Annotated in this window: 28 protein-coding genes (2 of these 28 cut by a window edge); 9 read left to right on the forward strand and 19 right to left on the reverse strand. The window is 46.3% G+C overall.

Annotation, left to right across the window (positions count from 1 at the left end; all coding sequences use genetic code 11):
• The 5 genes in view from N475_RS15825 to dhbA are tightly spaced (at most 11 nt apart) and all read left to right on the forward strand, a layout consistent with a single transcriptional unit that may run on beyond the window.
• A protein-coding gene (locus N475_RS15825) for an isochorismate synthase (protein ID WP_063358486.1) crosses the window boundary here: on the forward strand, window positions 1-719 show its 3' portion. Its footprint begins 487 nt before the window's first position; only the last 719 of its 1,206 coding nucleotides appear in the window; its start codon lies off the left edge, out of view; the stop codon is at window positions 717-719.
• A 6-nt stretch (window positions 720-725) separates the two neighbouring features.
• Window positions 726-2,327 (forward strand): (2,3-dihydroxybenzoyl)adenylate synthase, encoded by a 1,602-nt coding sequence (locus N475_RS15830; protein WP_063358487.1) that lies wholly within the window; start codon window positions 726-728, stop codon window positions 2,325-2,327.
• A gap of 8 nt (window positions 2,328-2,335) precedes the next feature.
• Window positions 2,336-3,202 (forward strand): isochorismatase, encoded by an 867-nt coding sequence (locus N475_RS15835; protein ID WP_063365567.1) that lies wholly within the window; start codon window positions 2,336-2,338, stop codon window positions 3,200-3,202.
• Entirely contained in the window at window positions 3,202-4,515 is a 1,314-nt protein-coding gene (locus tag N475_RS15840) for a condensation domain-containing protein (protein WP_063365568.1), read from the forward strand. Before N475_RS15835 ends, N475_RS15840 begins: the two co-directional genes overlap by 1 nt.
• A gap of 11 nt (window positions 4,516-4,526) precedes the next feature.
• The gene (dhbA, locus tag N475_RS15845; RefSeq protein ID WP_063365569.1) at window positions 4,527-5,291 is read left to right on the forward strand and encodes a 2,3-dihydro-2,3-dihydroxybenzoate dehydrogenase; all 765 of its coding nucleotides are present in this window, start codon (window positions 4,527-4,529) and stop codon (window positions 5,289-5,291) included.
• 224 nt (window positions 5,292-5,515) lie between these two features.
• Here the strand turns inward: dhbA and N475_RS15850 are convergent, their stop codons facing one another.
• The 12 genes from N475_RS15850 to N475_RS15905 all read right to left on the reverse strand — a co-directional run bounded on the left by N475_RS15850 (window position 5,516) and on the right by N475_RS15905 (window position 48,055).
• Window positions 5,516-7,621, reverse strand: a complete 2,106-nt coding sequence (locus N475_RS15850) for a TonB-dependent siderophore receptor (RefSeq protein ID WP_063358491.1) — start codon at window positions 7,619-7,621, stop codon at window positions 5,516-5,518.
• Between the two features lie 203 nt (window positions 7,622-7,824).
• A complete protein-coding gene (locus N475_RS15855) occupies window positions 7,825-8,097 on the reverse strand; it encodes a hypothetical protein (protein ID WP_063358492.1) in 273 nt (90 codons plus the stop codon).
• Window positions 8,097-8,405 carry a hypothetical protein gene (locus N475_RS15860; RefSeq protein ID WP_063358493.1) on the reverse strand — a complete coding sequence of 103 codons (309 nt, stop codon included), beginning with the start codon at window positions 8,403-8,405 and terminating at the stop codon, window positions 8,097-8,099. Before N475_RS15860 ends, N475_RS15855 begins: the two co-directional genes overlap by 1 nt.
• A complete protein-coding gene (locus N475_RS15865) occupies window positions 8,405-9,919 on the reverse strand; it encodes a PepSY-associated TM helix domain-containing protein (protein WP_063358494.1) in 1,515 nt (504 codons plus the stop codon). The genes N475_RS15860 and N475_RS15865 overlap by 1 nt, the downstream gene beginning before the upstream one ends.
• Window positions 9,920-10,112: 193 nt before the next feature.
• The gene (locus N475_RS15870) at window positions 10,113-13,913 is read right to left on the reverse strand and encodes an AMP-binding protein (RefSeq protein ID WP_063365570.1); all 3,801 of its coding nucleotides are present in this window, start codon (window positions 13,911-13,913) and stop codon (window positions 10,113-10,115) included.
• Window positions 13,910-19,501 (reverse strand): non-ribosomal peptide synthetase, encoded by a 5,592-nt coding sequence (locus N475_RS15875; RefSeq protein WP_063365571.1) that lies wholly within the window; start codon window positions 19,499-19,501, stop codon window positions 13,910-13,912. Before N475_RS15875 ends, N475_RS15870 begins: the two co-directional genes overlap by 4 nt.
• Window positions 19,502-19,569: 68 nt before the next feature.
• Window positions 19,570-22,740, reverse strand: a complete 3,171-nt coding sequence (locus tag N475_RS15880) for a non-ribosomal peptide synthetase (protein WP_227008459.1) — start codon at window positions 22,738-22,740, stop codon at window positions 19,570-19,572.
• A gap of 315 nt (window positions 22,741-23,055) precedes the next feature.
• Complete coding sequence (locus N475_RS15885; RefSeq protein ID WP_063365572.1) at window positions 23,056-35,217, reverse strand: amino acid adenylation domain-containing protein; 12,162 nt, start codon at window positions 35,215-35,217, stop codon at window positions 23,056-23,058.
• Window positions 35,218-35,547: 330 nt separating this feature from the next.
• Window positions 35,548-39,921 carry a type I polyketide synthase gene (locus tag N475_RS15890; protein WP_063365573.1) on the reverse strand — a complete coding sequence of 1,458 codons (4,374 nt, stop codon included), beginning with the start codon at window positions 39,919-39,921 and terminating at the stop codon, window positions 35,548-35,550.
• A 2-nt stretch (window positions 39,922-39,923) separates the two neighbouring features.
• Window positions 39,924-45,179, reverse strand: coding sequence for a non-ribosomal peptide synthetase (locus N475_RS15895; RefSeq protein WP_063365574.1), 5,256 nt, complete (start codon window positions 45,177-45,179; stop codon window positions 39,924-39,926).
• 183 nt (window positions 45,180-45,362) lie between these two features.
• Window positions 45,363-45,566 (reverse strand): MbtH family protein, encoded by a 204-nt coding sequence (locus N475_RS15900; protein ID WP_063358501.1) that lies wholly within the window; start codon window positions 45,564-45,566, stop codon window positions 45,363-45,365.
• Window positions 45,567-45,622: 56 nt separating this feature from the next.
• Window positions 45,623-48,055, reverse strand: coding sequence for a penicillin acylase family protein (locus N475_RS15905; protein ID WP_063365575.1), 2,433 nt, complete (start codon window positions 48,053-48,055; stop codon window positions 45,623-45,625).
• A gap of 281 nt (window positions 48,056-48,336) precedes the next feature.
• On the opposite strand from N475_RS15905, the gene N475_RS15910 reads away from it, so the two are divergent.
• Window positions 48,337-48,861: a sigma-70 family RNA polymerase sigma factor gene (locus tag N475_RS15910; protein WP_063358503.1), complete on the forward strand. Its 525-nt coding sequence runs from the start codon at window positions 48,337-48,339 to the stop codon at window positions 48,859-48,861.
• A 7-nt stretch (window positions 48,862-48,868) separates the two neighbouring features.
• Here the strand turns inward: N475_RS15910 and N475_RS15915 are convergent, their stop codons facing one another.
• On the reverse strand, window positions 48,869-49,327 hold the full coding sequence (locus N475_RS15915) for a tellurite resistance TerB family protein (RefSeq protein WP_063365576.1): 459 nt from the start codon (window positions 49,325-49,327) through the stop codon (window positions 48,869-48,871).
• 83 nt (window positions 49,328-49,410) lie between these two features.
• On the opposite strand from N475_RS15915, the gene N475_RS15920 reads away from it, so the two are divergent.
• On the forward strand, window positions 49,411-49,776 hold the full coding sequence (locus tag N475_RS15920) for a hypothetical protein (protein WP_063365577.1): 366 nt from the start codon (window positions 49,411-49,413) through the stop codon (window positions 49,774-49,776).
• A gap of 43 nt (window positions 49,777-49,819) precedes the next feature.
• Here N475_RS15920 and N475_RS15925 read toward each other — a convergent pair whose 3' ends face one another.
• From N475_RS15925 to fabR, 6 genes are all read right to left on the reverse strand, one after another.
• On the reverse strand, window positions 49,820-50,422 hold the full coding sequence (locus N475_RS15925; protein ID WP_063358506.1) for a hypothetical protein: 603 nt from the start codon (window positions 50,420-50,422) through the stop codon (window positions 49,820-49,822).
• A gap of 88 nt (window positions 50,423-50,510) precedes the next feature.
• Window positions 50,511-51,110 carry a 3-isopropylmalate dehydratase small subunit gene (leuD, locus tag N475_RS15930; protein ID WP_063358507.1) on the reverse strand — a complete coding sequence of 200 codons (600 nt, stop codon included), beginning with the start codon at window positions 51,108-51,110 and terminating at the stop codon, window positions 50,511-50,513.
• Window positions 51,107-52,510 (reverse strand): 3-isopropylmalate dehydratase large subunit, encoded by a 1,404-nt coding sequence (gene leuC / locus N475_RS15935; RefSeq protein ID WP_063358508.1) that lies wholly within the window; start codon window positions 52,508-52,510, stop codon window positions 51,107-51,109. Before leuC ends, leuD begins: the two co-directional genes overlap by 4 nt.
• A 49-nt stretch (window positions 52,511-52,559) precedes the next feature.
• Complete coding sequence (gene leuB / locus N475_RS15940) at window positions 52,560-53,636, reverse strand: 3-isopropylmalate dehydrogenase (RefSeq protein ID WP_063358509.1); 1,077 nt, start codon at window positions 53,634-53,636, stop codon at window positions 52,560-52,562.
• Window positions 53,633-55,180: a 2-isopropylmalate synthase gene (gene leuA, locus N475_RS15945; protein WP_063358510.1), complete on the reverse strand. Its 1,548-nt coding sequence runs from the start codon at window positions 55,178-55,180 to the stop codon at window positions 53,633-53,635. The genes leuB and leuA overlap by 4 nt, the downstream gene beginning before the upstream one ends.
• Before the next feature lie 423 nt (window positions 55,181-55,603).
• Window positions 55,604-56,215, reverse strand: coding sequence for an HTH-type transcriptional repressor FabR (gene fabR / locus N475_RS15950; RefSeq protein ID WP_063358511.1), 612 nt, complete (start codon window positions 56,213-56,215; stop codon window positions 55,604-55,606).
• Window positions 56,216-56,326: 111 nt separating this feature from the next.
• On the opposite strand from fabR, the gene N475_RS15955 reads away from it, so the two are divergent.
• On the forward strand, window positions 56,327-57,460 hold the full coding sequence (locus N475_RS15955) for an acyl-CoA desaturase (RefSeq protein WP_063358512.1): 1,134 nt from the start codon (window positions 56,327-56,329) through the stop codon (window positions 57,458-57,460).
• 43 nt (window positions 57,461-57,503) lie between these two features.
• Window positions 57,504-57,671, forward strand: the beginning of a protein-coding gene (gene sthA / locus N475_RS15960; protein ID WP_063358513.1) for a Si-specific NAD(P)(+) transhydrogenase. It continues 1,269 nt past the right edge of the window; 168 of the gene's 1,437 nt are visible here — the first part of the coding sequence; the start codon lies at window positions 57,504-57,506; its stop codon lies off the right edge, out of view.

Raw genomic sequence — 57,671 nt, forward strand, 5'->3', positions numbered from 1 at the left:
TCAATCGCAAGCATGTACTCAACCAGCTTTTACAACAAAGTCAGTCGGGTTATCACTTCGCATTTCCAACACAAAACGACGCAGTTTTAATGGGCGTAAGCCCTGAGTTACTGTTAAGAAAGCAGGATCAAACGGTAACCAGTAACCCATTGGCCGGCTCGATCCCTCGAGATCGCTGTGAAAAGGTTGAGGCACAGCGACGATCCGTTTTATTTAGTTCTAAAAAAGATCGCTATGAACACGCCGTCGTGATCGATGATATGCGTCAGCTTTTGGAACCCGTCTGTGACAATTTAAAGATCCCGGCAGAGCCAGATCTACTCAGCACGGCGACCATGTGGCATTTGTCTACAGTGATCTCTGGACACTTAAAAGATCCTCAAACCCACATATTAGATTTGGCCAACCAACTGCACCCTACGCCGGCATTATGTGGCAAACCCACTAAGCCAGCTTATCAACATATCCTCGATCTTGAAGGTCATGATCGCGGTCTATTTTCTGGGATCATTGGTTGGTGCGATCAACATGGCAATGGAGAATGGGTTGTGGTGATCCGCTGCGGAGAACTCAAAGCACAAGTCGCACGCTTATTCGCGGGTGCCGGCATTGTTGCTGCGTCCGATCCTAATTCCGAATGGCTAGAAACCGAAGCCAAACTTAAAACGATGCTGAATGCCCTATCGGTACAGCAAGCTTATTCCAGTTTTAACAAGTAAAAAAATATGAGCATCGAATATACACCCTGGCCAGCTGAACTGGCTAAAAAATACCGTGCCAAAGGCTATTGGCAGGACAAGCCTTTGACTTCTATTTTGTCTGAACAATTAGACAAGAACGGTCAAGGTATCGCAGTTGCTGACGGGCAACGCCAAATCACCTATACAGAGCTGAACACATACAGTGACAACCTCGCTGGTTACTTTGCCGAACAAGGCCTGACACACGGCGACACCGCCATTGTGCAACTGCCAAACAGTCTAGAGTTCTACATAACTTACTTTGCATTGCTCAAGCTCGGCGTTGCGCCTGTATGTGCACTGTTTAATCATCAACGCACCGAGCTGCAAAGCTATTGCGAAATTTTGCAACCAAAAGTAATGATCGTCTCATCAGCACACTCGCTATTTGGAGATGAACAATTTAGTCATGAGTTGTACAACCGTTTTTCATGTTTGACCAAGATCATTACCGATCACAGCAAAGGAAACAGCGAACTCAAACAAGGGTACCTGCATAAACATACGTTTATAGCACGCGATCTTAACCCAGAAGACGTTGCATTTTTCCAGTTATCAGGCGGTAGTACTGGCACCCCTAAATTGATACCTCGCACACACAACGACTACCTCTACTCGGTGGTCGCCAGTAAAGAGATCTGTGAACTAAATGGCGACACACGCTATCTATGTGCACTGCCAGCACCACATAACTTTCCGCTCAGCTCACCCGGCGCACTGGGTGTTTTTATTGCGGGCGGTACAGTGATCTTAGCCAATGATCCAAGTCCCACGGTGTGTTTTCCACTCATCGAACGCTTTGGCATTACCCACAGTGCATTGGTACCACCCGCACTGCAACTATGGCTACAACATGCCAGTGCGACAAACACAGACCTCAGCAGCTTACAAGTGATCCAAGTAGGAGGGGCCAAGCTCAGTCGCAGTGTTGCAGAACAAGTGACTCCTGTACTTGGCTGCCAACTACAGCAAGTTTTTGGGATGGCTGAAGGACTGGTGAACTACACTCGCTACGACGACGATCAAGAGCTGATCTTGACCACTCAAGGCAGACCAATCAGCGATCTTGACGAAATTAAAATTGTTGATGAACACGGTTCACCGGTAGCTCCGGGCGAGTCAGGACGTTTAATGACCCGTGGCCCTTATACATTTAGAGGTTATTACAAATCACCCGCACATAACGCCAGTGCATTTGATGCGGACGGTTTTTACAGCTCAGGCGATATTGTCAAACAGCTTCCATCAGGTCATTTGGTCGTTGAAGGTCGGGACAAAGATCAGATCAACCGTGGCGGAGAGAAGATCGCCGCTGAAGAAGTCGAAAATCATTTACTTGGCCATGCGCAGATCCAACAAGTTGCCATCGTCTCGATGCCTGACGAAGCGTTGGGTGAAAAAAGCTGTGCGTTTGTCGTTGCCGATCAGGGCGTAAAGCTTACCACACTGATTTTGCGTAAGTATCTACGCCAGTTAGGGATTGCCGATTACAAAGTGCCTGACAAATTTAAATTTGTAGAACAACTACCGTTAACTGCCGTGGGTAAAGTGAATAAAAAAGCCCTGCGTGCCACTTTCGAACAATAGAGAACAACATGAGCATTCCAAAGTTAAATCATTACCCATTGCCACGTGACGCAGAGTTACCACAAAATCGTGTTGAATGGGATTTAGATCCCGCGCGTGCGGTGCTGTTGATCCATGATGTACAACATTACTTTGTGGGTTTTTATGGTGAAGACAATCCGTTGATCGAAACCATGATCCAAAATATTCAGGCGCTTAAAGCCTACTGCTACGAACATGGCATTCCTGTTTACTACACGGCTCAACCGATCAAACAAGGCAAGCATGAACGAGGCTTACTGTCAGATATGTGGGGACCTGGTTTACAGGATCCAGCACAGCAACCAATTGTCGATGCCTTAGCGCCTACTGACAAAGATGTTGTACTGACAAAATGGCGCTATAGCGCTTTCCAAAAGTGTGATTTTGAACAGCAACTGCGCGACCAGCAGCGCGATCAGCTATTGATTGTTGGGATCTATGGCCATATTGGCGTAATGACCACTGCGGTCGACGCATTTATGCGTGACATTGAGCCATTTTTGGTGGCTGATGCCATCGCTGATTTCAGCAAAGAAGAGCATATGATGGCGCTTAACTTTGTTGCAAAACGCTGTGGTAAAGTCGTTTCTATGTCTGAGATTTTAGGTACTGAGAGTCAGGACCTTACTTCACTTGAGGGACTTAAAGCACACATTCTCACTTTGATAGATTGTGAGGAAGATGAATTTGATGAGCACGAAAGTCTGATCGATTACGGACTCGACTCAGTGCAAGTGATGAACTTGATTTCTTTATGGCAACAGCAAGGCATAGAAACCAATTTTATTGAATTAGCACAAATCCCAACGTTAGCAGCTTGGGTAGAGCTGTTAGAAGAACGTAAGGAAGACTAATGCACACTCCTCTCCCACTAACCGACTCGCAGCATGCTATGTGGCTGCTCGATACTATCAGTGGTCGAGGTGAGCTATTCAATGTTGCCGAATGCTTAGAGTTTAAAGGTAAGATCTCGGCAAGCTGGCTACAACAATCATTGCAACATGTATGGCAAGCAAGCGACACGCTTGCTTGTCGCTTTATACGCAGTGATGATTACACGCCACAATTGCTCGCCAATGACACCGTACCTGACATTATCAGCCAAGAACTGGCTAGCGACCCTGAAGACGTTTTAACCTTTGCCCAAAACTTTGCCAAACCACATTTGGCCACACCTTTTGATCTAAGCAAAGACGCACTCATAAAACTGTTTTTATTGCGCGCACCAGAGCAAGATTATTTATTGATAGTTGCCCATCACTTGCTTTTAGATGGTTATGGCTTTGGTTTATTCTCTCAGTCACTGAATCGCTGTTATAACGCGTTGAGCAAAGGTAAGCCCTTACCTAAATTACGCTTTACTCAGCAACAGCAACTGCTCGATTTACACAACAGTGAACCATTTCTAGCGAAGCAGAAACAAGCCAAAGAAACGCTGAACCAGTGGCTTGATGAGGTGCCCGAAGTAAACTCCTACAGTGCTTCAAAAGCTGATGTTGCAGAGCCTAACAAGCGTCTTACGGCTACATTTGAGCAATCGATTTGGCACACCATTCAATCCGCTGCACAGGTCACAAGCACTACCAGCAGCGAAATATTGCTCGCCGCTATTGCCGCATCTTTGGTAGCCCAGCATCAGCAGTATCACGTGACCTTAGGTCTTGTGATGATGAACCGCCAAGCGGTGCCTGAATTAAGCTGCCCTTGCGTGCAAAGTAACGTCTTGCCATTGCCACTAGCACTGACGCCAAATACCGATTTGAGTACCGCTGCAACACTTATAAATAGTCAGATTAAAGCACTCAAGAAAGTGCAAAGTTACCGCGTCGAGTCGCTCAAGAGAGACCGACAGAAACAGGGTAAATCACTGAGTATTATTGGCCCAACAGTCAACCTACTGCCTTTTGCAAATGCACCAAAGTACGGCTCGGTAGAAACCATAAGTCATATTCTTAGTGCCGGCACCACAGACGATATAATGCTACAAATTCACTTATTAGCAGATAAACCCGCAACGGTCGATTTTGACTGCAACGTCGCTCGCTATGATGACACCGACACCCAAAATATTCAGGCGCGTATTTTTTCTGCCGCTAAGATTTGGGCCTCACAGCCTAAACTGATGCTCAGCGAGGTTGCAGAAATACTTCGCCAAAAATATCTCTAAGGAGCCAGTTGATGCAATTTGAACAGGCTTTAAATGCCGAATATCGCGACAAGATCATCTGGGTAACCGGGGTTGGGCAAGGCATTGGCCTTGCTGTGGCAAAACACTTTCACGCATTGGGCGCCAAGGTAATCGGCTTTGACCGCCACTTTAGCGAACCAGACGCCTTATACAAGCAAATTGTGTGCGACCTGGCCCAACCAGAGCAAGTCGAACAAATACTAGCAGAACTCATTGAACAACAGTTGGCACCTTATAATTTAATCTATGTTGCTGGCGTGCTCGAGATGGGAGAATTAGAGGCACTAAGCCTCTCTCAGTGGCAGCACTGCCACAACGTCAACGCCGCTAGTCTGTTTGCCTTTATCAAGCATTGTGGTGCCCACTTCAAACAACAGCGTGTGGGTAGTTTGGTAACAATTGGTTCAAACGCGGCAGACACCCCGCGCCAACAAATGGGGGCGTATTGTGCCTCTAAAGCTGCAGCCACCCAGTTAACGTTGACCGCAGGTATTGAATGGGCCAACTTTGGCGTACGCTGTAATGTTATTGCGCCAGGCTCAACTTTGACTCCTATGCAAACGGGAATGTGGCAAGACGAGCAAGGTGCACAGCGTGTTATTGACGGATTTGCAGAGCAATACAAACTGGGGATTCCACTCCAAAAAATCGCCACACCCGAAGAAATTGCACACAGTGCAGTATTTTTAGCATCCAATCTCTCGTCACATACCACCATGCAAGTATTAACCATTGATGGTGGCGCGACATTTTAAACACTAATCGGCCTCGTTTAGTGCAACGATTTGACCACACAACGCAAAGCCGCCTTCCCTTAGCGGGTGGCTTTTTTTCTTCGCCTTGTTACCCTCCAGTCCTTCGTTAAAATTTCCTAACCTCGTAAACGAATTCCAGGTACAAAAAAGCCCCACATCTGTGGGGCTTTGTGCTGCGAATATACACTGCTAAGTGCCTAGCTTTAGGCACTTATATCGCGTATTTAGAATGAGTATGTCAACTGAAGTGAATAGTTGCGTGGGTCACCTGGGCGAACCGTCAAGAATGCAATTTTAGCGTCGTACTCTTTATCTAGTAGGTTGTGAATATTGAACTTAGCGCTTAGTGCGTCATTGAATTCATAGTAAGCAGAGAAACCTAATAGAGTATTCGAGCTCACGTCAAAATACTCTGTGCCACGACCTAGGCCATTAAAGCCTTTACGGTCACCTGCATAAGTCAGGTAACCACCGATGCGTAAACCTTGTAATGCATTGTCAAAGTCGTAAAAAGAGCTGAACTTAAAGACTTCTTTCGGTTGAATAATGATGGTTCTATCAATCAAAGAGTTTGGGTTTGATACATCAATATCAGCATAAGACGCTGAAGCAAACCACTGCTCTGTAATATGGCCTGTCACTTCAACTTCGTAGCCCTTAGATTCAATGCCACTTTGCCCTACATAGTAGATCTCACCAGAATCATCCTGAGCAGCCACTCGCACAGGGTAGTTGTCCTGACTGATATCAAAGTAAGCCACATCTACGGTGAACGCGTCATCTTGTGTCGCGTATCTCACACCAACTTCTTTATTTTTACCAACTGGCGAGTCTAGAAGCTGGTTGTTTTTATCATAGTGTGCAGGCTGATCTGAAATATCTGTGTAGCTTGCATAAACCATCGTTTGTTCATTGAAGCGATACACACCACCGAAGTAAATATTTGTATCAGAGAAGTCTCGTTGACTCGCAACATTGCGTGATACACCTTTTGCTTCGATGTCTTTGTAGTTTGCACCCACCAAGAAATTCAAGCTGTCAGTAACGTTTAAGTTCAATGCCAAACGTAGACTTTGAGACTCCAACTGACTATGCGTTAAAGCACCATTTTCATAGTCAAATGCAGGTTTCTCAGGTTTTGCCTGTGCAGGCTGCTGCGCATGTTCTGCGAAGAAATTACCGCCAGCTCCACCGACCGGGCGGTAACTCCAATATTCTTCTTCAAACTCGGTGTCTGCAAAGGTGAAGTTCAAATCATGATCACGTCCGAATAGGCTAAATTGACCATTAATATTGAACTCAGTACGCTCCGATGTATAGTCACGTCTGTTATCACGTAAATACAAGAAGTAGTCGCCATTGCGCTCTAGATGGAAATCTAGATCTGTGTATAAATGGTCATCATTCATTTCAGATCTGTGTGTACGCGCAACCACATTCCACTTGTCATTGATTTGATAGCGTACTTCACCCATTAAGTTTTCTTGAGTCGTGCTTTGCGTCGCCCAATCAGGATAGAAGTTCAGTTCGATACCAGCAGTTACACGCTCGCCAGTAATAAATCTATACGGTAAACCATTAGACATTGCATCTAGGTCATCACTTTGATGGCTAGTAAATACAGATACTTGAAGATCATCTGTCAAGTCAGCAGTCAATGTGCCATAAAGTACTTTACGTAAAGAGCCGGAACGCTCTACAAATGATTCGGCATCATCATATACAAGCACAGTACGCGCGCGAACAGAGCCATCATCAGTCAGAGCAACATTCACGTCGGCTTCGGCGCGACGTTTGTTCCAAGAGCCATACTCAGCAGAAACCGAGCCACCTGTGGTGTTGTAAGCGCGCTTTTGTACTAGATTAACGGTACCAGAAGGTTGGCCAATTTCTTGTAGCATCCCCGTTGAACCACGGATAACTTCTACACTTTGGAATATGCTGGTGTCTAATAAGTTACTGTTTACCGGGCTACTACCCGCACCCATACCATCGATAAGGTAGCGGTTAATTTCAAAACCACGAGAGTAAACAAAACGCGAACGATTAGCTAATGAGTTCTCAGCAAATACACCTGCACTGTGCGAAAGCGCGTCACCAACTGAGTTGATATCATGAAAAGACATAAACTCGCTATCAACAATTGAGATTGATTGAGGTGTATCACCAATTGCCAGTGGTAGACCTGTTGCGCCCACATCACGATGGTGCTTACCCACCACTTCAATACGTTCTAAATCTAATTTCGCATCATCTGCTAATACTGCTGAAGAACTACTTGCCAGTAGCCCAATACACACCGCTTTTGCAATCGTAGAATATTGCTTCATACGCCGTTTGACTCCCTTATCCTAGTCGAGATAAAAATGCTGATTTACTGAAGGGCAGACGATGCAATATTCTAAAAATTTAGCGTGTTTGTGTCTTTTGCGGTGACAATAATTAAAAGACTAAAAAAATAACAACCAAATCATAACCTTATGTGTTTAAAAATATTTATGAGTATATTAATACATGCGAGAAAAGGGGAAAGCTATGGCAATGAATTTATACCAAATAGTACAACAAACAATCCCCCCATGGGCGCTAAATACTTGGCGGCCAGCATAATTTGGGACTTATAATCTCCCAACATAGAAAAATGAAATGCGATACCTGCAATGATCACAATGCTGAACAATTCCGAGATAGTCAAAACACTGTGAAAGTCAAAACCAAATAAATCGAGGCTCAACCAAATCCCGCCTCGTACTAGCAACCAACCAACAACAAGCCCCAGCAATACACCAAAGTTCAAAATGCGCATTATAAAACGCCTCCTATGGCCGCCAACGTTAGTAGCATCAACACGGGGGCTGTACCTCTATGGTGCCCCATCATAACCACTACAGGTAAGCCGATACTGATCGCAAACAACACCAAAAATATAGCTGCAATAAAGCCCATTTGCAGATAGTAGATAACGGTGAGCAACACGATGCTCACCACCAATACCTGCGTAGTCGTTACCAAAGCAAAAAGGCGATTAAATAAAGGCACTTGTGCATAAGGCCAGTATTTTGACTGACTAAATAATAAAAACCCAATTAGGACATAACCAAACCATGCAACCATTAGGCTGGCTCCAGTTCAATACTGCGTTTTTTAACTTTATCTGAGACACGCACAACTACAGTGGCTAAACCAAAGCTCAAACAAGATAAGGCAAAAAAAGCGATGTTAACCGTCAGCATATCTCGACTGACAAAGCTGTACAATTCATGACCTAGTGCCAAGCGAATAACATCAATCAATGGTAACAGCAGAAACAGCACACCCGCCCCCTGTAGCACCGCGTGCGCAGAGTCTTTTGCTTGTTTGAAATAAAGAGTCAAGAAACCACATCCGAGCAAACTTAAAATGATTATAAGCTGATTTGTCATGACCAATAGCGGCTCACCCTGACTAAACAAACGTGTGCAAACCAGCAGCAAAGCCACCGCTAGCAAGGCACCACAGGTGCCCGCTTCTAGGCAAAAACGCTGCAATTTAAACACTGTTTGCCCAGCGCGCTTTGGCTCCCGTATTGCCAACCAGTACAAGTTACCAATCAACATGGCTGCAATCGCCATCATAGACAGAACAAAGTAGAGTAAGTGAGATGACTTACCAAGCAGATGCCCCTCATGGAGCTGCACCATAATATTGTAAACATCATTTAGTGGCTTACGCTCAGGTTCATACAATAAATTACCGTGTACATCGTAAAATGCGGTCACAAACTCAAAGCTACGATCTGACTCCCCGCTAACTCTAAGTCGTACCCAAGGTCTAGGATAAATATCAAAACGCGCGATGCGCATTTCAGGATAGGCCTGCTGGTAATCGGTTATAATTTGATTAAGTCGCTCTGCGGTAAGTACTGCGTCCATATCATAATTATCTGGTTTGCGTGGAAACCCTAATTCATCCCAGTAACTCTCACCGCTTTTTTTCGCATATTCATGATAAACGGGGCCATTAATCTCATAGCCGACATTAAAATATGCACTGCTCCAGCCGTACATGAGCATAAATAGTAAAACACCAAGCCCGAGCAATACATGGCTGTCTTTAAATACATCACGAGATTTGCCCTTAGCCCGATATTGGTGAAACTTCTTTACAAGATCTTTCCAGCGTATCCAAATGCCACTAATTGTCACCATAATCAGAAAAATACACGCCAAAGCGATAATATCTGTACCTATGTGCGTGGTAAAATTGATATGCCAAAAATACAAAAAATCGGACGCTGCCTGCTGCGCCGAATCTTGACCAAACAGCTGCTGGGTTTGATTGTTATACAACAAACGATCATCGTGCCCCACATAAATTTGGAATAAGTGAGTGTGCTGGGGATCTGTAGTGAGCGTGATACGCTGATTGACGAAATCAGGTACTGTCTCAGTGAGGTCGGTTACTGCGCTTTGCCAAGACATCGCTCGTTCTAGTTGATTATCTTGTTGCCATGCAAACTGCCAGTTGAGTAATTGACCACGGAAAAAAAGTAAGCTGCCACAAACAAAAACAATGGTAAGAATACAGGCGCTGATTGCACCTAAAACAGAATGCTGCTTAGTTAATTGGGTCAGCGTTTTTTTATCCATAAACTCCTTCCTGTTTATTCTGCGACCACGATTTTTTTGAACCATGGAGCCGCCAAAAATGCACCACTTTGGCAACGACGAATTAAGTTTAAGAAAATTTAAAAAAATACGATAAATAACAGAAAATGGGGCGTTAGTTTCCCAACGCCCCTAAAAAGAAATGTACAGGTCTACCTAAGACCGCGGTTAAAGCTTACTGCACTATAGCTTTAACTAGGTGAGCATGGCTGACCACTTGTTGATGGCTACATGACAACTTTTGCGCTAATAGAGTAGCCCCATTTGCCGACAGCTGAGCGCTGTAAACATCAACATCGCTGTCTAAGCGTTCTTGCGACCACCACACTTGAGCCTTCAAACCAGCTGGCAAACTTGGTAACGTACAGCCATTTTCACGCTGATGCTTTAGCCTTTGTGTAGTTGTAAAGGTCTGAGCCAACTGAACGGCGTCAATGGCACTATAAGGCATAGGCAGCTGCGCGCTTTGGGATTGCCAAAATACGCTTAGGTGCTCTTTCAGTACCCCCTCATCTACACACTCAACCAATAAAGGCGCAAAGTGTGCTTGAACACGCTCTGTCCATGCTTCACCGCCATTATCTACCACAAGGGTTAAGAACTCCGTGATGGCTTGCAATTGGGTCACTGAACGCTGCTGTGTCGTTGGGATCCAAGAATCCGCCAGATACAGCTGGGTTACTTGCAGTTCTGCGGTCTCGAGGAGCCCAGCCACTTTTGCCGCAAGTAGTCCACCCATAGACCAACCTAAGAGTTCAACTTGTTCACCCGCAAACTGTGCGACAATTTTGTCAGCATACATGGTTGCAAGTTGATCGAAATCGTTTGCCGCAAGGTCTGCATCAGTTGGTACCAAAGCAAATAAGTTCACTTTTTCATCAAGCTGTTGAGCCAACTCACGATAACTCAATGTTAAACCCAATCCGTCATGGAAACAGATCACCTGACGGTTACCCGCCTTGTGCACATTCAGCGGCGTAATTGCTTGTGCCTTATCGCCTGCCAACGCTTCTGCCAACTGAGCAACACTCGGTGCTTGAAAGAGCACCCCTAAATCGAAATGAAGCTCTGTAGCTTCTCTGTCCGCCCAACGTTTTACCAGTTTTATCGCCGAAATTGAATGCCCGCCAAGCTGGAAAAATGACATACTGCGGCTGACTTTATCAAGCTCCAGCACTTCACTAAATATCGCGGCTAAGCGTATTTCTAAGTCACCCTGTGGTGCTTCATAGGCCATTGTCTGAGTCGCAAATGAAGGCAGTGCTTTGCGATCCACTTTGCCATTTCCTAACCGTGGCCACTGAGCCACGACCATAAATGCCGCTGGCACCATGGCATCCGGTAGAGATTGGGATAATTGCAATTGCAATGCAGCCGTAGCTTCGCTATCAAGCGCGCCTGGCGCAAATTGATTCGCAACAATATAGGCATGTAAAGTCACTTGGCCATCCACTTTATCTGCGATGACTAAACAATGCTCAATACCCGTAACTTGTTCAACACTATTCGCCACCTCGCCTAGCTCGATTCTAAAACCACGGACTTTAACCTGATCGTCTTTGCGCCCTAAAATCATGATTGAATTGTCTGGCATATATCGCGCTAAATCACCAGTGGCATAAACACGTTGATTAAGTAATTCATGGTGTGAAAACGCTGGGTTAGAAGCTTGTCCCAGATAACCTTCGCTTAACTGTGCGCCTGCAACGTAAAGTTCACCCACTTCGCCATAGCTACATAATTTGCCATCACGATTAAGTACATAGGTATAGGTACCAGCAAACACTTGGCTAAGCTTAGCGACTCCGCCATCACCAGCTTGATGACGATGAGACATCACGCCTATGGTTGCTTCACTCGGTCCATAGTGGTTATATACTTCCATCTCAGGCGACCATTGCTGCAACGAACGTAGGAAGGTATTTGGACAGGCCTCCCCTCCTAAAATGACCTTCTTCGGGAAGTATGGCAATGCTTTTAAATCACACAGTGCTTGTAAGTGCGAAGGAACAATCTTGATACAATCAATTTGGTGCTGTGCTAGAAATGCGCTGAATGCGGTGCTGTCCATACTCTGCTGTTCATTCGCTATGCAAAGTTTTTTACCTAAATACAAAGCGTTAAATAGACAGGTATAACCCAAGTCCGCAGCCACGGTCGCAGTTAAAGCGAAGTGTTGCTGAGCTGCTAAACCAAGTGCTTCACTAGATGCATGGCAATAAGCACTTAATTGCTGCTGGCCGATACGCACACCTTTAGGTGTTCCCGTCGACCCAGAAGTAAATATTGTATAGGCCAGCTTATTTTCCACAGATGCGAGCTCAGGTAGTGCTGTGCCTGTATCCACTTTTAACGCATCTAAACTCACACCTTGATCGGCTGACGCCGCAATTACCATTGCATCGTCAAATTGCTCACGCACTTTATCGATGCGCGCTTGTGGCCAACTCGGATCTAGTGGCACAAAGCCAAGACCCGCGCGCATGCTCGCAAGCATCGCGACGATAAGACTGGTACTTCTTGGTAACAGTAATAAAACTGGCTGCACATTATCTGCTGATTTCTCAAGTAAACCTTTTGCCACAAGCTCTGCTTGTTGCCACAGTTCGGCATAACTAAGTGAACCAATTTCATCGCTCAAAGCGATTTCATTCGGCTGTGACTGTGCAAAACCCTGAATGCGTTGTACCACGTTCTCAACTGGTTGTTCAGGTACAGGCCCATTGATGGCCAGTAGTTGAGATTTATGGATATCACTCAAGATACTGATATCTTTTGCTTGGCCACTCGCAGCACCCGAAGCGATGACACTGAGCAGTTGTTCAAGCTGTGCCAGTAAACTGGTTACCGCCGCTGGTGAATAACTGTTTTGGCAATAATTTAGCGTCACGGCTCCATTTGCTGCAATGGCCAAATTTAAATCATGAATGAGGTTTGTTTGCCAATCGGGTTGAGATTTTGATTGGGCAAACCCATAGTCAGTGGCTTGCCATGCGGTTTTCAACTGGCTTTTAGTGATACTCAAAGCATACTGACGATGGTTTTCACATTGTTCATTTAGCGCTGCAAGCCAACTTTCCAGAGATTGCTCAGGTTGATACTCAATTACCAGAGGCAGTGCTTTTGCGTAACGACCAATCGCACCTTCGAATGCTTCATCCTCTTGGCGTGGATCATAATGTAGCGCGGTCAAAAAGCGCGGCGTTATGGCCAATCGAGCCATGAGCCACCACCATGCATATTGCGCAATATGCTGACTCGACACTCCGAATTTCATGGCATAGCGATTGATACCCTGCCACACACTGACATCCACAGCATGTTGGACTTGCGTATAACTACGTTCACCTTCACTTAGCGAACTCATTGCATAAGGTAGCTGCAACGCAGAAGGTAAATCCCCACTTAGGTAGTTTTGCCAAAATGCTTGCCCTGCTAACCCTTCTTCTTCCTCCAACATTTCTTGCTGCCATGCAACAAAATCAGGGAATTGAAGCGCCTCTTCATCATCAGGTTGACCATTGATGATATCCGCAATGATCTCCAACGACGGCAAATCCACAGCACCTGCAAAGCCACGCAACGCGATAAAGCTGTGTTCACGAGTTTGTACAACCGTCAGTTGTAAATTGCAACCACTTTGTGGAGCTAAATCCACCGGTGAAAGTAATGCTAATTGAGCAAGGCTTGGGACATCCGATTGAGACCACTGAACGGTGTCGACAGCAATTTTTGCACTGTTGCTAGGCACTGCTCGCAAACCTTTAAAGCCTGCAACTTGCTGATAATTCGACGCAAGGCTGATATGCGATTGTACGAGTGTGTCTGCATAGCGCTCTACATCTATTGGTGTTGCTGAGCAAGGTACCAGCAGCTGTACAAGCGGAACCGACTGTGCCAATCCAGCAGTGAAACACTGCTGATTGGCTGTTAACACTACCCCTTGCTGATATTCTTCGACGTATTCAGCGATCATGCCAAACACTCCTGCTCAGCGTTATTTTGCTCTGCGTTCGCTGCTGCCAACTGCTCTTGGGATACCATATCCCCCATTGCCACAACAATTTTACGTGGCTCTTCATAAGGGTCACGAGCGTGGGCTGCCAACATATTATCCAACATCACAACGTCGCCTTTTTGCCAGTCAAATCGCACTGCACAACGTTCATATGCCTCACCGATGATGTCCATTTCTTCGTAGCTGATTGGCGTGCCATCACCAAAGAAAACGTTACGTGGTAAATACTCGTGGCCGACCATTTCAATGAGGTCGTTGCGCACACTCTCTTCCAAGCAAGACTCGTGATGAAGCTGTACTTGATTGAAGAAAGACTCTTCTCCACTTAAGTGGTGTTTGATCACACCGTGTGTTTTGGTTCGAGTTTGCAAGCCACCATTGTCTAGCCAACGGAACTCTGTGTTACTCGCGGTCAATCGTGCTTCTACTTCGGCCTTATCATCTGTTTTGTAGAAATCCTGCCAAGCTACATCCAAGTTTGGAATAAAGTTGCGCACATATAGCAGCTCTTTTTCTTTAATTTTCGCAACCAATTCTTCAGGCAACTCCTTGAGCATACGACGGCAGTCAACGATTGGTGTTGCACCACCTACTTTTGATGGCAATTCACAGAAGAACCACTGCTTGCGTGGCCATTTTCCTAGATGTGAACTCTCATTGTGATAAAGGATCATCTGGCGCTCTGGATAAGGTGTCGATTTGTAGGTTTTCTTACCACCTTCTTTTTTCGGTAAGTCACCATATTGTCCATATAAACCGGGCTGAATTGCATCAGCAAAAGACTCAAACTCTTGTGGTGACTGAAGCGCGAAATTTCTGAAGATGATACCGCCGTACTGTTGTAAGTAACCGTCTATTACATCACGGTTATTGCTTGCCCAACTAATTGGGTCAAGATCTGGGGACGTCGGCTCTACGAGAATTGGAAACTGCTCAGTCTCTGGTAAAAAGTATGTTTTTATTGGCGCAGCTGGTGCCTTCGCACGTTTTTTAAGACCTTTCTTTAATCCTGAAAATGAATTTCCTCGGGCGGCTTTTTGCATAGTTTTAAATTCCTGAATCATTGGCGAAATTACATTGCGAACAGGCTGTTCGCTCATCTCTATGAGTTGCAACACGCATTGCTGCCAACGCCCCAACCATTGCTGCATAATCTCTGGGTTATATAGCTGTTTTCTAAATACCCACTGGCATTGCAACTCATCCGCCTCAATGACGAAGAGCGCACTGTCAAATTTACTGCTAATCGTACTTAAACTATCTACTGCTTCTAGGCTGATTTCTTTCATCGGCCATTGCTGCTGCGGGGTGTTTTGCATCACAAACAACTGCTGTACCAGCGGTTGTATATTGTTCACTCTCGGTGTATCTATCAAATCAGTTAGCGACTCAAGTCCCAATGCCTGATTAGCCATAACTTGCAGCGACACATCTTGAGTTTGTTTAATAAAATCAATAATTAACAAGTCGTTATTGAGCTTACTTCGCTGCGGTAAAACCCGCACAAAGAAGCCAATGAGCGCTTCAAGTGCTGGATTTTCTCGCCCTGCAAAGTCACTGCCAACGATGACATCAGGTTTGTCATTGATAGCATGTAAGAACAAGAAATAACCAGATAACAGCAGCGCGTTTAGTGACAGTCGATGTTCACTCGCAAACGCTTTTAAACGCTTAGTTTGATCTGCATCAAAGGCGCCAATCACCAAACCACCTTCATTGCTCAACTGCTCCGGTCGCGGATAATGATTTGGTAATGCACTGTTGTGAGGCGCAGCTGCTAAATGGTCGCGCCAGTAATCACGTAGCAATTGTCCCGGTTCGCCATTTTGTAGAGCTTGCTGCCAATGCGCATAATCAACATAATCGATGTTCAGCGGCTGCCAACTTGGCGGCTGCTGTGAAAGCAATGATTGATAGGCCTTACCCAAATCATCAATCAGTACACCTGTCGACCAGCCATCAGAGATAATGTGATGCATACTTACCGATAATAGATACTCTTGCGTATCTAGCTTGACCAACATCGCACGCAACAAAGGAGCACTCGCCAAATCAAATGCCTGATCTTCGAATAACTTTTGTAGTTTATCGCGCTGCGCTAGTCGCGCATCAGGTGCCATATTCATCAAGTCATGAACCGCCAACTTAAATGCCACTTCGTCAGCAACCGCCATGCTGGCTTCACCAAGGTGCTCTTCAAAGCGCATACGAAGAGATGCGTGGCGAGCGATGACCATCTCAAATGCCTGCTGTAATAGCGTTACATCCAAAATGCCACGCAGCGTTACCGCCCCCGAAATATTGAATGCATGTTTGTCCTGAGACTGAACCATTTGATCGGCGAGCCATAAACTCATTTGCGCAGGCGCAAGCGCATAGCTGGGTTGTCTATCTACTTTTATCAACGCTGGTAATTGTGTGGCAGACGCGGTGTTCAGGTGCGTTGCTAGTGATGCGACCGTTGGCGCATCAAAAATATCTTTTACGGAACAAGTCAGCTCAAGCGATGCGCTGATCCGACTCGCCAATTGCAATGCAACGATAGAGTCACCACCAAGAGCAAAGAAGTCATCGTCGCGACCAATAGGTGAATACTTAAGCACGGTTTGCCAGATTTGTGCTAGGGTTTGCTCTAGCTCGTCTGCCGGCGGCACAAAACCCTCTCCCTGACTATCCTGTGCCTTAGGAAGTGCGTGGCGATCAATTTTACCTGAGTTATTAAGAGGTAATTTATCCAGCACAACAATTACGCTTGGCACCATATAATGGGGTAACTCTTGCGCTAACTCAGTTTGTAAAGTCGCACTTTCAAGCTGTTCACCGGCCACATAAGCAACAAGGCGTGTGCCTGTAGGTAGTTCTTCTGCTACCACCACAGCTTCAGAAACTCCTTGTTGATGATATAAATGCGCTTCGATTTCACCTAACTCGATTCTAAAGCCACGCACTTTCACTTGATGATCGGTGCGTCCGAGATATTCCAAATCCCCTGTATGCGTATATTTAACCAAATCACCCGTGCGATAAAGTCGACTACCTGCATGACAAAACGGGTTTGCAACAAAACGCTCAGCACTGAGCTCAGGACGATTTAAATAACCACGCGCAAGGCCTTCCCCGGCAATGTAAAGCTCGCCAGCAACCCCATTTGGTACTGGGTTTAAAGCGCTATCTAACACATGGAACTGAGTAGCACGAATGGTCTTCCCTAAGTGAATTGATGTGTCGACAACTTGTTGGCATGATGACCAAATAGTGGTCTCTGTGGGACCATACATATTCCACAGCGTCACATCATGAGACAGTAATGTCTGTGCCAGCTCAACCGGCAGCGCTTCGCCACCGCACAGTCCCAATACTGGACGCTGGATCAGATTTTCAGCCAATAGTGCACGCCATCCTGCTGGGGTTGCTTGGATTAACGAGACGTCAGCCAGACTCGACTCACTCAGATCATTTTGCTGATCTGCAATTAATACTTGCGCACCAGCGTACAATGGCAGATGTAACTCCAGTCCGGAAATATCAAACGACAAAGAAGTGAGCGCCAGCACTTTGTCACTATTTTCTAGCGCAAACTGTGCTTGCATTGCAGCCAAAAAGTTACTGAGGTTTTCATGACTTATCGCCACTCCCTTTGGCTTACCTGTGGAGCCAGAGGTATAGATCACATATGCAAGTTGTGCAGGATGGATAGTCACCGCAGGTGCTACACCTGAATACCCCGCCAGTGATAGTTTAGCGGTATCTAATGCGGTGATAGTTTGTGGTAATTGCAGTGTTGTATTATGCAGCACTAGTTTAGTATTACTGTGCTCAAGAATGTAGTCGATGCGAGATTGCGGTAGCTTAGGATCGACTGGTACATAAGTGCCACCAGCACGCATCACCGCTATAGTCGCTACCAACATGTCACTGCCGCGATTAAACATCAGTGCGACTTTTTGCTCAGCTTGTAACCCTTGCGCCACTAAGTAATTCGCTAATTGCGCACTGCGCACATCCACGTCTTTATAGGTCAGCGATTCACCGCGTATATCCGCCACAGCGACTTGCTCGGCTAGCTTAGAGAATTGCATAGACAATTGTGACATATAGCTCGCTGCCACAGAGCTTGGCTGTACACTGGCTAGCACTTGTTCTACAGCCAGTGATGCATTACCTAAAGGCTCCTCTGGGGCACAGACAAGTTGTTTAGCCAAGGCTAAAAAGCTTTCTAACAAATTCGTTAACATCGACTGTTCGTAGTACTTAGGATCGCCCTCAAACTGAATTAAAATGCTCTCTGCTTGCTCAATGACCTCTAATGATAACGGGAATTTAGCCTCAAACTGATCAACCACAATCGGCGTCAATGGCAATGGCATCGGGCCATCGGTACTGGGCTGATACTCTGAAAAGTTGTACATGGCTTGAAAATGACTTTGCTCACCTGTTTGCTGCCAGTTGAGCGCTCTTGCCAACCACTCGTATGGCACCAACTGGTGATCAATCACAGCCAAGGTGTGCTGCTGTACCGCACGTGCGGTTTCAATTAATGAGCGCTCGGGTAAGGCCTCATTTTTATACAGCTGAGTGTTAACAAAAAAGCCTACTATTTCGCTGATATCCGGGTGGTTTCGTGCCGCAGTTGGTACCCCGAGTAAAAACTGCTGTGCATCACTAAAGCGTGATAGAACGACTTGGTAAAGCGCCATAGAGAGTGAGGACAAGGTCAAGCTATATTGCTGGCACAGGCCACGTAAAGACTGCGTCAATTCAGTAGATACTTGAGCTTTAGCCAATAGGGCGTAACGGTTTTCATTGACAGCATTGACCTTTGGCACATTCAGTTGTTGTGGTTCAAAATCCACATACTCACGCCAGTAATCGCATGCGTGCTGCCCCATCTCAGCTTCAAGTTCATCACGCTGCCACTGCGCGTAATCCAAATAACGCAACCTCGTGGGAGTAAGTTGTTCTCCAAAATATGCTCGGGCCAAATCACGTAAAATTAAATTAGCCGACCAACCATCACTGGCAATGTGATGATTATCCAGTAGTAAGATGCCACCTTTGCCATACGCAATCCACGCTGCGCGCAGTAACGGCGCGAACGACAAATCAAATGGCCTCGCAAACCACTCTGTAACCACATTTGATAACAAGACTTCAACGGCTGGCAACTCGCGCTGAGTTGTTGATAAAGTTAATTCGCACAGCGGTACCTGTGCATTATCAACTAAATGCTGAATAGGCGTATTGTCGTCACTAAAACGCGTTGCTAGTGCCTGATGGGTATTTACAAGTGCATTCAACGCCACTTGTAGTTTGGCTAAATCCAGCTCAGTTTCAATGTAATAGGCGCGCGGCACATTGTATGAAATAGACTTTGGGGTTAACTGTTGTTGCAACCATAATCGTTGCTGTTGGAATGACAGGTGACCAAAGTTATCCGAGTGACGAGGGATCTCACTATCTGTTTCAGGTTGCTCTGCAAATAACTCACCAAGCAAATCTAGGTCTAATTCATCGGCCAGTGCGTCAAGAATATCGTCGTTGTTCATGTGTATCTCTAAAAAAGGGAAAAGGGAGTCACTGACTCCCTAATGTAAAGATTGATTTGATTAAGCGGTTAGCTGCCTAAACCCAACTTTTGTTGTAGCGCTTCGCGTTGCTCAGGCGAGAGCGTGGCGAGCTTTAACTGTGTCATGGCAATTTTTTCTAGCTTTTGCGCATCTGTATGTTGTGCGCTCAACGCCGCTGCCAATTTCACGATAGTGGCATTGTCGAAAATGATGCCTGGGTCCACATCCATTAATAGTTGCTTTTTAATCCGCGTTACCCACTTGATGGCCGCCAGAGAGTGACCGCCCAAGTCAAAGAAACTGGTATCACAGCTAACTTTCTCGACTTCTAAAATGTCGGCGATTGAATCCGCTAACCATTTTTCCAGTTGTGAATTTGGTGCCACATAAGCCACATTTTGCAATTCATTGGCTTTGGGTAGTTGCCCACGATCAACCTTGCCGTTGGCAAGCAGAGGAAGTTGCTCGAGCGCGATGAAAAATTGTGGCACCATGGCTTCTGGTAAATGGTCACGCAAATGCGTTTGCAAATATTGGTTTACTTCACCGTCTAATAGGCCAGATACAGCATTATCTTGATATTCAAAGCCAGTAAGGTACGCCACTAATGCAGTTTGACCGCTTAAGTTTTGTGCCATAACATAACAACCAACTGACTCTAAACAGCGACTCACGCTCGCTGCCACCTCATTTGGCTCAACTCTAAAGCCTCGAATTTGCACTTGATCGTCTTTTCTACCCGACAGGCTAATGGTGCCATCGGGCATATAACGTGCAACATCTCCTGTAGGATAAAGTCGAGTTGCCCATTGGCTATTTGCAATAAAACCTTCGTTCTCGCTCTTACCCAAATATCCACGCGCTAACTGCGTCCCCGCGATGTGTAGCTCACCTTGCTCGCCTACTGCACATAATCCACCGTATTCATTTAGGATGAAGATAGAAGTGCCAGCAAATACTTGGCTCAACTTAGCTACCGTACCTGCAAAGCTTGATAAGTCGTGGTACTGATGAGACAGCACGCCCACAGTCGCTTCGGTCGGTCCGTAGTGATTAAATACTTCTGTATTTGGACTTAAGCGATGAATTTTTTGTAATAATGTTGGTGCGCTCGCTTCACCGCCTAAGATCAGCTTGTTGGGCAGTACTTTTGGTTCACTTTCTAACAGCGCTTGTAAATGCGACGGAACAATTTTAACGACTTCCACTTGCTGTGCACTGACAAACTGTGCAAATGCTTGTCCTTCCATTACAGCCTGTTCAGGTGCAACCACAAGACTACCGCCATTGTAGAAGGCATTGAATAGGCAAGTATTACCGATATCCGCTGCCACTGTAGAAGTTAAACCATAGCGCTGTTGGCCTAGGTTCATTGCTTCACTTGAGCCAAAGCAGTAATGGGCCAATTGTGAGTGTTCGATCACGACCCCTTTAGGTGTGCCGGTAGAACCTGATGTAAACAGCACATATGCTGCCTGCTGCGCATTGGGCAATGCGATCGCTTGCGACTCCGATAATTGTGTGGCTTCACTGAGTAAGTCAGTTAAACCAAGTACTTCCTCTCCTTGCTCAGCACCAATGTGTCGAGTGGCACCTGCCGCAGCGATGATTTGCTGCTGTCGAGCTTGTGGCCAAACTGGATCGATTGGGCAATAAGCTGCACCCAAGCGCTGAATAGCCAATATCACTAATACCTGCTCGAAGCTGCGCGGCAAAGCAACAGTCACAATATCATTGCTCGCTACACCTTTTGCTTGCAGTACATTCGCAATACTTAGCAAACGCGCCTCCAGTGACACATAGTCCAAACTTTGCTGGCCATCAGTCAAAGCTAACTGCGTTGGCTGAGTCGCGGCAAAATGCGTAATCTTGTCGAACAGCAAAGGGACTTCTATTGCTGCTTTGTTGAGGCCTAAGTGACGCTGTTGCTCTTGCTCGGTGGCAATGTTGATTTCGCCTACTGCGGTATCGAGATGTGTTTGTAGCTGAGCTAACAACTGTTGGTATTGCGCTAGTAAGGTTTCTGCGGCGGCTTCGCTATATGCTTGACTGTCATAGCGCAGCATCATTTGTGCGCCCGCTTCTTGTAGCACACAAGTTAAATGCAATTCGCTACTGTCGTCTAAGCGCAATAGCTGACCATAAGACTCGCCATGCCATACTTGCATAACACAGCTTGGTGACCAGGTTAATTCTTGCTTCTCAGTGCCCTGATAGGCTTCAGCCCACTCAAGGTGTTGCTCAAACTGGAATGCAAATTGGCTCAGCCACGCTTTCAGTGTTTGTGCAGAGTCCACTTCAATAGCAACGGGCAGGTGTAATTGATATACGCCAAGTGCGCCTTCAAGCTCTTCACTCATTTGTCTTGGATCATAGCCAAGCGCAGCACTAAACCCTGCACTTTTGCTAATGCGTGCAAGTAGCATCCACCAAGTGGCGTGCAAAATCACTTCACTATCTAACTCCAGTTGCTCCGCCAAGTTCTCAATACCTTGCACGGTAGAGTCATCTAACATTACGGCATGACTTTGTTGTGTGCGTAAGTCAGTGGTGTCAGGAGCTTTGTGATATGGTAACTGAAATTGATTATCAAGGGGTTGAAGTTTTGCATTGAACTGCTGCCAATACGCCGCCCCTTGTGCCGCTTCGGGCGATTCATTCATCTCTTCAAGCCAAGCTAAAAAATCAGGGTATTGAATAGCTTCAGCTTCGTCATCTACACCATTGAGTAATTGACCAATATATTCATAAACGCTGGCAATATCTAACGCGAGTGCATTGGCATGTACTAATAAATACGTTTGCTGCTGGCATACAAAACGGCTGATTTGAATATTTTGCCCATGTGCCACGTCCATAGAAATAGGGATCAGTTTTGCTTGCTCAGTGGCGGCCAAATCTGTGCGGCTCACAATATCTTCACAGAGTATATTGTGCTGCGCGGTCGGCACTTGGCGAATGCCTCTGAAACCCTCTACTTGAGTAAACGCAAATTGTAATATTAGTTGCTGTTGTGCAATGACAGCAGCGCGCTGCGTCAACTCAGTCTCAGTTACACTTGAATCGATTGGCACCAAAACACTGTGCACGGCTATTGCGGCATCATCTTGCTTTGATACATGTTGTTTTTGTTGAACACTCAGGCCAAGGCCCTGCGGATACGCATCGATATATTCTTGGATCATGCCAAATGTCTCTTGCAGTAAAATTAGAGCCATTTGGCACACTGAGTCGCATCCAAATAGCCCATTATGAAAAACCAATAATGTGCATGTCCCTCAAGGTTTGGTGCCAATAACATCGACGCGCAAGACGCCCAGTAAAATGCATTAAAATGAGGCTATTTTGCCCACAACCTAGGGATGTGTCTTAATGACGAGCAAAGCCCTATTTTTTTTAAGGAAAACCCTTAAGTTTCTGTGAATGCTCAGACAAGGTGGTATTTTGTTGATCAAAATCAAGGCGAGTAAAATAGCAAAAGCCAAGCGCATCGAGACGGCTTGGCTTTTGGGATTACTTCATTAAGTAAAAGACTATTTTTTCAACTTTCCGAATTTCGCCATTTTACGCTTTTTCATCCCACCACTTCGTTTGGGTTTTGGCAAAGCTTGTTCAGGCTGAGACACCAAGGTAGTCAATAAATTAAGCCACTCATTGATCACCACCTGCGTTTTATCCTTAACGTATAGGTCCCGTTTAAATACCATATTGCCGCTTAATCCTTGCGCAGTAGATTCAATAAAGATGGCAGAATCAAACTTACTGGTTACGCCCTCGCTTGGTAGTTCGCTGATTTCAACTCCATCAACAGGCCAGCGCGGTTGCGGCGTATTTTGCATCACAAACAACTGCTGGAAAATCGGCGAAACGCCGTTTTGCCGTGACACTTCTGCCACTTGTGCAATGTTTTCCAGCGTCAGAAGTTGATGGTCTTGAACCGCAAACAGTTGCTGCTGGACCTGCTGTGCAAGGCTAATAAAACTATCATCCGTTTTTAGCGTAATACGAACAGGTAGAACCTTTATGAAGAAACCAATCAACGGTTCCAACGCTGCTTCTTCACGGCCAGCTAAATCAGTGCCTACTACCAAGTCTTGCTGCCCTGTTTGCTGGCTTAAAAACGCCATATAACTGGCTTTTAACAATGCAAACAACGACAGGTTATGGGCCTCGCTGAGTGCTTGCAGTTGCTCACTCAATTCAGGGGTAATATTAAATAACACCTGATCCCCTTGGCTACTCGGCTTGTCAGGGCGCGGCAGATGCAGCGGTAAAACGCTAACAGGGGGTGCCGCTTGTAACTGTTGCTGCCAAAACGCTCTGTTCTGCGTACCTTCTTGAGCCTCCAAACGCGCAGCTTGCCAGCTTGCGTAGTCAACATATTGCACTTCTAATGGGGCAAGTTCAGAGGCTAAACGAGCATCTCCCAACTGTTCGGCGTAAAACACACCAAGCTCTTGAACTAAATTAGCAATCGACCAGCCATCACTGACAATATGGTGCATACTCACCAATAACTGATAGCGCAGCTCCCCCAACTGTAATACTTTGGCACGCATTAAAGGCGCGGCGCTTAAATCAAAGCTTTGAAGTTCAAATTCAGTGCGCATTGGCTGCGCCAGTTGCTCGTTCTCTAATTGCTCAACTGGCAACTCAAAGGCTAGTTTGTCGAGCACTTCAACGCGAGGCTCACCTTCTACATCGACAAAACGCGAGCGTAATATTTCATGACGACTAATCAACGCGTTAAATGCCTGCTCAAGCGCCTTGAGATCAAGTTCGCCAGTAAGTGCAACAGCACCTGCAATATTATATGCAGCTTTGTCTACTTCACTGTTGCTAAGCCTATCCGTCAACCACAAACTTTGCTGAGCAGATGATGCTGGCATCAAAGCGGTGCGCTCAACACGAGTCAATGCCAATCGTTGAACACCTCGCGAGGACACTGAGACGCTCAGAGCCAGAGCCGCCAAGTCCTGGGCACTGAAGATATCTTTCACTTCAATGCCATATTCTCCCAGTTGATTTATGCGTGACACCAAACGCAGTGCCGTGATTGAATCTCCACCAAGGGCAAAGAAGTTATCGTGGCGACCCACTCGTTCAACATCCAATAACAGCTGCCACACCTGTGCAATTTGCTGCTCCAATTGACCTCGAGGCGCTACATAAGTACTGGCATGACTCTCCAAGCTCAGTTCTGGTAAATGTTTTCGATCCACCTTACCATTTTGGTTAAGTGGTAGTTGGGCCATGACTTCAATGGCCTGTGGTATCATGTATTCAGGTAACGTTTCACGCAGTTGTGCTTGTAACTCATTTGCGGACTTTGATGTCACAGCATATGCCACCAAGACTGGTTGTTCTGTTGCGCTTTGCACCAATACAACTGCTTGCTCTACTCCTTCAAGGCCACTGAGCAGCGCTTCAATTTCACCCAATTCAATACGATGACCACGTATTTTAATCTGATCATCCACACGACCAAGATATTCTAATTGTTCATCTTCGTTCCAGCGCACCAAGTCACCAGTGCGATATAAACGCCCGCCTTGGTCCCCAAATGGGTTTGCCACAAAGCGCTCGGCGGTTAGATCAGCTTGCTTTACATATCCTTCAGCCAAACAACTGCCGCCAATATACAGCTCACCCACTGCACCGTGAGGCAGTAGGTTCAGATCGCTATCTAACACATACACGTTTCGATTGCCGACCGGCTTACCGATGGGCACGTAACGACCATCAACATCAGAATTGATATCACCTATCCACAGTGTCGGCGTCACGACCGCTTCGGTTGGGCCATAGGCATTGACAAACTGCGCGTGTGGCAAGCTTTGCTGAGCCAACTTGAAGTCGCCTTGGTGCCAGCCTTCACCCCCCACAATACACAAACGCACTGAGTCCAATTTTGACACATGACGCAGATACGCTGGCGGTAAATCCACCACGGTAACTTGCTCAGTGTCAACGTAGTCGACTAAGGCATCTGGACCCAGAGATTTGGGGTCCACAACACTGAGCTGTGCACCACTTTGTAACGGCATTAACAACTGCTCCAGCGCTGCATCAAAACCCATCGAAGCAAATAGCAAAGCGTGATCACATGTTTGATATTGATAATATTGCTGCATGGCATAGCAATGATCTGCCAATGCCTGATGCGATACAGCCACCCCTTTTGGTAATCCCGTCGAGCCTGACGTGAAAATCATATAGGCAGTTTGCTGCGGTAGAATTATATTATTAACCGCCTTTGTAGGATAAGCGCTGAGTTTGAACTCATCCAATGTATGAGTAGGCACTCCCATAAGCTCATTAGAGGCATCATCACTCAGTAATAAACCCGCACCACTTTGCTGTGCAATATATTGCTGACGCTCTAGGGGCAAGCTTGGGTCAATCGGCACGTAAGTCGCTCCCGACTTCAACACAGCCAAAGCTGCAACTACCATGTCAATGCCGCGGGCAAAGCGCACCGCCACAACCGCATGAGATTGTGCACACAGGTAATGTGCCAAACAGTTACTACGCTCCGCGAGTTGCTGATAATTCAATACCATGTCTGCAAATTTCAGCGCTGTATGCAATGGATACTGCTTGGCCATCGCGCTTAATTGCTCCGTCACTAGAGGTGCGGCGGAACGCGTCTGGCCCTGACTCAGGCTATGCAACCGCGCTTGCTGTGTTTCTGGGATTAACTCTAAATCTGCAACACGTTGTGATTGTGTATCGACTAATGCCATCAATACCGAATTGAGCGCACAGGCTAGCTCAGCTCGTCGCATCTGACTAAAGCGCTCTTTAGCAAATTCAAACTCAATGTTGGTCAAGCCTTCACTGTCTTCATAACAGTTCAATACCAGTTCAAACTGTGCTTCGCTGGCGTCAATGGTCACGGGGTTCACATCAAGCTTTGGTAACGAAAGTAGTGCATTGCCATCTACTCGTTGGTGATTGATCATCACTTGGAATAGCGGCTGTTCAAGATCACGGTCTAAATCAAGGCTATCCAATAGCTGCTCAAATGGTAAGTCTTGGTGGGCTTGCGCGCCCAATAGCTGTGTTTTCACCTGCTCGAGTGCATCACTCAATAAGATTTCACCTGAAAGGTGCGTGGTGATCACTTGGGTATTTACAAAAAAGCCAACCAGAGATTCAGTTCCCGCGTTATGACGGTTGGCAATCGGCATACCAACACGAATGGTTGATTGGCCACTGTAGCGGTGCAGCAACACCTTTAATGCGGTCATTAACACGTTAAATGAACTGGTATTGTTAGCTTTTGCAAAGTTAACCAGAGCCGCTTTTAACGTATCGTCCAGCGGCACTTGTTCAGTGACAGCTTGATAGCTACTTTGCTGAGTCGATATATCACTTGGCAAATGCAGTGGTGATAAGTCATCACCAATGACGCTATGCCAATAGTCGAGCTGCTTAGCTTTGACCTCATCATTTAACCAAGCCCGCTGCCACTGTGCATAATCGCTATAGCGCACGCTTGTAGCATCGGTTGGTGGCGTATTACCAGATAGCGCATCGCGATATGCCTTCGCAAAATCGTCGATAATGATCTGCAATGACCATGCATCCGAAATGATATGATGCATCACCACCACCAATTCATGTTGCACCTCACTGTGTTTAATAAGCCCAACTCTAAATAAGTTACCCTCAGTCAATACAAATGGCTGCGCCACAAAGTCGGTACGCCATCCGCTGCTTTCAGCACCATTTGACGCATCAAATACTTGATATTCACATTGGCCAATCGGCGCTATAAACTGTGATACTTGCGCGTCTTGATCTTCAACATACACAGTACGAAGGGCATCATGACTATTTCTAACGTAGTCCAACGCACTTTGTAATGCCTTTGTATTGAGCGCCCCTTGCAGCTTCAAGCCGCCTTTAATGTGATACGCACTGCTGTGTGGTGATAGCTTCCATAAGAACCACTGACGCTGCTCGGCAAAAGACAGCCCGGCATATCTCTTGGCCTGACGCTGTAGCACCGTCTTGGTACTGATCTCATTGCCATCAATTAACGCCGCTAATTGGGCAAGACTGCCTGTACTCAGCAGCTGAGGGAGTTCGAAGTTAAGCCCTGCTTGGTTACCTTGGCTAGCCACGCTCAGTGCTTTAATGGAATCCCCACCTAACGCAAAGAAGTTATCCTCTCGACCCACTTGCTCTGCACCTAATACAGACTGCCAAATAGCAGCTAAGCGCGACTCGGTCTCTGTCTGTGGGGCGACATACGCCAGTGTTTCTTGCCACTGCGGTGCTGGCAATGCTTTTCTATCGATTTTACCATTGCTGTTATGCGGCATTTCATCCAACGTCATCACCAATGCAGGCACCATGTAATCAGGTAGCCACTGGGCGATGGTTGTTTTGATAATTTCGCTATCTAGTGCTTTACCAGACACATAGCCCACAAGCTGTGTTGTGCCCGTGCTGTTGTCATCAACAACAACCGCTTCACTAACTCCTTCACAGCGATACAGCTGCGCTTCAATGTCACCCAGCTCAATACGGTATCCGCGGATCTTCACTTGATGATCCGTTCGGCCTAAATATTCAAGTTGACCATCTTGGTTCCAGCGCACCAAATCGCCAGTGCGATATAAACGACTACCATCATCAGCAAACGGGTTTGCCACAAAACGCTCAGCGCTGAGTTCAGGACGAGTTAAATAACCACGGGCAAGGCCGAGGCCGGCAATATACAGTTCACCAGCGACCTGCTGTGGACACAAGTTTAACTGGTTATCTAGCACATAAAGCTGAGTATTTAAGGTCGCTTCACCTAAATGCACTGGTGCCTGTGTCACGTGATAGCAACTTGACCAAATGGTGGTTTCGGTTGGGCCATACATGTTCCAAAGCTGAACACCGCTTTGCGCCAGATCCGCCACCAACTCAGCAGGCAGGGCTTCACCGCCACACAGGGCTCGCTTGCCCTGCACTTGCGTTAATAAATCAAGCTCTAGCAAGCTGCGCCAACCCGCAGGAGTGGCCTGTATTAAGTCTTGCTCGGCCAATAACTCAGCGCTCAGCGTCGAGGCATTGTGTGCCACAGTGACCGTACCACCACTTATCAGCGGAAGGTAAATTTCCAGCCCTGAGATATCGAAAGACAACGAGGTTAATGCCAATGCATTTAGAGCGTACTCCAAGCCCAGTTGCTGCTGCATACCTAATAAGAAATTAACCAGATTACCGTGACTAATCGCCACGCCTTTTGGCAAACCTGTGGAGCCAGAGGTGTAAAGGGTATACACCAGTTGATGGTGATGACGCTGCACATCGAGATTGCCATCGTCATATGATGCCAGCGGCAGATCCGTGACGTTTAAACAGGTTACACCTTCAGCAAAGGACACTTCTGAGTTAGCAAGTGCAAACTTTACTCCGCTATGCTGACAGATATAATCGCGGCGCTCTTCTGGTAGCTCCACCGCAATTGGCACATACACGCCACCAGCTTTACTTACTGCGAGTATCGCGACGATCATCTCGACACCACGAGTCATACTGATTGCCACCGGCATCTCTGTGGTAAGTCCTGCTGCGATCAGCGCCTGTGCTAATTGATTTGCACGACCATTCAATGCGCCATAGCTGAGCTGCTGACCTTGCTCGTTTTGCACCGCAATCGCTTGAGGTGATTGTTTTGCCTGTGCTTCAAACATCGCCAGCGCATCGCTGCTGGGCAGTGTTTGTGATGTACCAATACCGAGTTGCTTCACCTCAGCTTGCGTGGCTTCATCGAGCAATTGAATGTGCCCAAGAGGTTGTTCAACTTGTGTTTGCAGTGCCTCAAGTAGGCGCGCCAAGTTATTTGCCAGATGCGCCACTAATTCAGCGCTTAGACGCCAACCTTGGAAAGCAAAATTAATCGTGAGCCCCTGCGCGGTTTCGACAAAGACCGTCAGTGGATAGTTGGTTTCTTCGCGGTTCTCAACCAGAGAAAACCTTGCCCCGTCCAGCTCATTAGCACCCAAGGTCTCTGAAATTGGATAGTTTTCAAAAATTAATAGGCTGTCAAACAGGCCTTGCTGATCAAAGCTCACCTGTCCCTCAGCCAGTTTTTGAATTTGATACAAAGGCGTGTGCTCAAATTCACGGCTTTGCATACTGTCTTGCTGGCAAGCTTTGAGCCACTGTCCCACAACTTGCTCATTGTCGAGGCTACTTATCACGGGCAATGTATTGATAAACAAGCCGACAGTGCTGTCACTACCGACTAAATCGGCAGGTCGACCTGACGTTGTTGCACCAAAGCACACCGCCGATTTATTTAACATGCGGCTTAATAGCAATGACCACGCCCCTTGCAGTACGGTATTAACAGTGATCTCTTGCTGCTGCGCAAATGCTTGTAACTGTGCCGCTTGTGACTCATCGAGCTGTAATGTGTGCAGCGCATATCCTAAGCGACGGTCCAACACATCACGGTTTTGCAGTTCAGCCAGATAAGAAGCATCGTTTAACTGAGCGAGTCGGCTTTGCCAATACACATCGCCCGCCGCCTCATCTTGCTCAGCAAGATATGCCAAGTAATCTTGATACTGGCCACCAGGCTGAGGCAATGCTTGCCCTTGATACGCCATCATGACTTCAGCCAGCACTGCTGTGCTGCTCCAACCATCCAATAACATGTGATGATAAGTCCAAATAAAGTGATGCTGTTGGGCAGATTGCTGCACCAAGGTGAATGACATTAAGCCTACTTCTTCGGTCACCGCAAACCCAGTATCCAATATTGTGCGGGCCAGTTTATCGGTCGACTTTTCAGACTCCGCTTGCCAATCCAATTCATCAAATACGATTTGGTGGCCATGGATAACATATTGTAATGGCTGTTGCGCCCCAGAGATAAAGCCTGTGCGCAAGGCATCATGTCGCGCGACCACTTGCTGCCATGCAGCCTTAAAACGCGTTACATCCAAGCCATTGATATCAAGTCTTAACTGATTAAGGTACGCTGCACTTTGCTCCATCATGGAGTGGAACATCATACCTTGTTGCATCGCAGACAGGGGATAGATACTAGAAACATCCTGCTGGGAAATAGGCAGTGCATCTAACTCTGCTTGAGACAGCGATAATAATGGCACATCGGCAGGAGTTAAGCGCTCGTTGGCAGCGAGACAATGCTCGATAACTTGACCCAACGCCTGCTCGAGTAAATGAACAAACTCGGTCATATCTGCCTGTAACATACACGCACTGCTGTAAGTTACCGCCAACTGTAGCTGGCCTTTTTGAATGCCGCCATTGATGGCAATATCGGAACTGAGTTTGTTTTCAGGGGCAATACTACGGCCAGTACGATCAGTACTCATTTGCCAATCGGCCAACGGAGAATTGCCATTGGTGTCAAGCTGGCCTAAGTAGTTAAATTCAATTTGCGGTTTTCGCGTGCTATGTAGTGCCTGTTTTTGCGACTCATTACCAAAGTACTTAAACGCACCGTAACCAATGCCCTTATTAGGCAGTGACCGCAGACACTCTTTGGTCGCGATAATGGTCTGAGCAATATCAGAGAAATTGCTCAACTTAACTGGGTACAACGCAGTGAACCAGCCTACAGTGCGACTTAAATCCAATTGTGATTGCCATGGTTCACGACCATGTCCTTCAAGGAATACCTGCACTTCTTCGGCACCGGTCCACTGCTCAAGCGCAACACTGAGCCCCGCTAATAACAGCTCATCGATTTGTGTGCGATAAGGACGCTGCGCCTGAGTTAATAGTGCTTCCGTATGTGACTCGCTGAGCGTCATATTCAGCGTTTGTGCACTGTTCATGGTGTCATCACCATCAACAAAGTTAGGTAAGTCTAACGCTTCACTATGCTGCGATTGCCAAGTTGTAAATTCGTCTTCGTGAGCATTTGGGTAAGCTTGTAATTGCTGCGCCCAGTATTGGTAGCTATGACTCTTGGGCGCATACACCACCGTTTTACCAGTCGCTGCCTGCTCAATACCTTGCAATAAATCATCCACCAAGATACGCCAAGACACACCATCAATAACCAGGTGATGGGCAATTAAAACCAATTGCTGACGGGTATCACTGTGCACATATACAACGCGCAATGAATCACCACGCATAATATTTAAACTCGCTTGTGCCTGCTCCGCCAACTCCAGACAGTAGCTGTCAAAGTCTTGATCTGTGGTGGATTGATACCACACCACTTCACGATAGTCCGCCTCGTCATAGTCTCGATAAGATTGCACCCACTCGCCCTGCTGCAGATATTGCAGCCTCAACCCGTCATGGTGCTTGATTAGAGCCTGTACACTCTCTGTCAGTACAGCTAAATCAATGGCTGCTGGTGGCGTCAAACGAATAGCTTGGTTCCAGTGACTAACCTGTTTTGGCTGTCTTGCAAAATACGCTTGCTGAATTGGCAGCAATGGCACGTCGCCACTGACAGTTTGTGGGATCTTATCCTCTTCACTCAATTCATTGAGTTCATTAGCCAACTGCGCAATTGTTGGGGCTTCAAACACCTGCTTCGCGCTAAGAGCAAAACCGTGCTGACGCATCGCGGCAACAATTTGTAAGCTCAGGATGGAGTCACCACCTAAGGCAAAAAAGTTGTCATCGCGGCTTATTTGGCTTTGACCGAGTACCTGCTGCCAAGCTTGGCATAACAACTCTTCGCGTTCACCTTGCGGTGCTTGATAGGCTGTTTGACTCGGCAAACTGGGCTCTGGTAGCGCTTTGCGGTCCACTTTACCATTGCTGCTAAGCGGTAACGCGTCCAACACCATAATCACGCTAGGCACCATGTAATCAGGTAATGCGTCGCTCAGCCCTTTTTGTAGCTGGCTTTCATCCAATGACTCACCACTTACATAGGCAGCTAAACGCGCTCCGCCGTTAGGCCCGGTGATTGCAACAACAACTGCTTCTTTAACGCCGGATTGAGCAAAAAGCTGTGTTTCGATTTCACCTAGTTCAATGCGTAAACCACGGATTTTAACCTGATGGTCTGTTCGTCCTAAGTATTCCAGCTCTCCCAACTCACTCCAACGCACTAAGTCCCCACTGCGATACAAACGACTGCCATCATTAGCAAAAGGGTTTGCGACAAAGCGTTCGGCACTGAGGTCGGGGCGATTGGCGTAACCACGGGCTAAACCTACCCCGCCAATGTATAATTCACCCACAGCGCCAATCGGGCTGAGATTCAATTGCTGGTCAAGCACCCAAAGCTCACAGCCTGCAATAGGTTTACCGATCGGTACAGCTTTGTCGGCACGACCATCACATTCGTAATAGCTGACATCTATGGCAGCTTCGGTCGGGCCGTACAAGTTGTGGATTTCAAGCTGTGGTAGCAACTTCAAAGTATCTGCCTGCTGGGCTGCTGGGAGCGCTTCACCACTACAAATAATGTGTTTAATGCTGTTGCATTGCTGCGCCAGTGGTTCACTGATAAAGGCCTGTAACATAGAAGGCACAAAATGCAGTAGAGTCACCTGCTGAGTTTGAATCAGCGCCGCAAGTTCACGGGGCTCTTTGTGGATCTCAGGCTCCGCAATAACGAGCGTTGCACCGCGCATCAGAGGCCAGAAAAACTCCCAAACAGACACATCAAATCCATACGGTGTTTTTTGCAGTACACGGTCTTGCGCACCAATTGGATAGGCTTGATCCTGCCAGCTAATGCGGTTGTATAGAGCGTGATGATTATTCACTACCCCCTTGGGCTTACCCGTTGAGCCCGACGTATAAATCACATATGCCGCCTGTTCCGGCAAGATGGTCACATTTGGATATTCACCACTGTACTCAGTTAAGGTAGTTTCCAACGTCGACCAAACATAATATGGCACCGAGAATGCACTATCGTCGCGATTGCCTAAAACCAGTTTGAAGGTGCTATTTTGCGCAATATAGTCAACCCGATCAGCGGGTAAATTAGGATCAAGGGGCACATAAGCAGCGCCACATTTCATCACCCCAATTAACGCAATCACCATTTCAAAACTGCGATCAAAATACACACCAATTTGGTCTTCAGCTCCCACTCCCTGTGCGATAAGCCAGTTCGCCAACTGATTAGTGCGCTGTTCAAACTCAGCATAACTTAGGTGCTCGCCGGCAAATATAAGCGCGCTACTGTGCGGTGTTTTCTGAGCCTGCTCGCTGATTATATCGGCAATGGAATGCTGCCATGTGAAAGCGTCACTCCCTTTTGAAAAGGCCTCTAGGCATTGTTGGCGCTGCAAAGGATACCAATCCAAATATTGCAATGGTGATTGCGGATTGCTCGCAACTGCTGATAACAAAGCGGCCAACTCATCTAAGCAGTGTGTAGCAAAAGCTTGGCTGTAAAGCGTGTTGGCATAGTAGAGATGTAACGTGGTATCACCAGTGACTTCTTCAATTACATCTAATTGCAGATCAAACGGCATCGAAAAGCGCAGCGCTTGAGTATCTTTAAGTGACACATCTTGCAACGCATCCATGGCGCCTTTATCACGCTTTAAGTAGTTGAACATCACTTGAAAAAGCGGGTGGCTCCCGGTACTTCGTGGAGGCTTAATAGCATCCAATAGGTGTTCAAAAGGCAAATCTTGATTGGCCTGCGCAAACTGCGAGAATGATTTAGCTTTCTCCAGCAATGCTACAAAATTGTCTGCTGGTGCGACCTCTAATCGCACCACCTGAGTATTAATAAAAAAGCCTATCAGACCATGTGTTTGCGCATGGTGACGATTAGCAATAGGCACGCCTACCTTCACGTCTTTTTGATCACTATATCGATGCAAAAGGTACTGAAAGGCACAGAGCAGCACCAAATAGGGCGTCACTTGATGCTGCTTTGTCAGCCCTTGCACTTGTTGCCACAATGAATTTGGTAACGCCAGGGACTGCGTACTAATCGGATAATTTCCGCCTTGTCTTGCCAAACTATTAGCAGGCAGTCTTAGTGGCTCAAAGTCATCCCCAAGGGCAGCTTGCCAATCTGTTAGCTGTTTACCCAATAACTCTGATTGGTCTTGCTTGGCCAGCCATAATGCATAGTCTAAATAATCTGCTTTGGGTTCAATTTCTGGTAAATTTTGCTGGGATTGTAGCAGTGCATAAGCTTGAATAAATTCATTGAATAACTGCTGCATTGATGTGCCATCGGTGACAATATGATGCATCACCACCAATAAAGTGCACTCACCTTGCGCTTCTAACAGGGCTACGCGCAACAGCGGCTCAGCCGTTAAATCAAAGGGTTTATCGGCAATTTCAAAGGCCTGCTGTGCAATATCGCTTTGTGTCGGAATATCAACAAAAGTAAAGGCATTATCATTTTGCAATTGCTGCACGGTGTAACCCGCATCGTCACTAAAACGGCTATTCAAGATCCCGTGTTTCGCAACCAAATGCGCAAAGCCAGCCTGAACCCATGCCTTATTCAATTGCCCCTGAAACGTCAGCGTACCTGCAAGGTTATAGACGCTGTCTTGTGGGTCCAATTGCCACGCGGTCCACAAGCGTTGTTGGGCGGGCGTTAAAGGCACTTTGGCTGCCCTATCTTGACGCACTTCCAACTGATTTTGTTGCGCTCTGGCCTGACTGTCTGCCAGTTTTGCTTTAAGTTTTAGCTGTTGTTCTTCAGTTAATGCGCCACCGCGCTCGCGTCTTCTTCTGCGCTTTTGCTCGCTCATGCTGGTCCCACCTGGATCTCGATTATTGTGCACTGCTAAATCTGATTGATTGAGTGAAATGGATTACAACTTACCTCCATTCCACCACATCGCAATTACTTGGCACTTTTTACCTACTTACAGACACAAAACCACGCCACTAACTTAAAAGTAAGAGACTGTTTTAATTTACTTAAATGAGTTTTATGACTGAGTTTTGTACATCGTTTTTTATTTGGATGTGTTGGTAAAATTGCCCTTGATGCCAGCTAGACGTTGTCAAAGGAAAAAAATAAAGCAGGAGGCCATCATGGCCTCCAAAAAATTCAGTGATGGGTTAGATGAACAACGCTACTCGTTGAGCAGCTGCTCTTCAATTAAGAAGGTAAGGTTGTCTAGATTTGGATCTTCAAAGAAAGTCGCTGGTTCGATTTCAACGGCAAACTGTTGCTTTACTTTTGCCAGCATTTGAATCGCAATCAATGAATCACCACCAAGTTCAAACAAGTTATCAAAAACACCGATCTCATCAAAGCCAAGGAATTCACTCCAAATTGCAGCTAACTGTAACTCTAGTTCACTCTCTGGCGCTTCAAACTCAGTGTCTAGTTCAGGTCGTTTGTGACCTTTTGGTGCTGGCGCTTTAGCCTGCATCAAGCGTTCAGTCAGTTCAGCAACTTTGTCCTCACGAGCTTGCCAGGACAAACTTGCTGCATATAACTGTGGCGCTTGAGATTGGCCAATACCTGCAAGCAAAGTCTGTGCTGCAACTTCATCAATACCAAAGTCTTCTCCCACACTATGTCCCGCAGCCATACCAATGTTTGCCCACGCATCCCAGTTAACTGACTGCACCAAGAAAGGCTGTGGCTGCAAAGCAACCGCATCTAAATAACTGTTAGCTGCACAGTAATCACTTTGGCCTAGTGCGCCCAGTACCGAGGCCAATGATGAACATAGGAGCATACGCTCTAGTTTATGGGACTTAAATGCCGCTAAAAGGTTATCAGTACCTTGAGTTTTAGCCGCCATACTTTGTGCTGCTTGCTCCGCACTCATCTGCGCCAACATCCCCCCACCTGGTAGACCCGCAGCGTGGATCACTTGAGTAATGCTACCCAGTGATTGTTCGGCATGACTAATGGCTACATTCAAGCTCGCAATGTCTAACACATCAGCTTGCACTACCGCGATACGTACACCTGCGTCTTGCAAAGCCGTTAATGCGGTTAATTGACCTACTAATTTAGCATCACTGTCCTTATCAGCAATTAATGCAGCCCACTGTTCACTTGCGGGCAGTGCACTTCGAGTTTGTAATACCAAGGCATGGCCTTGGGCAGCTAGGAGCTTAGCGATGACTAAACCTACGCCACCTAAACCACCTGTAATAAAGGTCACTGCTGAAGACGATACTTCATGCTCCTGCGTTGTGATTGTAGGTAAAGCTTGCTGTGTACGCACAAAACGTTGACGACCACGATAGGCAATTTCTTGCGAATCATTTGCCATATCAGCCACTAACTGAGCGGCAAATTGCAATTGTGAACCGTCGCGATGGGTTTGCATTACTTCGCGCAACTGGCAGCGAATTGCAGTCTGCTCCATCCCTATAACACGCAAAATCCCAAGCGCTGTGGCTTTTTCAGCAGACACAGCCTCATCACCTAAGACACTAAATAGTTCACTTGCAACCACAGTCCAATTAATTTGACCTTGCCCTAGCAACCATTTGGCAAGTGGTAGCAGCAATTGGTAGCCACAAGCATGCTCATCCAATAGACGACAATCAACAATTTGCTCAAAGCCGTCAACTTGCTCATGTAACATGTTGAGCTGGCTTGCATCTTGACAATCTAGGCGGTACTGATTTTGCTCAAGGGCAGAAAATGTCTGGCCTTGCCAAACTTGAATTACAGTGGCACCTCTTGCAGTCAATGCTGAGCTTAATTGTGTTGTGAGCGGTGCATCCGAGGCAAGTAACACGACCTTTTGGTCCTGTAAGTTAACAGGTGAAGATACTGTGCAAAGCTGTTGTTGCCAAATCGGTTCAAGCAACTCAGGTCCAGTATGTTCGGTGACGCGAGTACTAGAGGCTTTAACTGCTTTAGCATCAACCCAGAATTCAGTTTTATCAAATTGGTATGCTGGGAGTGCAATTTCAACGCCCTGCGCGACTTCACTCACTTCAGACCATTCGATTTGCACACCCAACTGCCAGAGCTTACCTAAACTCTTCACAAACGGTGGGATAGGTGCTTTGAGGTCGCGCGCATGGGCAATCGAATTCAGTACGATGACCGAGTCTGACACTGACTGTTTGGCGAGCTTTTGTAAGGTATCGCCCGGACCGGCTTCGATTAATACATCACATTGCTGCGCAAGCGTATTCACACCATCCACGAAGTTAACCGCTTGACGGATATGGTCTAGCCAATACTGAGTCGACACTGCTTGCTCTGCGGTGATCCAAGTACCCGTTAGGTTGGACACAAATGGCGTGTTAGGAGCACTTAGCTGCGCTTGCTCAAGCACCTCTGCAAACTCACCTAACACTGGCTCAGTGAGGTGACTGTGGAATGCGTGAGAAACGTGCAAACGCGTTACGCTAATATCGGCTGCTTTTAGTTCGCCTTGTAGGGCTTTTATCGCTTCTTTGGTTCCTGCAACCACGGTGTTGCTAGGACTGTTACATGCGGCAATATCCAACTGGTCATTAAGATATGGTGCTAGGCTCTGTGCATCGCTCATAACTGAGAGCATTGCCCCTGGAGCCATTTTTTGTAGCGCCTCGCCACGCGCAGTAACAAGCTTCACTGCTGTCTCTAAATTCATCACTCCACTTAGGCATGCAGCGACATACTCGCCAATACTGTGCCCCAACATTGCCTCAATATTAACACCGTGACTCTGGTAGCACTTAGCCATTGCGTATGCCACCACGAAAAGCGCAGGCTGGGTCACACGAGTTTGACCAAGCAACTGGTTTGCCGCGAGTAACTCTTCATCATTGGGAATGAATACGCGACGCAGCTCATCTTGTAGCGCATCGTTAAATAATGCGGTGACTTCTTCGAAGTGCGCTTTAAATGCAGGCACATACTTGAGCATTGGTTGCGCCATTGTCACGTACTGAGACCCTTGCCCTGAGAACATCAAACCAATTTTATGATTGGTTGCTTTGTCACCACTGACATCGCGGACAAGCAGTTGCTGCGCTTGTTCTGCACCGTCCACCACAACCGCATGACGAATTGCGTGTGCAGTGCGGCTATGTTGCAGCTGCGCGGCAATTAAGGGAAGTTGTTCTGGTGATTGCTGTAGCTTAATCGCTAATGCTTGACGCTGTGCATCAAGGCCTGCTTGGCTATTCCCCGACAAAGGTAAAAGATACCAAGGTGTAGCCTGACTGTACTCTACCTCGGGCGCAACATACTCTTCTAAAATAACATGAGCGTTTGTTCCACCCATACCTAACGAACTGACCGCTGCGCGACGCACCGAATCACTATGCCAAGGCTTTAGCTCGGTATTAACGTAAAATGGGCTGTTGGCAAAATCAATTTTGCTGTTAAGAGGTTCACAATGCAAACTCGGAGGTAATGTCTTGTGACGCAGGGCTTGAACGGCTTTGATAAGCCCGGTAACGCCAGCCGCCGAGTCTAAGTGGCCAATATTTGCTTTAATGGAACCAATGGCAACCTGCTGATTGGCGCATCCGTCATATGCTCGGCTCAGTGCCGCAATTTCAATTGGATCGCCAAGCGTTGTTCCTGTGCCATGAGTTTCAATATACCCCACAGAGTTAGGCTCAATATCTGCAAACTCTAGTGCGGCCTCAATAGCCCCTGCTTGACCGGTTACACTCGGTGCCGTGTAACCCACTTTTTCCTTACCATCGTTATTGATGGCAGAACCTTTAATCACCGCAAGAATGTGATCGCCAGCTTCCAGTGCATCATCTACCCGTTTGAGCACCACAGCAGCACTGCCGCTACCAATCAAGATGCCATCGGCTTGTTCACCAAACGCACTTAGTTGGCCAGAAGGGGATAAACTGCCTCCAGCTGGTGCATGATAGCCTTGCTCATTATTTAAATTGAGCCAAACGCCACCAGCAAGGGCTGAGTCACACTCATAGTTCTGCAATGAACGACACGCCATATGCACCGCAACTAATGAGGTAGAACATGCCGTTTGTACTGACACTGCCGGGCCTGTTAGGTCCAATTCGTAACTCACGCGCGTTGCGAGTGAATCTTTGTCATTACCATTTGTCAGTGCCAGTAAACTTGTAATATCTTGCTGGCTATCTGCCAGTAGGTTTTGCAGCAGGTATGCGGGAACACCACACCCAGCGAAAACCCCGGTAAAACTACTGCGATCAGTGGTCATGCCGGCATGTTCAAGCGCATGCCAACAAGTTTGTAAAAATACCCGCTGCTGCGGATCAAGCTGTGCAGCTTCTTTTGGTGTGTAACCAAAAAATGCGGCATCAAATTGCGCCATGCCCATAAACGGTATACCGCGCTTTACATAATCTGGGTGTGCTAAATCGTCTTCACTGACACCCGCGGCTCGTAGCTGCGCATCGCTCAAATCCTGTACAGCACACTTGCCATCTCGTACATTTTGCCATAGTTCATCGACGTTATTGGCATCCGGAAAACGGCCTGCCATACCCACAATGGCAATATCTAGTTCGCTATAATTGTTTTCTGACATTGTTATGATTCTCTTGCTTTTCTTTTACGCGCGGCAATCGCGCCCATGCCGCGTTTTTGTTTCGCGCCACTTGGTTTATTCGATGTGACAGGGGCTGCATTTGTCTGTGCATTACCAAGCAAAGTTGCCAAACTGGCGATACTTGGGTGCGCAAATAGCTCTGTCATTTGTAAATTGGGATATTGCGCTTTTAGGTCTTCATAGACGGCCATGAGCAATAGAGAATGACCACCTACATCAAAGAAGTTGGCATGACGATCAATTTCTTGCGTTTTTAAATGCTTTTGCCAAACCTCAGCAATGGCACGCTCAGTGTCATTTTCAGCCAGCGCAACGGGTTGTTTAACACGCTCCACTTTTGGTAGATGTTGGCGCTCTAATTTGCCACTGGCATTGGTGGGTAGCTTTTCCATCACTACGATGTCACTTGGCACCATGTAAGCGGGTAAGCGTTCACCAAGCGCCCGTTTTAGCTTGTCAGCAAAGGTGTGTTCATTGAACTTAGCACTTTGAATATAGGCAATTAGACCTAAGCCATGGGCCTGCTGCTCGGTCACCACCACCGCCATATCTACGTCTGGCAATTGACTGAACTGTTGCTCGATTTCGCCAAGCTCGACTCTAAAGCCTCGAATCTTCACTTGGTGATCGTTGCGACCGTGATACATCAATTCAGTCCCTTGCCAACTGACCAAATCGCCCGTGGCATACATACGCGCACCGTTGTCGCTATACGGATCGGCGACAAAGCGTGTCGCGGTCATTTCAGGCTGGGCCCAGTAGCCACGCGCTAAAATGTCACCACCCACATACAATTGTCCAACTTGACCATTAGGCACAATTTCGAGGTTGTCGTCTAAAATGTACAGCTGACGGCCTGCCAATGCGTGCCCCAGCGGCACAGACAAATTGCTATCTTCACTGGCATCTAAGTCCTGACAAGGGTGGATAGCGGCTTCTACTACAATTTCAGTTGGTCCATAGGTATTAAGCAATCTCACTTGAGTCAGACCGGTGTTTTGCCAATCACGGATCCCAGCCACCGACATGGCTTCACCACCCGAATGAACTTGCCTTAACTTTGGCAGGTTGAGTGGTGCAAGTTGCGCTTTTCGTGCCCAACTTGCACTGATGCTGCGCCAATATGCTGCACTTAGGTCCATCACTGCTACCTGGTGCGTTTGGGCCTGCGTATAGAGGGTGTCAGCATCCCACAGCACATCACCGCGCAGTAGTACTGCCGCTCCCACCGACCAAGTTGGGAAAAGTTGCTCTACAAAGGCATCAAAATTGGCCGTAGCAAATTGCAGCACCACGTCGTCTGCTTGTAAGTCAATAAAGCGTTTGGCTGACTCAATGTAACGAGACAGCGCGCCCAATTCGATGGCAACACCTTTCGCTTTACCAGTCGAACCTGAGGTGTAGTTTAAATAAGCGGTTTGATTGTCGTGATAGTACACCTCTGGTGGCGTCGTATTGAGATGCTGCTCACTCAACAAGGTTTGTGGAGACAGAAGTGCATCGTCAAAGGTAACAGGCAATGCTACTTCGTCACTTAAAATTGCACCACACCCGCTGTCTTGTAACATGTGCTGTAATTTGTCTGCTGGAAATTGTTTGTCCAGTGGTAAGTATGCGGCTCCTGCTTTTAAACACGCCAACGTGCTTGCCAACATCAGTGGCTTTCTGTTTTGCATCACGCCAATAACTGATTCGGTGCCAAAACCATTGGCAATCAGCCCATGTGCCAAACGGTTTGCTGTGTGCTCCAACCACTCAAAACTATAATGCTGATCGTTATAAATTACCGCGGTACGAGAAGGTGTTTGCTGCGCAATCTCACTGATTGCCTGAAGCCAAGGTGTCATTGGCAACTCAATCGTTTCGCCTCGCCCTTGCTGAGCAGACTCAACCTGCTGAGTGTGTAATGCTAAATTGCCAATGGCCTGATTTGGTGTCTTTATAATTTCACTTAACAGCGTATTGAAGGCACTTACCACAGTTTCAATATAATCAGCATCGTACAGCGCCGCGTTATATTGGAACTCCAGCAACAGTGCGCCATCGTTCAACAAGCGAGAGTCGATACTCAAGTCAAATTGCGCTTGCTGTTGCAATGCAGTCACTTGCTCAACCTCCACGCCTGATAATTCAAGCGCTTGCTGTACGTCTTGCTCTAAATGATTAAACATCACCTGAAACAATGGATTTTGTCCAAGGCTGCGGTCAGGGTTCATCACTTCAACGAGCTTTTCGAATGGTAAATCCTGATTTTTTTGTGCATCTATGGCGTGTGTTTTAGTGGATGACAGCACCTCGATAAAGCTTTGCTGCGCTGACAGCGAATTACGTTGTACCAGCGTATTGATGAAAAAGCCCATCAGTGAGTGTAGTTCGGAGAAACGACGATTAGCCACAGGCACACCAATACGTGGCGTGCGTTTTCCAGAATAGCGATAGAAGAATACCTGCAAGCTGCTGAGCAGCAACATAAACAAGCTGGCGCCATGCTGATGCGCCAAAGCCTGTAATTGCTCAACTTGTTGATAAGGGAGCTTGATCGCTTGGCTTTGCATAGGCGCTTGTATGTTTGACTGCCTTGGGTGTTGCGGCGCCAATAACTCTTCGTCATCGTGCGCTTGTAATTGCTCCTGCCAATACGTCATTTGCGCTTGCGCCTCAGTACTTAATAACCACTGCTGTTGCCAAGCGGCGAAATCACCATAATTTACCGTATGCAAAGTATCAGGCAGAGTTTGACCATCAGTTAGTAACGCGTAATAGCGACTAATATCCGCCAACATTAAGTCAAAACTCCATGCATCACTGGCTATGTGATGCATCACTAGAATCAATTGATGGCGCTCTTCTGATAGCTTAACGAGCGCCGCTCTAAAGTTGTCCCCCTGCTCCAACGCAAAGGGTTCCTGATAAAATGCACTTACCCAATCTCTAGCTACGATTTCTGAGCCACCATCGATACTGAAATCAACCTGCTGCCAATTCAACACCTGTGTGCTTAGTCGCTGTTGCCACTGACCTGTTTGATCTTTGTCGTAGGCATGACGTAACACTCCTTGCTGTGCAAGGACTTGTGCAACGGCGCTTTGTAAGTGCGCGGCATTGACCTGCCCGTTAAGTGTTAAGCTTGCCCCAATATGATAGGCGCTGCCCAATGGCTCTAACTGCCACAAGAACAATTGTCTTTGTTGTTGGGCACTCAGAGGGTATGCGTCTTTTGCCAGTGCAGGGATCAATTGTTGCTGTTGTTTAGTTGCGACACTTTCACGCACTAACTGGCAAAAATCACCAAATTTATGTGCTGCAAATACTGCAGTTGGCTCTATCTGACAATGTAGGCTCTCTTGCACCTTAGCAAGCAATAACGCCGCTTTAATTGAACTGCCGCCCAATGCAAAGAAATCCGCGTCATCGCTATTTACTGGGTAATGCAAGACACCTTGCCAAAGTGCAGCAAGTTGGTGCGCCAATTCATCCCATGAGTGTTGATCATCACCTCCATGACTGGTTGCAAGCTGTTGCAGCTGTGTCAGATTAAAGACCCCATAAGTCGCCAGCTTCTCGGCATTCAATAATTTTAAACATGCACTGCGCTGTAATTTACCACTGGACGTTTTTGGCAATCCGCCTTGATCTAACAACACCACCAGCTCTGGGCAATTACCAAATTGTTCAATAATAAAATCTCTTACAATCAACGCGGTTTGTTCTGCGGGAACCTCATTGCGATACACATTAGCTGTTTCAATCGCCACACCAATACCTTCACCGCTTTGCTCGCTAGGCACAGGGAAAGCCGATACCCTTCCTTGACGCACAAAACTCAGCGCCCCCTCAATGGCACGCTCTATGTCTTGCGGGTAAATATTGTGGCCATTCATAATGATCAGATCTTTTTGACGACCAGATATAAACAATTGGCCCTGATGGATATAGCCTACGTCTCCGGTCCTCAACCACCGCTTTCCAGCATGCTGAACAAAGGTGTCTTGGGTCGCTTGTTCGTTACGCCAATAGCCCACCGCGATGCTGGGACCACTGGCCCAAATCTCACCAATATGACCTTGTGAAACTTCATCAAAGCTTGTAGGACAGGTAATGCGTACATGGTGCTCACTGGCTGTAATACCGCAGCCTACTTGATGGGTATATTCATCACTATCTCGCATATCTTTCGCATGCTGTTGTACCGCTTTTCCTGCCGCTAACTCGCGGGTTTCAAATGCCTCAATAACCGCTCCTTGTGATGGAATACTACCAGTCACAAATAAAGTCCCTTCGGCAAGGCCATAACACGGGTAAAGCGCTGTGGGCTTAAAGCCTTGTGCAGCGTACTTTTGAGCAAAGCTCAACAAGGTATCGTGGCGAATAGGCTCAGCGCCAGAGAAAAACACCCGTAAACTACTCAAATCTAAATCAGCGACTTGCTTGTCTTTTACACGTTCAATGCATAATCGATATGAAAAATCAGGGCCGCCACTCATCGTCGCTTTATGCTCAGAGATTAACTGCAACCAACGAGCCGGGCGTTCCATAAAGTACCTTGGCGAACACAGTACCAACTTATAACCGGTGTAAATTGGTTGCAGAAGCCCCCCAATTAACCCCATATCATGAAATAGCGGCAACCAGCTCACTAGCACATCATCTAGGGTAATGTGCATTCCCTCAGCAATGGCTTTTTCGTTGCCAAGTAAGTTACCGTGGCTAACCATCACCCCCTTTGGTTTGGCCGTTGAACCCGATGTATACTGCAAGAAGGCAATTTCTTCGGACTTGGCGGGATGGCGCTCAACCGCTTCTTTTTGTTCACAAAACTCATCAATCACCAGCATTTTGCTGCCATCGACCTGCTCAACTAGGGCTTCTACTGTCGTGGTAAAGCGTGCTGTAGTGAGTACAACAGCAGCTTCTGAATCTTCTGCAATTCCCACTGTACGTGCTATATGCTGTGCTTTAGTTGACTCTGGTGGAAAGCTGGGGATAGCCGTCACACCAAGATACTGACAGGCTAAAAAGCTTGTCACATATTCGATACCGGTATCCATTAAGATCAGTGCTCGGTCACCCGCCACCACATGATCTTTCAAATGACTGGCTACCATCAAACTCTGGGCATATAACTCTCCAAAGCTCCATGGCGTCTGTGCTTTTTTATCCACACATACCAGCGCAATGTTATCTGGCTGCTGCGCAGCATGTTGCGCTAAGTGATCCATGATGGTGATGGCGGTCATGATTTACTCCATGAAAGTTATCTAGCAAATGCGCATGCTGAATTTAAATTTGGCTGTTATTTGAATGATTACGCCAAGCTGATGCGCTTGATTAAACAGGTGCTACCCACAAATTAGGGCTGTGAAGTGAAAATGTGGAAAAGCGCGCCTTGTCAGTTAGATGCGCAATTCCACTTGCACGTTTTATTGAGCCATTGCGTTTCTGAGACTCAAAGGACGCATATCTGTCCAGTGTGTTTTGATATGTTCAAGACACGTAGCCTTGTCACCACTCACGCCAGTGTCTTGCCAACCGCCTGGGATCGATTTGTAACTAGGCCACAAAGAGTACTGTTCTTCGTGATTAATGATCACTTTAAAAGTGCCGTTTTCGTTATCGAAACTCATCACATTTTTCCAAAAATTAGACTGTCGCCACTGTGACGCGCGACAGTCTAAGTTTTTTAGTCTTTTTTCACAGTAAGTGTCATTTCACTGATTTTACCTTGCTTGATCTGCACATCGGTGTATGGCAAATCAATCAAGCCTTTACCAGCAGCATAGTGTTCACTTGCATCAGTAAAGTGCGGTGAATTAGGATTATTACTCTGTGAATACGTCAATAAGCCTCGTGCTTGTGGCCCGTGCTCATTGAAGCCCACAACCATCATCCAACTAGAACCGTAGTTAACCGGATAACCATCCGTACTCAAGCCTGTTCTTGTAGGCCATGTAGGGTCTAATACCTCTCGGATTGGTGCTGAGTAAGAGGGTGCAAATGAAGTCAAATCCATCGCATTGGTCGTTGAGAAGATATTGAAACCGCCACTATGGTGATCAGCCCCTGGCCAAGGAATACGACGATCGCCTTTTTGCAGATACTGTAATTCGCCTAATGTCGAATCAATTGCAAATCCTGCATTTTCTAGCTGCTTACTGGCTGCCAGTAGTTTAATTAAAGTGGACTTTTCAGCTTTAACAATACTCGGTGTCACCGCTGGGAAGGACGCGTTAAACTGGACAACCAAATCTTCATCTGTCAGTAGATTGAAAAACTCTTTTGCAAGCGGTGCAGATTTTGAGTTCGCATTAAATTTGCCATCCCATTTCGCAAATGCTTCACAGGTTGGATTTACAGGCATGCTCAATGTGTCGGTAACCGCCAGTGTTTGACCAGCATACAACACACAGGTCGCCATAACCGTTGGTTTGTGCAATTCAAACGACGCACTGGTACCTGTAACAATACGCTCCAATTCATGACGGTCAAATCGACCGTCTGCACCACGAGCAAAGCGCATTAAGTTAAGGTTGTAACGAGTACGGCGTGTTTGCTTATAATCTACATGGCCATATAGAGGAGAGTGACCGTTTAATTTGTTCTCCAAATTCGTCAACCAATATGAGTTATTAGCGTTTTGTACATAGTCTTGACGACGCAACTTAGGCGCTCGCTCATAAGGCACTTCTTGTTGGAATACCAATGCGCTGCTGGTGCCAGGTAGCACTGCAAGCTTAGTTTTCTTGTATACCTCAGAGATAACTGGATGGCTTCTCAATAGTTCCTCACCAACAGGTGTTATGTCAGGCACATTAGAGTCATCTATAAAGAAAACTTCGCCCAATTTGTCAGCAACTAGGGTGTTATTGAAAGCCAACCCATCATGATTCTTGAAGGTATCGATAAAACTATCTAAGTTGGTTGCACGGTTCATTGCTAACCAGTGATCGATGCCACCCAAGTTATCAATATTTGTATCGCGAACTACATAAGCGTTTTTACCGTCCCAAGGGAAATTTTTCTGGTCTTCGATTACATAACCAATAGGCGTAGTGAAATAGTCTTTTTTCATGGTCAGTACCCCCATTGGAGTAAGTACTTCCACGTTGACTTGTTTCTTCTCGATATCAACCCATTGGCCATCAAACTTGTACTGTAGTGGGTTTTGCGGGTTCAATTCCAGCTGATAAACCACTTCATGCCTTGCCACTGAGTATGTATGCGTCCAAGCTAGATCTTCATTAAAGCCAATATTTACAATACCCGGGACGCCAATAACTGACGCACCCATAGTGCTAAAATCACCCTCGACACTGGCGTGGTTTGCCCAAAATCGTAGACTACCGTTGAATGGGAAATGAGGATTAGCCAACAACAGACCTCGACCATTGCTAGTCACTTCATGACCCAGCGCCCAACCATTGGAGCCCTGTGTTAACTGTTTTGGTTTGTAATCGGTATTGCTGGCCATTAACCATGGCTTTTCAACTTGTCGTTCCTGCTTAGCGATTGTTGGCAACCACTCATTACCCGTGCCAGGGTTCGCCTGTAAGATCTGAACGAGTAAGCGACCAATGCTATTTTGTGTTGCGGATGCCAATACCGATGCAACGACATCAACACCATCAATTGGGGTCACCCACGCTTTGCCACTACACGCTGGTGCTAACTCTGCTTTGCCCTCTTTCACATCTTGCAAATACTGGTTGTAACCAGCCGCAAATCCGTTTGCCAATGCGCGGGTATCTGCAGACAGGTTGTTGTATTCACGAGCAACTCGGCCATGCAAATCAATGATCTTGTAACCCAAATCTAAACTTACAAAAAAGTTATCCTGACCATTTTTATGAGGTCCCAGATATTTAGCACGTTCGCCCCTTACTCTTACATAACCGTCGGCCAAAATGCAGGCATGATCCTGTGCTTGTGCATAAGCATTACCATAACCTAGTCCAAATAAAGACTTTGCCTGAATATGAGGAATACCGTGCTCGGTACGCGTGATTTTGACATCTTCACTGAGGCTCTTCTTCGAGGGGCTCGCTTGAGCAATAAAATGGCACCCAGAAATGGCAAATGCTGCCAGCACAGGTACTACCGTAGATTTTAACTTCATAGCTTTCCTTAATTTTTTACGCTGTTAAAAATTCAAACCCGTGCAGACATGACGGTTAAAAGTAGAAAAAAACAACCGAAATACCTTTCTTTTATTGTTGTTAAATTCGGAATAAACGTAACTTTAAATAGAACAAATTTGATTTCAAGTTAATGACACTTTAATTAGCAAATAAGCACAAAACACTTGACTAGGAATAGAAGATCAAAATAACATAATAGTGATAATTATTCTCATTATCTATTACGGATCAACTTTCAGGACAAATAGGAGTAAAGACAGTGCAGCAGCTCTGTAATAAGTGGTCAAAAGTTATTGCTGAAAATGAAGCTAAATTACTGGCTTATTTGAACAATATTTTACGCTGCCCTTATCTAGCCGAGGACGCATTACAGGACACATTCATTCGTTTATCAGGGATGTCGAAATGTCAGGATTGCCAAGTTAAAAATACCAAAAGCTATTGTTATCAGGTCGCAAGGAATATCGCCATTGATATGATCCGTAAGCAAAACAGAGAATCTTTAGTAGATTTAGAGTCTATTCAAACAGAACAGTTTGACGATGAGACCTCTAATATCGAAGAAAAATACATAGATGCACAGCTCTCAGACAAGGTAAATAGTACCATTGGCAAGCTTTCTCAACGCCACCAAAATGTCGTAAGCTTCTATCGCGACGGCCGCTTGAAGCAAAAAGAAATCGCCAAGATGTACCACATTTCGCCAACTTTAGTGAACTTTATGATTAAAGAAGCGATTCAATCTTGCCAAAATGAATTACAAGCGGGTGCACTTACCCACTAGTATGCACTTAATCAGCTATGCTCAGCGCGTCTTTGGCGCGCAGCTTAGCGGTAATAAAATCAGCGTGGGCAACATACATTAACCCCGCTATCTTGCGCACTGTATAGTCTTCCTGCGGATCTAGCTTTCCATCTGAAAAAGCCACCAACCACATTAGTTCAATTACCTCTATACGCGCTTGTTCATCCGTATGCTCATTAACAACCTTAATAAAACGATGTAGATCTATTGCAGTATCAACCAGTTGTAATGCCTCAGTCCGGATCAATTCACTACTTTGCGCGCTTAATTGGCACTGTCGCTGTAAAAGCTTAGCCACCATATCTAATTCTTGTGGGACGATTTCATTATCCGCTCGCATGACTTCAACCATAAGAGCTGCCAATGCCGTTGCAAAGCTCATAGGGACTTGTTCTTCTTGAGAATTATTTAAACTCGCTAAAAACTCTTTGACTCGTTCTAACAATTGTCGCTCCTTTTGATACACTAAAAGTATCGTTCAAATAAGGGCTTTAATTAAACACGCCCTGACTTTTTAAGGTTTCATTCATGCTGAAAAGTATCTCCATCTTGCTGATTTTCCTCTCCACTACCTTACTCAGCGCTTGTCAATTCACCCCTGGAAAAATTGGCGTAACAGAAAAGTACTATGACTTTGATCACAAAGTACATTACGAACAAATAAAGTATAGCGATGACCATTATTATTTGAAGATTAAGGCGGATTCTTACAACCATTTTTTGCAACAAAGTGTGTTTTTATTGCGCCATAGTCAATCCCTATGCCAAGGTCAAAAGACTCAACTATTATTGCAAGGTGGTGTACAAAAGTTCGATCGTTTACCAACAACCCCTCGTGCTTATGAGCCCGATCTCCAAGCTGAAGTTACTTGTATTTCCTCAGAATCAGACTAAGTCTATCCTAGGCGCACGGTGTTAAACGTGCGCTTGCAAAGTGTTAGTCTTTATAACCCCAAGGTGCTTTAGGTGCTTTAACGGGTTTAGTCAGGTCAAAGTCCACACGGAACTCTCGCCCTTCGCGAACTAAACGATATGTAAACTTATCGTCATAGATGAACATTTGCCAAGTATTGCCAATTGACTGAGGGATACCTTGTGCAATAAATAGTTCTTTAGAGTACTGATCAGCTGGGAATGACTGAACCGTGTTAAAACCCGCATCCACAGTGTGGCCGCCATACATAGTAGAGATATCATCTGTACCATCTTTATGGCGATGATCATGCTTCAAACTTAACCCACTGCCTGTTTTAGTAATAATCCAAGTACGAGATGCGTCTTTACCCACGTGAAATGGCACTTGTAGCTCACGCTCATTACAACGGCGCACATGCATGACCAAGCGAGCTTCACTAAATGCACTTGGGCCTTGATTATCAACTGTCACTTTACCTTCGTAAGCTTTACCACAATGCGCTTTAATCTTGTCAAAAAATGTATCATGCGTAGGGATAGACACCAGTGGCGCAGGCCTAGCAAAAGCAGTGCTGCTTACGAGTACTGTTGCCGCCATCAAAAGAGAAGCAGAGAACTTATTCATTAAATTGTTCCTAAAGATGAAAAGCCAAAGGCTAATTGGCCTTTGGCTTGATGGCAAAAAAATGCGATGGGTGTAATGGTAGCCCGGATTACTGCCAAGGCCTTGAAGCGGCAAGTTGCTGCTCAAATGCATCAATATGTTGGTTTAATTGCTCAGTTTCACCAATGAAATCGAGTCCGCTCAATAGCCTTGCTTTGATATCTGATCGAACCGAAAATGATATTGGTGCAAATTGCTCACTCTTGATTTGCTGGTTTTCGAGGTCAATCTCAACATGAACTTGCTGATGCTGCTCACAAACAGCAAATAAGCTATCTAGCGTCTGTGCGTCCAGTGCAATACACAGCATCTGATTGTTACCACAGTTATTGAAAAAGATATCGGCAAAACTTTCGGCCAGAATGACTGTAAAGCCATATTGTTTCAATGCCCATGGAGCGTGCTCACGAGATGATCCACAGCCAAAGTTATCACGCGTTAATAGAACTGTAGCGCCTTGATAACGGGGATAGTTCAAAACAAACTCAGGATCTGTCTCACCGCTATCTAAATAACGCCAATCATAGAACAAAGCCTTATCAAACCCATCTCGACTCGTTGAGGTTAAAAATTGTTTTGGGATGATTTGGTCTGTATCCACATTGTTTTTATCCAAAGGGGCCATTAAACCTGTGTGATAGATACTCATGCCTGTGCTCCTCGAATATCGGTGAAACGACCGGCTATAGCCGCAGCTGCGGCCATAGCTGGGCTGACTAAGTGGGTGCGGCCACCTCGCCCTTGACGGCCTTCAAAGTTACGGTTTGAAGTAGAGGCACAGCGTTTACCAGAGCCCAGACGGTCATCATTCATCGCAAGGCACATCGAACACCCCGGCTCTCGCCATTCAAACCCGGCAGCAACGAATATCTCTGCTAGCCCTTCTTCTTCAGCTTGCTGTTTAACTAATCCAGAACCCGGCACAATTAAAGCTTCAACGCCCGCAGCCACCGTTTGGCCTTTGACAATCTCCGCTGCGGCTCGCAAATCCTCAATACGGCTGTTAGTGCAAGACCCAATAAAAACAGTATCGACTTTCGCATCTGATAATTTTTGCCCAGCCTCTAAGCCCATATACTTCAGTGCCGAACGCATTGAGTCAGCTTTAATTAAATCCTGCTCTTGATCAGGGTCTGGAATTGGTTCATCAATGCCAATGACTTGCTCTGGACTGGTGCCCCAAGTGACTTGCGGTTGGATATCTTCAGCGTTCATTTCTACCACTCGATCGAATTGCGCCCCATCATCCGAATGCAACGTTTTCCAATATGCCACAGCGTGTTTGAAATCTTCACCTTGTGGCGCAAACGGACGCCCTTCAAGATAGGCATAGGTAATCTCATCAGGCGCAATCAGTCCAGCTTTTGCACCCATTTCGATGCTCATATTACACAATGTCATCCGAGATTCCATTGACAGCGACTCTATGGCACTGCCACAAAATTCAGCCACAAAGCCAGTACCACCAGCAGTGCCTAGTTCGCCAATCACAGCCATAATCAAATCTTTTGCCGTAACAGTCGGACGTAACTGACCATTGATCTTTATCTTCAATGACTTAGCTTTCTTCTGCTGAAGTGTTTGTGTCGCCAAGACATGCTCCACTTCTGAAGTACCAATACCATGTGCTAATGCCCCAAAAGCACCATGGGTTGACGTATGACTATCGCCACAAACAATGGTTGTTCCCGGTAGTGTGATCCCTTGCTCAGGCCCCATTACATGAACAATTCCTTGATTGATTGACGCTAAATCGTAAAGTTGAATACCAAACTCTTGGCAGTTTTTCGCCAGTGCTTGTAGTTGATTCTTACTCACTTCACTGGCCGCATCAATTGAACGGCTTTTAGTCGACACATTGTGGTCCATGGTCGCAAATGTTTTGTTCGGGCAACGCACAGGACGGTTTTTCTCACGTAGCCCAGCAAATGCTTGCGGGGAAGTCACCTCATGAACTAAATGTCTGTCGATATACAGCAAGTCGGTTTGTTCATTTATTTGAGTAACCACATGTGCTTGCCATATTTTGTCGTATAAAGTTTGTGCCACTTGCTACATCCTTCCTTTAAACGCTAATTAACGGGTTTACAGTTCGTTGCTATATACGATTCACAATCGCCTGTGCAACATCTAAGGTTGTGTACGCTGCTTCAGGGTAGATATCAGGGGTACCAATACCTTGCGCCACCGCTTCTGCAACCGCTTTTTCAATGCGTCTAGCCGCTGCGTCTTCACCTAGTGAATAACGCAGCATTAACGCTGCACTTAATATTTGCGCGATAGGATTGGCAATGCCTTGACCGGCAATATCTGGGGCTGAGCCACCCGCAGGTTCGTACAGCCCAAACCCTGACTGATTCAAACTTGCCGACGGTAGTAATCCCATAGAGCCAGTTATCATGGCGCACTCATCAGAAAGGATGTCACCAAACAAGTTGTCGCATAACAGCACGTCAAACTGGCTAGGCTGTTTAACCAATTGCATTGCTGCATTGTCGATATAAATATGCTCAAGTGTTACATCTGGGTACTCTTTACTTACTTCAATCACCACTTCACGCCACAACACGCTCGATGCCAATACATTCGATTTATCGACGGAGGTGACATGGTTACTGCGTAGTCGCGCAGCATCAAAGGCAAAACGCGCAATGCGTTCAATTTCTTTGCGGCTGTATTTTTGCGTATCAAATGCAAACTCTTCTTCGCCACTGCCATCACGACCTTTGTCACCAAAGTAAATACCGCCGGTCAACTCACGTACGCAAAGAATGTCAAATCCCTGCGCACTGATATCTGCGCGCAGTGGTGATGCCCCACTCAAAGCAGGTAAGAGCTGAGCGGGTCTTAAATTGCAAAATAGCCCGAAATGCTTTCTCAATGGCAATAAAGAAGCGCGCTCTGGCTGTTGCTCCGGTGGTAAATCAGCCCATTTAGGACCGCCGACCGAGCCAAATAAAATTGCATCCGCAGCTTCACATGCCGCAAGCGTTTGCGCAGGCAATGCTTCACCAAATTCATCAATCGCCGCGCCACCAATTGCCTGAGGGCTCATGCTTAGCGTAAACGCAAACTCATCACTCACACGCTTTAACACCAGCTCTGCAGCGGCCATCACTTCAGGGCCAATGCCATCTCCAGCTAAAACTGCGACCTGATAACTTTTTTGACTCATCCTGCTTTCCTTTGTTGCTTAAGATCAGACACTTTACGTGCCCTATCGATTAAATTATAAACTCGGATCATTGCTCGCACTGATGCCTCAACGACATCCGACGCAAGGCCTGCGCCGTGATATTGGCGACCGTCGAACTTGGCAATGATATTCACTTGGCCTAAAGAACTCGCACCTTGACCAGTTGCTTCTAAGTTGTACTCAATGACTTCTACTGCGTGACCTGTGATACGTTCAATCGCTAAAAATGCGGCTTCTACAGGACCATTGCCTGTGGCAGCCTCTTGACTCAACTCCTCACCAAGACTCATACCAACCGTTGCACTGGCGATGGATTGGGAGTTAGAAGATGCATTCACGAATTGCAGCTGATAAAACTCGTCTTGCTCTGCCAATTTATTAAAATGGATCATCGCTTCAAGGTCATAGTCATAGACGGTGCCTTTTTGATCCGCTAGCTCTAAGAAACTAGTGTAAAGCTGGTCCATATCATAATCCGCCGCCTGATACCCCAGCTCGGATAAGCGATGTTCTATGACATGGCGGCCAGAACGCGAAGTCATATTCAACTGATTATTTGGTACCCCCACTGTTTCGGGTGCCATAATTTCATACGTATTTTGGGCTTTTAGTACCCCGTCTTGGTGAATACCAGAGCTATGAGCAAACGCATTTTCACCTACAATGGCTTTATTTGGTTGCACTGGCATATTACAAATAGTCGCAACTTGCCGTGATGCTCGATAAATTTCTTCGCTGCGAATACCGGTATGTACTTTCAAATGGTCTTGGCGCATCTTCATGATCATCGCCACCTCTTCTAACGAGCAATTACCGGCGCGCTCACCAATCCCATTAATAGTGCATTCGATTTGCCTTGCGCCGGCTTGAACGGCCGCAATAGAGTTGGCCACAGCCAAACCTAAATCGTTATGGCAATGCACGCTCAAACGCGCTTTATCTATATTCGCAACGTTGTTGCGTAAATGATGAATAATCGCGGCGTATTCATCTGGTGTGGTATAACCCACAGTATCTGGAATGTTTATTGTCGTTGCGCCGGCACGAATAGCGCGATCAACAACTTTGCATAAATCGTCAAATGGCGTGCGCCCCGCATCTTCACAAGAAAACTCAACGTCATCGGTATATTGCAACGCCTGCTTAATTGAACGCTCGGCCATTTCAATAACGTCATCTAACGATTTGCGTAGCTTATGTTGTAAGTGCAGTGGACTGGTTGCGATAAAGGTGTGAATGCGCGGCTGCTGCGCCCCTTTTAGCGCCAAACCACAAGCTTCAATGTCTTTGGGCATAGCACGTGCGAGGCCACAAATTGCAGGTCCCTTCACTTCATTGGCAATACGCTGCACAGCTCTAAAGTCCGCAGGACTTGAGACTGGAAAACCAACCTCCATCACATCAACATTGAGTCGGCTGATGGTGTGCGCTAATTGAATCTTGTCTTCTTCGGTCAAACTGGCTTTTAGCGCCTGCTCACCGTCTCGTAATGTTGTATCAAAAATCCAGACCTTGTCCTGCATTCCTATTTCCTCGCGCAAAATAAAAAACCCCGCTCGATGGCGGGGTTTGCTATTTGGTTGCTCACGACACGCAACTAAGCCCCGCCCTTACATAAAGTAAGCAGTAAGAGGTTAAGCAAAATTGACAGTAGCGTGATGTTTTTCATTTGAGCAATCGTACCTGTTGATGAATTGACTATGTTTTAACATGCGTAAAAACCTCAGATCAAGCATAATTTTTTCAAATTCATCGCTGAAAACAGACTTTAAAAGACAATAAAAACCAGATAAAACCAATTTTTTGAAATATAAATCCCAAAATCATGTTTCTTTTAGATTTATAATAGGCTTACTTCCCACAACCATTGGTTAAAAATTGTGGACGAAAAAAAACCGCCTTTTGGCGGTTTTTTCATCTGGATTCTATGCACTCAATGACTTTCTCTAATCTAATTCTTTCTGATAACCCGATGCGCCTTTGGCGATATATCGCAATTGCCAAATTAAACGTTCAGTTAATTCCTCTCGCTGTGGTGGGTCAAGGTCAAGGGCTTCAGCGCCAGAGCTAAATACAATTGTTACCATCGCTTCCGCTTGCATATACGCGTGATGGGCTTCCATTTTAGTTTCGGACTCAAGGTAATGGGCAAGTTCCAAAATAAAATGCTTAATTTCTCGTGCGACAGCGGCACGAAATGCTGGGGATGTGCCTGAACGCTCTCTCAGCAATAATCGAAATTGGTTGCTAGAAGTTTCTATGAATTCCATAAACGTCAGAACAGAAGTATTGATAACACTGCCGCCATTTGCAATTCGACGACGAGCTTGACGCATCAACTGACGCAATGTTAACCCAGCTTCATCCACTAAAGTTAAACCGAGTTCATTCATATCCTTAAAGTGGCGGTAAAAAGAAGTTGGCGCAATACCCGCTTCGCGCGCAACTTCGCGCAGACTCAAATTCGAAAAGCTATGCTCAGCACTTAGCTGATTAAATGCCGCCTCAATAAGCGCTTGTCGCGTTTTTTGCTTTTGTTGTGCACGCACGCCCGACATCAATACCCCCTACAATTTTCACTCTAATGTGCTCTTTGGGCAGTCTAATACTTGACGGCGCAAGAATGAAATACTATTTTAGCGTACAAGTGTACGCTGAGATTTTGAAAAATGAAAAAACCGCCGATTCTTTGGACTAATGTGATATTTTTTAGTCTGTCATTTTTAGCCGCCGTCACCCTCGTGCCTTGGTACGGGTTCGAGTATGGTTATACCCTTACTCATTGGCTCGCATTTGTTGCCTGTATGTTTTATGCAGGAATGTCTATCACTGCTGGGTATCATCGATTGTGGGCACACAAAGCCTATGAAACACACCCAGTGATCCAAGTCTTTTTTGCTTTAGGCGGTGCATTTGCATTGCAAAATAGTATCTTACATTGGAGTAGTGACCACCGCGTCCACCACGGCCAAGTTGATGATCCTGTAAAGGATCCATATGCTGCAACACGCGGTTTTTGGTACAGCCACATCGGCTGGATGCTGCGTGATTACCAAGGTGAAAACTATGGTGATTACAGCAATGCACGTGATTTGCAGCGCAACAAAATTGTGATGTGGCAGCACAAACATTACTTAAAACTTGTACTCTTAACCAATATTGGTATTCCACTTTTACTTGGCCTTGCCCTAGGTGACGTATTTGCCATGCTATTGTTAGCCGGTGTACTACGTTTGGTACTAAGCCAGCATTTTACCTTTTTCATCAATTCTCTGGCTCACATCTGGGGAAGCCGACCTTACACAGAAAAAAACACTGCTAGAGACAATGGCTTCTTGGCCTTGTTAACTTATGGCGAAGGCTATCATAACTTCCATCATATCTTTGCCAGCGATTATCGCAATGGCATACGTTGGTACCACTACGACCCAACAAAGTGGATGATCCGTGTTTTGGCATACCTAGGTTTAGCAAGCAAACTGAAGCGTACCCCTGTGGAGCGTATTGAAAAAGCCAAAGCAGAAACCCTGTTAAATAAAACAAAAGTTACCCTAGCAAAATTGCCTTTAGCTCAAGATAAGCTTACATTGTTACAACAAGAATATGATTTGCTTCTGAAAAAACTTCAGCACTTCTGTGCAATTCAAAAGCAAGTACTCGAAGCTAAAAAGCATGCCGTGTTAGAACAATGCGAACAGTCAGCTCTACATAAACAGTATTTAGAGTTAGAGCAAGCTTGGCATACACAAAAACAGGCGTGGTTGGCACTTAACTCGAGGCTGTTAAAAGGCGCAGCAAGCTAACCTAGCTGTAAAACGGCCTCCCACTAGCAAGTAAGGCGAGGCCGTGACAAAATCCAAAGAGAAACCAACTGAGACTCCCGCGCAGTCATTTCAATATGATGCCATCATCATAGGTACCGGCCCAGGTGGCGAAGGTGCTGCCATGAACTTATCAAAAAGCCAAAAAAAAGTGGCTGTAATTGAAAAACAAACATCCGTCGGTGGCGGCTGC

This window comes from Pseudoalteromonas luteoviolacea DSM 6061, assembly GCF_001625655.1.
Classification (GTDB): domain Bacteria; phylum Pseudomonadota; class Gammaproteobacteria; order Enterobacterales; family Alteromonadaceae; genus Pseudoalteromonas; species Pseudoalteromonas luteoviolacea.

Coding starts and splice junctions, on each gene's coding strand:
- N475_RS15830 (WP_063358487.1), top strand. CDS start 726: ATGAGCATCGAATATACACCCTGGCCAGCTGAACTGGCTAAAAAATAC.
- N475_RS15835 (WP_063365567.1), top strand. CDS start 2,336: ATGAGCATTCCAAAGTTAAATCATTACCCATTGCCACGTGACGCAGAG.
- N475_RS15840 (WP_063365568.1), top strand. CDS start 3,202: ATGCACACTCCTCTCCCACTAACCGACTCGCAGCATGCTATGTGGCTG.
- dhbA (WP_063365569.1), top strand. CDS start 4,527: ATGCAATTTGAACAGGCTTTAAATGCCGAATATCGCGACAAGATCATC.
- N475_RS15850 (WP_063358491.1), bottom strand. CDS start 7,621: ATGAAGCAATATTCTACGATTGCAAAAGCGGTGTGTATTGGGCTACTG.
- N475_RS15855 (WP_063358492.1), bottom strand. CDS start 8,097: ATGCGCATTTTGAACTTTGGTGTATTGCTGGGGCTTGTTGTTGGTTGG.
- N475_RS15860 (WP_063358493.1), bottom strand. CDS start 8,405: ATGGTTGCATGGTTTGGTTATGTCCTAATTGGGTTTTTATTATTTAGT.
- N475_RS15865 (WP_063358494.1), bottom strand. CDS start 9,919: ATGGATAAAAAAACGCTGACCCAATTAACTAAGCAGCATTCTGTTTTA.
- N475_RS15870 (WP_063365570.1), bottom strand. CDS start 13,913: ATGATCGCTGAATACGTCGAAGAATATCAGCAAGGGGTAGTGTTAACA.
- N475_RS15875 (WP_063365571.1), bottom strand. CDS start 19,501: ATGAACAACGACGATATTCTTGACGCACTGGCCGATGAATTAGACCTA.
- N475_RS15880 (WP_227008459.1), bottom strand. CDS start 22,740: ATGGCTCTAATTTTACTGCAAGAGACATTTGGCATGATCCAAGAATAT.
- N475_RS15885 (WP_063365572.1), bottom strand. CDS start 35,217: ATGAGCGAGCAAAAGCGCAGAAGAAGACGCGAGCGCGGTGGCGCATTA.
- N475_RS15890 (WP_063365573.1), bottom strand. CDS start 39,921: ATGTCAGAAAACAATTATAGCGAACTAGATATTGCCATTGTGGGTATG.
- N475_RS15895 (WP_063365574.1), bottom strand. CDS start 45,179: ATGACCGCCATCACCATCATGGATCACTTAGCGCAACATGCTGCGCAG.
- N475_RS15900 (WP_063358501.1), bottom strand. CDS start 45,566: ATGAGTTTCGATAACGAAAACGGCACTTTTAAAGTGATCATTAATCAC.
- N475_RS15905 (WP_063365575.1), bottom strand. CDS start 48,055: ATGAAGTTAAAATCTACGGTAGTACCTGTGCTGGCAGCATTTGCCATT.
- N475_RS15920 (WP_063365577.1), top strand. CDS start 49,411: ATGCTGAAAAGTATCTCCATCTTGCTGATTTTCCTCTCCACTACCTTA.
- N475_RS15925 (WP_063358506.1), bottom strand. CDS start 50,422: ATGAATAAGTTCTCTGCTTCTCTTTTGATGGCGGCAACAGTACTCGTA.
- leuD (WP_063358507.1), bottom strand. CDS start 51,110: ATGAGTATCTATCACACAGGTTTAATGGCCCCTTTGGATAAAAACAAT.
- leuB (WP_063358509.1), bottom strand. CDS start 53,636: ATGAGTCAAAAAAGTTATCAGGTCGCAGTTTTAGCTGGAGATGGCATT.
- leuA (WP_063358510.1), bottom strand. CDS start 55,180: ATGCAGGACAAGGTCTGGATTTTTGATACAACATTACGAGACGGTGAG.
- fabR (WP_063358511.1), bottom strand. CDS start 56,215: ATGTCGGGCGTGCGTGCACAACAAAAGCAAAAAACGCGACAAGCGCTT.
- N475_RS15955 (WP_063358512.1), top strand. CDS start 56,327: ATGAAAAAACCGCCGATTCTTTGGACTAATGTGATATTTTTTAGTCTG.